Genomic DNA, 57,671 nt, shown 5'->3' on the forward strand with positions numbered 1-57,671 from the left:
GTTTTAGACAATATAAAAAACAGGCAAGAGTGCTTCTTGCCTGTTGAAAAATCTATTATTACTTAAGACCGTATTTTTTGTTAAAGCGATCAACACGACCATCAGCAGAAGCGAATTTTTGACGGCCAGTGTAGAATGGGTGGCATTCAGAGCAAATCTCAACGCGTACCTCTTCTTTTACTGAGCCTGTTTCAAATTCATTTCCGCAAGCGCATTTAACTGTTGCTTTTTTGAAATTAGGATGAATTCCTGCTTTCATTGTATCCATCTCCTTCCGCCCTGAATCCCGTGTGGAAACAGAGTTATTATTTCGGAGCATTGTCCGAAACGCATATGAGAAAATTATATCAGTGATTTACTTCTTTTGCAAATACAATTTATCGTCTAGCAGATGATAGATTTGCCTGTTTCCATTCTTGATTGAGAATATCGAAAAATTCCTGGTTTGTTTTGGTTTTTTTCATTTTTCTCATGAATTTTTCTGCGAAATCAGGTGAATCAGACATCGTTTTGCGGATAGACCATAAACGATCAAGGTGCTCTTTAGGCACAAGCAGCTCTTCCTTGCGCGTTCCCGAACGGCGGATATCGATGGCCGGGAAGATGCGGCGCTCTGCCAGAGAACGGTCAAGGTGAAGCTCCATGTTGCCTGTTCCCTTGAATTCTTCATAAATGACATCATCCATACGTGACCCTGTATCAACAAGAGCCGTAGCAAGGATAGTTAAGCTGCCGCCCTCTTCGATATTTCTCGCAGCCCCGAAGAAGCGTTTCGGACGGTGGAACGCTGCTGGATCAATCCCCCCAGAAAGCGTTCTTCCGCTCGGCGGAATCACTAAGTTGTAGGCGCGGGCAAGGCGTGTGATGCTGTCCATCAGGATGATGACATCTTTTTTGTGTTCCACGAGACGCATCGCGCGCTCAAGCACAAGCTCGGCCACTTTAATATGGTTTTCCGGCACTTCATCAAACGTTGAGCTAACGACATCCCCAGCTACGGAACGCTCGATATCGGTCACTTCCTCTGGTCTTTCGTCGATCAAAAGCACGATGAGCTCTGCTTCAGGCTGGTTTGCTGTAATGCTGTTGGCAATTTCCTTCAGCAGCATCGTTTTTCCGGCTTTTGGAGGCGCAACAATCAAACCGCGCTGTCCAAATCCAACCGGTGCCATCATGTCCATTATTCTTGTAGACAAGAAGTTTGGCTTTGTTTCAAGCACCATTTGACGGTCTGGATAAAGAGGTGTAAGAGCCGGGAAATGCACACGCTCTTTTGCTGATTCGGGATCATCCCCGTTTACTGCTTCAACGTGCAAAAGTCCATAGTAACGCTCATTTTCTTTTGGCGGGCGAACCTTGCCCGATACTTTGTCTCCGTTCCGCAAATCGAAACGGCGGATTTGTGAAGCTGAGATGTAAATGTCCTCTGAGCTTGGAGAGTAGTTGATCGGTCTCAGGAAACCGAAACCTTCGGACTGGATGATCTCAAGAACACCTTCCATAAACAGCAGATCTTCCTGTTCTGCATTTGCTTTCAGAATGGCGAAAATGAGTTCTTTTTTTGTCAGTTTGCTGTAATAGGAGATTTTATAATGTCTTGCAAGTTCATAAAGCTCTTTCAATTTCATATTTTCCAAAGATGAAATAGATACGTCTTTCATAAAAACACCACGCTTTTCATAGTCAATATCTTACTTGCACATGTAATCTGCTGCTTTTGCACAACATCCGCCAAAGCACATTCTTTTTTTAACATAAAGGAACTTCTATCGGTAACACTTCCACCCATGATCGGCGCTTTTGTTAAAAGGATTGTCTTAATGAGTTTTGAAGGAAGCGAGGACAAAAACATGAGAAGATCAATACTTATATCGTCTGTATGCGGTAGAAATTGAAACTTTCCTAGTGCTTAAAAGAAGGAATTACGCAGTAAAATTCGCAGCACTCTTTATTTTTACCTTATTTCAAAAAATTATTCAACTGAAATAAGGTTTTGACACGGAATTGATAGAGTTGACGCTTTTCTGCAAAAGAAAAGCGGGCTCACACCCGCTTTTTCTATGTTATGGACGGATTACAAGATTTGGTTTCTTTTTCAGGCTGTGTCTGCCGTCAACGAAGCGGACAGTACCTGATTTTGCACGGATAACTAAGCTTTCAGTTGTGCCGACAGAGCCTTTGAATTGAACGCCTTTTAACAGCTCGCCGTCCGTTACCCCGGTAGCTGCAAAAATCGCGTCATCACCCTTCACAAGGTCTTCCATACGAAGGACTTTGCTTAAATCGAGACCCATATTATTGCAGCGTGTGATTTCTTCTTCGCTTTGCGGAAGAAGTTTACCGATAATTTCTCCGCCCAGCGCTTTTAACGCAACAGCAGAAAGCACACCCTCGGGAGCTCCTCCAGATCCGAACAGGATGTCAACGCCCGTGTGGTCGAAAGCCGTGTTGATGGCGCCTGCGACATCGCCATCATTGATCAATTTGATTCTGGCGCCGGCCTCACGAAGTTCAGAAATAATGTTTGCGTGTCTTTCACGGTTTAAGATTGTGGCAACGACGTCCTCAACGTCCTTGTTTTTGGCTTTTGCCACCGCTTTAAGGTTATCAATGACAGGTGCTTCAATATCAATGCAGCCCACCGCTTCCGGACCGACTGCGATTTTTTGCATATACATGTCAGGAGCGTTCAGAAGCGTGCCGTGGTCTGCTACCGCAATAACCGTCAGCGCGTTCCAGCCGCCGCTTGCTAGGATGTTTGTGCCTTCAAGAGGGTCAACTGCGACATCGACGCGCGGGCCGTACCCGTTTCCGAGTTTTTCCCCGATATACAGCATCGGCGCTTCGTCCATTTCGCCTTCACCGATCACAACGGTCCCTTTCATCGGAACTGTATCAAAAACGTCTCTCATTGCGCTCGTTGCCGCTTCATCAGCCTCATCTTTTTTTCCCCGACCCATCCATCTTGCAGATGCCAATGCCGCAGCTTCGGTCACACGTACCAATTCCATTGATAAACTTCTTTCCATTTCAACACGATCTCCTCTCACCAGAAACCATTATGAATTTTGAAGCTGTTCTATTTCTTCGTCAGTCATTCTTTCACGCCAGATTGTCGCTCCAAGCCCCTCAAGCTTCTTCTCAAGGCTGCTGTATCCGCGGTCAATATGCTCCAGACCCGTAATTTCCGTGACGCCGTCAGCCATCAATCCGGCTACCACCAGACAGGCTCCGGCACGCAGATCGCTCGCCTTCACTTTTGCGCCTTGAAGCGCGACAGGACCTGTGATGATGGCAGATCTGCCTTCTACTTTCATATTGGCACCCATCCGTCTCAGCTCATCAATATGCTTGAATCTTGCCGAGTAGATGGTGTCTGTTACGACGCTTGTCCCTTTTGCCCTTGTCAGGAGCGCCGTCATCGGCTGCTGCAGATCAGTCGGAAAGCCCGGGTATACAAGGGTTTTGACATCAACCGGCTTTAAGTGCTTCTGCCCGCCGACAATGAGAAGCTGGTCGTCGCTTGTTTCGATATGATAGCCCATTTCTCTCAGCTTTGCCGTTAACGACTCAAGATGGGTGGGAATCACATTATCGATAATAACTTCCTTGCCCATTGCAGCTCCTGCAATCATAAACGTCCCGGCCTCAATTCTGTCCGGTATGATCGTATGCTTGCAGCCGTGCAGTTCCTTCACGCCGTCGATTCGGATCACATTGGTTCCCGCACCTTTGATTTTGGCTCCCATGCTGGTAAGCAGTGTCGCGACATCAATGATCTCAGGCTCCTTGGCAGCGTTTTCGATGATCGTTTTTCCTTCTGCCAAAACAGCGGCAAGCATAATGTTAATGGTTGCCCCTACGCTTACGACATCTAAATAAATACGTGCGCCTCTCAGCCTTTCAGCACGCAAATAAATAGCACCCTGTTCATTGGTCACTTCTGCCCCTAACGCTTCAAAGCCTTTGATATGCTGATCAATCGGACGGGGCCCCAAGTGGCAGCCGCCAGGCAATCCGATGACGGCCTGCTTGAAGCGGCCGAGCATTGCCCCCATTAAATAATACGACGCGCGAAGCTTTTTTACTTTCCCGTTAGGAAGCGGCATGCTGATCATCGACGTGGGGTCAACAACCATTTCCCCATTCTCAAAATGCACGTTGCCGCCGATTTCCTTTAACAGGTCACGCAGCGTTTCAATATCTGAAATCTCTGGAAGCCCTTCAATTGTCACCTCGGAATTTGCCAAAATGGTTGCAGGTATTAATGCGACAGCACTATTTTTAGCGCCGCTGATATGTACTGTACCGTTTAACGAGTCACCGCCGGCAATATTCAACTTTTCCATGATAGTCTCCTTCCATAAGAAGATAGCTGCGGAGCTAAATAAAATGTCATTTTATTCTGTCTCTGCAAATAAAGCTCATGTCCAAAATCTAGCCAATTCGAAGAGAAAGAATACAACACATTGTAAAATATCAAGAAGAAAATAGCGAAGCTTTGCGGGGTACAGGTTTCGAAAGTTGCACAGAGACCCGCCGGCTCGAGAGACATCGTCGTCATCCGGCAAAAGCAGTACGCAAACCCTTCATTCCGATATCAGCTTCTGCAGCCCAATGATTCCTTCTCTGTAAAGCGGCGTCAGCATCTGTAGGTCCGCTGTATCAGACGGTGAAAAACAAAGGCCGCGGCAAACAGGCATAAAACTGTTTGCCGCCCTTTGCCATTATTTATTCCAGTCTGCCAGGAATTGTTCAATTCCTTTGTCTGTTAACGGATGCTTAGTGAGCGCATGAATGACTTTCAGCGGCATTGTGCCGATATGAGCCCCTCTTAGAGCGGCTTCTGTCACGTGCTGCGGATGGCGGATTGACGCTGCAATGATTTGCGTGTCAAGACCGTGAATGTCAAAAATCGTTTTGACGTCTGAAATCAGGTCAAGTCCGTTGTGGCCGATGTCATCTAAACGTCCCAGGAATGGAGATACATACGTTGCCCCAGCTCTGGCAGCGAGAAGCGCCTGGTTGGCATTGAAGATCAATGTGACGTTTGTTTTGATGCCTAAGTCAGTAAGTGCTCTTACCGCTTTTAAGCCATCAGACGTCATCGGGATTTTCACCGTAATGTTCGGAGCGATTTTCGCCAGTTCTTTTCCTTCCTCGATCATTTCCTCAGCTTTTAAAGAAATAACTTCCGCGCTTACAGAGCCTTTCACGACGTCTGTGATCTCGCGAAGACGGTCGTGGAATGATACGTTAGCTTCTTTTGCTACTAAACTAGGATTCGTCGTTACACCGGCGAGAATTCCTAATTCATTCGCTTCTTTAATTTCATCAATATTGGCTGTATCAACAAAGAATAACATTTTCAAAAAGCCTCCCTGATTAAGAAATTTTCTGAACTGTGAATATGATTGCGCTTTCTAAAGATAGACGGAAAACCGCCTGTCAAGCTGTCAGGCGGTTATAAACGTTCCAATTGAATTAAGCTTGGTTTGAAGAACCAAATTCACGCATTTTACCGATAACTGTTTCTTTGATCGCTTCACGAGCTGGTCCAAGATATTTACGTGGATCGTACTCGTCAGGCTTAGCTGCCAATGTTTCGCGAACAGCTTTTGCAGAAGAAATTTGGTTTTCAGTATTCACGTTGATTTTAGCTGTACCAAGTGAAATTGATTTTTTGATGTCAGCAGTCGGAATTCCAGTACCGCCGTGAAGAACTAGCGGAAGACCAGTTGTGTTTCCGATCTCTTCCATCTCTTTGAAGCCAAGGTTTGGCTCACCTTTGTAAGGGCCGTGAACAGAACCTAATGCAGGTGCAAGGCAGTCGATGCCCGTGCGCTCAACAAGCTCTTGGCACTCTTTAGGGTCAGCGTAGATTACGCCTTCAGCAATAACGTCATCTTCTTGTCCGCCGACTGTTCCAAGCTCAGCTTCTACAGATACTCCGTGGAAATGAGCAAGCTCAACAACTTTAGAAGTTGTTGCTACGTTTTCTTCAAATGGATGGTGAGAAGCGTCGATCATTACAGATGTGAAACCTGCATGAATCGCTTTCGCACAAGATTCAAAGCTTGAACCGTGGTCTAAGTGAATCGCAACAGGAACTGTCACTTTGTACTCTTCCATAAGTGCTTTTACCATAGCAACGACTGTTTTGAAGCCGCCCATGTAGCGTCCCGCACCTTCGGAAACACCAAGGATCACTGGAGATTTTTCTTCTTCAGCTGCTTGTAAAATGGCTTGAGTAAACTCAAGGTTGTTTAAGTTAAATTGTCCTACAGCATAACCTTTTTCTTTAGCTGTATTCAACATTTCCGTCATAGAAACTAAAGGCATGTCGAATGTCCTCCTTATGTAGCCTGATTGTCTTCTAGCGAAAAAAGCTTTCCACCCTAGCATGACCCATCTATTGCTGTCATATGTAAATACCAGATCGCTTTTTCTCCATAACTAGAATACCAACTTTTCGACAAATCGGCAACACAATGACATCATTCATTTGTTTCTTCTTTTTGTCAGTTAGACTTCAGGGGCAGATATTTTTTCACGGCGTCTCTGATTTCGTCGATGTCAAATGGCTTCGCAAAGTGCGTCAAAGCGCCCAGTTCCTTTGATTCCTGGATCATGTCGAGCTCTCCGTATGCCGTCATGATAATCACACGGATGTTTTCGTCAATGACCTTCATCCGTTTTAAGATTTCAATACCATCCATGCCGGGAATTTTCATGTCCAGAAGCACAAGGTCGGGCCGTTCTTTTGTCACGATGTCAAGCGCCTGCAGGCCGTTTGCAGCCTGAAACGTCTGGTAGCCTTCTTTATTGAATACTTCGTTAAGCAAAATACGTATGCCGTATTGATCATCAACGATTAAAATTTTTTCATTCATCATTTTACACCCCAATATTATGATTTTCGTCAAAAGTAAGCAGTAGTGTATGTATTCTGTTTGATTTTCCTATTTCCTTTAATTATAATAGTCTACTTTACGACATTTTCTGAGCATTTTCTCTTTTGTTGTATACTGATATTGTACGTTATAAAGGAGGATTCACTTATGTTGAAAATATTTACGACGCAGTTAACAGGTATTTTTTCCCGCATTCAGGATAAGGAATCTGACGCGATTGAAGATGGGGCGCGGCTGCTTGCTCAAGCGGTGATCAGCGGGCATTCCATTTATTTATACGGAGCTAATGAGCTTCAGGGCGTCTTTTATGAGGCCACCGAAAGCAGCGAACCCTTCCCATCTGTCAAAGCCTTTCCAGAAAGCGCTGAGGAAGTGACAGAAAGCGACAGGGTGCTGATGTTTTGCTCAGGGACCGGCACAGCCGAAGAGCAGGCGCTCGCGAAAGAGCTTTATGAAAAAGGTACGGGAGTCGTATGCGTATCGCCGGCAGCCAAAGACAGTGCGGGAATTGAACAATATTGCGATGTGCATATTGATTCTAAATTAAAAATGCCGCTCGTTCCCGATGAAGACGGCACCCGTTATGGATTTCCCTCTTTAATGACAGCACTGTATGTCTACCATGCTTTATCGTTTATATTAAAAGAAATTCTGCAAGAGTATGCATAATATCTTATTGTACATGCTGCATCTTGCAGGAAACAAATAAAAAAGACTTGCCCGCTTTTGACAAACGGCAAGTCTTTTTTGATTACTTCTGATTTGCAGCTTCGACAGACGCTCCGATAAAGCCTTTAAATAGAGGCTGAGGTCTTGTCGGTCTGGACTTGAACTCTGGGTGGAACTGAGAAGCCACGAACCAAGGGTGGTCTTTCAGCTCGATGATTTCAACGAGGCGTCCGTCAGGGCTTGTGCCTGAGAATACGAAGCCTTGGTCTTCCATTTGCTGTCTGAATTCGTTGTTGAATTCATAACGGTGGCGGTGACGCTCGTACACCACTTCATCCTGATACACTTCAAAGGCTTTCGTGCCTTCTTCAAGCTTACAAGGGTAAAGGCCGAGACGAAGCGTTCCTCCGAGATCCTCAACATCCTTCTGTTCAGGAAGAAGGTCAATGATCGGGTATTGAGTTGACGGATCAATTTCCGCAGAGTGAGCGCCTTTTAAGCCCAATACATTACGTGCGTATTCAATAGACGCAACCTGCATGCCTAAGCAAATGCCCAAGAATGGAATGTTGTTTTCGCGCGCGTATTTTGTTGCAACGATTTTGCCTTCAACACCTCGGTCACCGAAGCCGCCTGGTACGATAATACCGTCTGTTCCGCTAGTTAGCTCGCCGATGTTGCTTTCTGTTACTTCCTCAGCGTTAATCCATTTCACTTTTACATCTGTGTCAAACGCGTAGCCCGCGTGGCGAAGTGATTCAACAACAGAGATGTATGCGTCAGGAAGCTCAACGTACTTACCGACAAGGCCGATCGTAATCGTTTGAGACAGATTGCTAACCTTATTAACAAGCTCTTTCCACTCTGACATTTCAGCTTCTTTGCATGCCAATTGCATGTGCTCGCAAACAAGCTTATCAAGCCCTTGTTTTTGAAGCTCAAGCGGAATGGAGTAAAGGTTGTCCGCATCTTCACACTCGATCACTGCTTTTGTATCGATGTCGCAGAATAGCGCGATTTTATCTTTCATATCTTGAGAAATCGGCATTTCTGTACGCACGACGATGATGTTTGGCTGAATGCCCAAGCTGCGTAATTCTTTTACGCTGTGCTGTGTCGGTTTTGTTTTCAATTCGCCCGCAGCTTTAATGTAAGGAACAAGCGTACAGTGGATGTACATTACGTTTTCACGGCCGATATCGCTCTTCATTTGGCGAATCGCTTCAAGGAATGGCAGTGATTCGATGTCTCCGACAGTACCGCCAATTTCTGTAATGACGACATCCGCGTTTGTTTCTTTCCCCGCCCGGTAAACACGGTCTTTCAGTTCGTTTGTGATGTGCGGGATAACCTGTACAGTTCCGCCAAGGTAGTCTCCGCGTCGTTCTTTTTTAAGAACTGTTGAATAGATTTTACCAGTTGTTACGTTGCTGAATTTATTCAGGTTGATGTCGATAAAACGCTCATAGTGACCAAGGTCCAAGTCTGTTTCGGCGCCGTCATCCGTTACGAATACTTCACCGTGCTGGTATGGGCTCATCGTTCCCGGGTCGACGTTGATGTATGGATCAAATTTTTGGATCGTCACGTTTAGTCCACGGTTTTTCAGCAAACGCCCCAATGAAGCTGCTACAATACCCTTTCCAAGTGAGGATACGACTCCCCCGGTTACAAAAATATATTTCGTCATTTCGTTTGCTCCTCTCTTCGCTCTTAGCTACATTTTTAAAATGTACTGTTTTATAGAAAATCATTTAGCCTTTTAAATGATTTATAAGAAAAATGAGGGGTGAAAATAAGAAAGCTCCCTTTCAATTTCTTGAAAGGGAGCATAACGCACTATGTTCTCTCTTCGTTTTTGAAGAGCCCAAAATACATACTACATAGTTCGACTTTGAAAGTCAAGATTGTTTTGAAGATGATCTATTACTATTTGAGATCCTCATCTTCATCATCAAGATCTTCATCATCTTCATCAATAATATCCTCTTCGATCTCAAGATCATCGTCGTCTTCATCAAGATCTTCATCGTCAAAATCGTCGGCGTCAAGATCAAGTTCTTCCTCGACTTCATCTAAATCAATGTCGTCTTCGTCGATCTCTTCAAACTCGTCAAGGTCAAGATCTTCTTCGACTACTTTCTTCGCTTTTTTCTTTTTCGCCTTGACGGTTGGCTGCGTTTCTTCGTCAAGCTGATCATACGGATACCAGCTGCGAAGTCCCCAAGTCTGGTCAGAAAGCGCCAGGAAGCGGCCGTCAATGTTTAAATCTGTATAAAATTGAGCGATGCGGTCTCCAAGCTCTTCTTTTGTCACGCCGAGCAAAGATGCAATTTCATTTAAAAGCTCCTGAAAAGGAACTGGTTTTTTATGTTCTTCAAATAATTCGTGAGCGATTTCAACTAAAGCCATTTCCTTTAGCTCTTCCTGTGAATATTGTTTGATACCCAAGGTCGGACACTCCCTTTCTATTACTTATATGTATCTGTTTTATCAATAATGAAAGCGATTTTGTATCGTTCTTATACAAACCATACCTCTCATTATAAACAAAATAAAACAGAATATGCTACCCTTAACAGCGTTAATTTAAATAATTTTACAAGAGTGTTCCGACTGATAGATGTTTTGCGTCAATCCGCGAGCATTCTGGAGATGACAAGTCTTTGAATTTCTTGAGTGCCTTCATAGATTTGCGTGATTTTTGCATCACGCATATAGCGTTCAACCGGATAATCTTTTGTATAGCCATAGCCGCCGAAAATCTGCACGGCTTCGGTCGTCACCTTCATTGCCGTATCCCCCGCCAGCAGTTTGGACATGGCGGAAGCTTTTCCATATGGAAGGCCTGATGATTCCAGCCATGCCGCCTGATAGGTCAATAGCCTTGAAGCTTCTATCATTGTAGCCATATCCGCGAGTTTAAAAGCAATGCCCTGCTGCTCGGCGATCGATTTTCCGAATTGCTTTCTCTCTTTTGCGTATTGAAGCGCCGCATCAAGCGCTCCCTGAGCGATGCCCACGGCTTGAGCGGCAATGCCGTTTCTTCCTCCGTCAAGCGTCTTCATCGCGATTTTGAAGCCTTCCCCTTCTTCTCCGAGACGATTGGCTGCGGGCACAACACAATCTTCGAACATGATTTCCGTTGTCGGAGACGAACGGATGCCCAGCTTCTTTTCTTTCTTGCCTGTCAAAAAACCTTCAAATTCCTTTTCTACAATAAAAGCGGAAATGCCTTTTTTCTTTTTCTCGGGATCGGTGACTGCAAAAACAATGTAAATATCCGCGATGCCGCCGTTCGTGATAAACACTTTTGAGCCATTTAACACATAGTCATCGCCGATTCGTTCAGCAGTTGTTTTCATGCCGCCGGCATCAGAGCCGGACCCTGCTTCCGTCAAAGCAAAAGCGCCGATTTTCTCTCCAAGGGCCAGTTGTGTCAAATACTCTGTCTTCTGCTCTTCCGTCCCAAAGGCAAATAGCGGCCAGCTGCAAAGAGAGATATGGGCGGAAAGCGTCACACCGGTGGAGGCGCACACTTTCGACAGTTCCTCCACCGCGATGACGTAGGCCAGATAGTCACTTCCGATTCCTCCATAATCTTCAGGCCACGGAATTCCCGTCAGCCCTAGATTCGCCATTTCCCGAAATAGCTCGCGGTCGAAGCGTTCTTGTTCGTCGCGTTCTGCGGCTGTCGGGGCCACCTCATGCTTCGCAAAATCACGGACCAATTTCCTGATCATCTCGTGTTCTTCTGATAATGAAAACTTCATGGCTTCTCCCCCATTTTCATATCAGCACCTAAGACAGATTGGGCCAGAAGCTCGGCGACATCATACGTTTTGACTTGGTCTTCGGCTTCTTTCGCCTTTGTGCCATCCCCGAGCATCGTGAGACAGTAAGGACAGCCTGAGCTGATCACCGATGGGTTGACCGCGAGCGCTTGCTCTGTCCTGGCGACATTAATCCTGTTGCCCGTTTCTTCCTCCATCCACATTAATCCCCCGCCGGCGCCGCAGCACATGCCGGTTTCCCGGGTTCTCTCCATTTCAATCAGCTGTACGCCCGGAATGGCTTTCAAAATCTCCCTCGGCGGATCATAGACTTCGTTGTAGCGGCCCAAGTAGCATGAGTCATGGAAGGTAATCACCTCTTGAAGGGGGTGCTGCGGTTTTAGTTTCCCGTTCCTTACCAGCTCGGCCAGCACTTCTGTATGATGATAAACCTCGCCTTCAAAACCGAAATCAGGATACTCATTTTTAAATAAATTGTATGCATGCGGATCGATCGTAACGATTTTTTCCACATGATTTTTTTCAAATTCAGAGATATTCTTCTCAGCCAGCTCTTGGAATAAAAATTCATTTCCGAGGCGGCGCGGCGTGTCTCCTGAATTTTTTTCTTTATTACCGAGGATCGCAAAAGACACGCCCGCGTGATTGAGCAGCTTGGCAAAAGAAATCGCGATTTTCTGGCTTCTGTTGTCGTAAGACCCCATGGAACCGACCCAGAAAAGATACTCAAATTCTTTTCCTTCTTTTTTCATTTCTTTTACGGTCGGAATCTCAGCATCCGGCGCCGCGTCACGCCAATTTTCGCGTTCCTTGCGGTTGAGGCCCCACGGATTTCCCTGCCGCTCGATACTGGTCATGGCGCGCTGTGCGTCACTGTCCATTTTCCCTTCTGTCAATACGAGGTAGCGGCGAAGGTCGATGATTTTATCCACGTGTTCGTTCATGACCGGGCATTGATCCTCACAATTCCGGCAAGTGGTGCACGCCCAAATTTCTTCCTCTGTAATGACGTCGCCGATCAAGCTCGGATTGTAATCTAGCGCTGCCGCGGCTTCCTGCGATCCGCTGCCTGCTGACGACGCCGCCAGCTGATTGCCTCTTGTATGCCGGAACGCTGCCGCGGGCACCCATGGCGAGCGCGAGGTGACGGCGGCGCCTTTTTCAGTGAGATGGTCTCTGAGACGCAAAATTAAGTCCATCGGCGACAGCATTTTTCCGGTGCCTGTTGCAGGGCACATATTGGTGCAGCGGCCGCACTCGACACATGCGTACAAATCAAGCAGCTGGGACTGCCGGAAATCTTCTATTTTTCCCGCTCCGTAGCTTTCTTTCGTTTCGTCGGTAAAATCAATTTTTTCAAGCTTTCCGGCTGATTCCATTCTATTGAAAAAGACATTTGCCGGGCCGGCGATTAAGTGGGCATGCTTCGACTGAGGCACGTACACTAAAAAGCTCAGCAAAAACAGAAGATGCACCCACCATGCGATATAGAAAATCACCGCCGCACCTGTTTCCCCGACTCCGCTAAGCAAAAACGCGATACCTGATGCAATCGGCTCGCTCCACGAAAGCCCGTGCTCATGCCAGATCAGGTTCATCCCATTCCCAACCAGAACGGTCAGCATCAATCCTCCGATAAAAATGAGAACGAGTCCTGCTTTGAAACCGCGTTTTAGCCTGACGAGCTTTTCGATATAACGTCTGTAGAATGCCCAGCCCACAGCGATTAAAATGAGAAATGTAACGATTTCCTGAAAAAAGGTGAAGGCGGGATAGACAGGGCCAAGCGGCAGATTCCGATCGGGAGCCAGTCCTTTGATAATAAAGTCAATTGCTCCGAACTGAACCAAAATAAATCCGTAGAAAAACATGACGTGAATGATTCCGCTTTTCTTGTCCTTGAGCAGTTTTTTCTGTCCGAATACATTCACCCATATGGCGCGAAGCCGTTCCTTAATCCGTTGATCAAAATGTTCTTTCTGCCCAAGCCTGATGTAGGCCAGTCTCGTTTTAACCAAGTAGACAAACAAATAGACAGCGTAAGCGGTTACAATCAGAAATAACAATGCATTTGCGATGAGAAAGCCGCTCATTCCAATTCCCCCTTTTTACTGATAAAGACCGCGATCCCCTACCCTCGAATCTGTATAAGATTATCTTTATGATAAATAATGAATGAGTGTTCAGTCAATAATTAAATTCCTGATGTTCGGGCACACTACCTTTACTACGGAAAGGAGTGCCGGGATGAAGATATTTTTCGTAATCCTCATCATTGTCATCATACTATTGGCTTTTATTCTGCTTGATATCTTCATGGGACGCGCCGTTTATAAAAAAAACGCGTACGAGCCTGTTTTTTCGAAAAAGAAGAGTGATATCGAATTGATCCACTGCGGCGCTGATCTTGTCGAACGGATGATGGAAGACATCCGCCAGGCCGTTTCCTCTGTTCACGTGATGTTTTTTATTATGAAAAATGATGAGGTCAGCCACAATATGTTTACGCTGCTGAAAGCAAAAGCTAAAGCCGGTGTTTCTGTTTATTTGCTGCTGGATTGGTCCGGCAGCCAAAAAATTAAAAAACCGGCGCTGGAGACAATGAAAAATGCCGGGGTTCATGTTCATTTTCTTAACAAGCCCCGTTTTCCTTATTTCTTTTTCCATATGCAAAAACGAAATCACCGAAAAATCGCTGTGATAGACGGGAAAATCGGTTATATCGGCGGGTTTAATATCGGTGAAGAATACCTTGGAAAGAAGGCGAAGTTCGGCAATTGGGAGGATTATCATCTGCGCATGAAGGGAGAAGGTGTCCGCGATCTTCAGACGCTTTTTACAGCCGATCTGAAACGGAATACCGGATCAGCTGAACTGGCCCCGGATGTTTGGCCGGAGCTTCCGCAAGGGAATATCTCTCATAAGATTTATGCGACTGATGGCTATTCTCTTGAAAAAACGTATTTGGCTAATATCGCGCAGGCAAAAGATCGCATCACCATTTGCACACCTTATTATATTCCGACGAAACCGCTTCAGCAGGCATTGGTCAAAGCAAGAAAAAACGGTGTAGCTGTTACGATCATCGTGCCGATGAAATCAGATCATCCGCTGGTCAGAGAGGCAGCTTTTACGTATTATTCGGAGCTCTTGAATGCCGGCTGTCTTATCTACCGTTTTTACCAGGGGTTTTATCATGTGAAAGCCCTGATCATTGACGATCACTTCAGCATCATCGGCACCGCCAATTTTGATCAGCGAAGCTTTTTTTTAAATGAAGAGGTGAATGTTGAAATCGATGATAAGGCTTTTACAAAAGAAGTCTATGCCACGATCGAAGAGGATATTAATAGGTCGGAGCTGCTGACAAAGGAGAATTTCAAAAAACGCACGTTCAGACAGCGCCCGGCGGAATGGCTTGGCAGAGCATTATCTTATTTTTTATAAAGGAGAGTTCCTATGATTTTCAGATTCGGGTTCGTTTCAAACGCGATGAGCCTTTGGGATGCGTCTCCCGCTAAAACATTGACATTCGCGCGTTATTCCAAGCTTTCGAAGGATGAAAGAAAAGAAGCCCTGCTGACTGTGACAAGAGCCAATTTACGCAATACAATGAGAACCCTTCACTATATCATCGGCCACGGTATTCCTTTGTACCGTTTTTCCAGTTCGATTGTGCCGCTGGCCACGCATCCCGATGTAATGTGGGATTTTGTAACGCCATTTCAAAAGGAGTTTCGGGAGATTGGGGAGCTTGTTAACACACATCATCTGCGAACAAGCTTTCACCCAAACCAATTTACTCTGTTCACGAGCCCGAAGGAAAACGTCACAAAAAATGCGGTAACCGATATGGCGTATCACTACCGCATGCTTGAAGCCATGGGCATTGCTGATCGCTCCGTAATCAACATTCATATTGGCGGCGCTTACGGAGATAAAGACACCGCCACTGCTCAATTTCATCAAAATATGAAGCAGCTGCCGCAGGAGATCAAACAGCGGATGACGCTGGAAAACGATGATAAAACCTATACGACAGAAGAAACGCTTCAGGTCTGTGAACAAGAGGATGTTCCGTTTGTCTTTGACTTTCATCATTTTTACGCCAATCCAGATGATCACGCCGACCTGAATGATGCACTGCCCCGGATGATCAAAACGTGGGAGCGGATAGGGCTGCAGCCAAAGGTTCACCTGTCTTCCCCAAAATCGGAGCAAGCCATACGCAGCCATGCCGATTATGTTGACGCCAACTTTTTGCTGCCGCTGTTAGAGCGTTTCAGACAATGGGGAACAAATATTGATTTCATGATTGAAGCAAAACAGAAAGACAAGGCGCTACTCCGCCTGATGGATGAATTAAGCTCCATCCGCGGTGTCAAACGCATCGGCGGAGGCACGCTGCAATGGAAATCATAAATGTGCAATATCAGGTTTACAGTTCGTCCGCTCTGGGAACATACGCTATATAAGACAACAACCGATGGAGGAGAAAGATTATGAAAAACATCAAGTCTCTGAAAGTAGCCGCACAGGCATTTACTTTAAGAAATTTGATTCATCTTTATAAAATGTGCCATTCCGGAAGCCACGAGGTTTATATTTATTCAAAGAAAACAATGTGCAAAATCAAAAGCTTAATTGAGCTTGAGACGTTCCGTATGGCTCATGATGAAAAGGAATATCTGATTGTAGTAGAAGGAACTAAAGCATCACAACTGATTGAAAAGTTCCAAAATATTATCGAGCCTGCTGAAAGAGAAGCACTCTAACTTACATACAATACAAAAAGGATAGACATGTTTTTGTCTATCCTTTTTCTTATGGTCTAACATAATAAAGCTGAACCGCCTGTCCGAATTGTTTCATCCCTTTTAACCGCAGCTTTGTTTCATTCGTGAGTTCATGAAACAGCGGGATGCCGCTCCCTAAAACGACTGGAATCACAGTGATGATGAATTCATCGATGGCATCTTCTTTCATAAAGGCATTCACCAGCTCTGCCCCGCCTGCTATCCAGATGTTTAAGCCTTTATCCAGTTTCAAACGGTCAGTGAAGGCCTTGGCCCCCTCATTGATAAACGTCACGTGTTCATCCTGATAACTGCCGGGCGTTCTCGTGAAAACGTAGCATGTTTTATCCTGATACGGGAAAACCGGTGTAAGAATTTTGACGTGTTCATATGTGCTCCGGCCTAAGATGACGGTATCAACAGTCTGATAAAACGCACTGTAACCGTTATCGCCTTCACCTTCAAATTCATCCAGCCAGTCGATGCTTCCATCTTCTCTTGCAATCATCCCATCCAATGAAACAGCAATGTAGAGCACATTTTTTCTGTTCATATTCCCCTCCTATTGCTGCACCATTTGCCCGAATTGCGCTTGATGCAGCCTGCTGTATAGGCCTCCGGCTTCGATCAGGTCTTGATGGCGGCCTTGTTCTTCAATACCGTTGTTTGTGACGACCACAATTCTATCCGCGTCTTTGATTGTCGCGAGCCTGTGGGCGATGACGAGCGTCGTGCGCCCCTCTGACAATTCTTGCAGCGCCTTTTGGATCGCCGCTTCTGTTTCTGTATCTAGGGCAGAGGTGGCTTCGTCGAGAATCAGGATTGACGGATTTTTCAAGAACATCCGTGCAATTGACAGGCGCTGTTTTTGCCCGCCGGAAAGCTTCACGCCCCGTTCGCCGATGATGGTATCCAGCCCATCCGGCATGTGATGGACGAGCTCTTCCAGATGCGCCTGCTTCACAGCCTGCCAAATGTCTTCTTCTGATGCGTCTAATCGGCCGTAGGCGATATTTTCTCGAAGCGTGCCCGAGAATAAGAAAACGTCCTGCTGCACGACGCCAATCTGCCCCCGCAGCGAAGATAGCGTCATGTCTTTAATGCTGATGCCGTCGATCGTAATGTCACCCTCCGATGCTTCATAAAAGCGCGGAAGCAGACTGCAAAGCGTTGATTTTCCCGCACCTGACGGACCGACGAACGCTACCGTTTCCCCCGCTTGAATGGACAGGTTAATGTCATTGAGGACGTTGTGATGGTCATCATAGCCAAATGAAACATGTTCATAGCAGATATTGCCCTTCAGGCCGGAAACGTCTCTCGCATCAGGAGAATCCTGAATATCCGGCTCTGTCTCCATCAGTTCCATATAGCTTTTGAAACCTGCGATTCCTCTCGGATACATTTCGATAATGGCGTTAATTTTGTCAATGGGCCTGAATAGCACATTCGTCAGAAGCACAAACGCCACGAATTCCCCGTACGATAAGGAGCCGCGAATGACAAACCACGTTCCGCACAAAAGCACAAACAGCGTGACAAACCGAGTCAGCATATAGCTGATTGAGCCATTTTTCGCCATGATTTTATATGAGGAAAGCTTTGTGACACGGAAACGCTGATTGTTGACGGCGAAGCGTTCTTTTTCAAATGATTCATTGCCGAACGCCTGCACGAGCCGGATGCCGCCGATATTATTTTCTACACGCGCGCTGAAGTCTCCGATATCTTTGTTCAGCGTGGTAAACGCTTTGGTCATTTTTTTGTTGAAATAAAGCGCTAGCCAAATGACAATCGGCATGATGATAAACGTTAATAATGCAAGCTGCCAGTTAATAAACAGCATGACACCAAACGCTCCGAGAATGGTCATGATGGCAATGAATAGGTCTTCCGGGCCGTGATGGGCAACTTCGCCGATGTACATTAAATCGTTCGTCAGCTTCGACATCAGCGTTCCCGTCTTGTTGTTGTCGTAAAATTTGAACGAGAGCTTTTGCAAATGGTCAAAAAGCGACTTTCTCATATCGGTCTCGATATTGATCCCAAGCATGTGCCCCCAGTATGTGACGATATACTGGAGAGCCGAGCTGAGCGCATACACCGCAAATAAGCCGATTGAGGTCGCGATGATCAGCCCCCAGTCCCTGCCCGGAAGCAAGGTGTCAATAAAATAATTGACGATCATAGGAAAACTCAGCTCCATTAAGCCTCCCGCGATCGCCGAGAAAAAATCGAGAAAGAACAACGTTTTGTATGGTTTATAATACGAAAAAAATTGCCGCAGCACTCTATCTTCCCCCAATGCATAATAACTGATAATTTTTTCAATTATACTATACACCGGCGGTTTTTATAGATCGGATTTCTTTTTTTTACAGAACACTTGAAAACAGACGGGCTAAGGATTCTTTTGTCCGGTCGGTCATTCCCCTTTTATAAAAGCCGACAGGGCTGAGTTTTTCACTGTCCAGCATATCCTCTTCGAAATGGTCTTCAAGAGTGCGGATCGCTTCGGCATCCGTGAAGAACACGTTTACTTCAAAGTTGAGCTGGAAGCTGCGCATGTCCATATTCGCAGTGCCGACGGATGCGAGATCGCCATCAACGATCATGACTTTTTGATGCATGAAGCCTTTTTGATAAGAATACACCTCAATGCCCTCAAGAAGCAGCTCTGGGAAATAGGATCTTGACGCGTATTGCGTCAAAAAGCTGTCGTTCTTCTCCGGCACCATGACCCTTACTTGTACGCCTTTAGTCGCCGCTGCTTTCAGCGCCGTGCGAATGGATTCATTCGGAACGAAATAGGGCGTAGCGATCCATATTGATTTCTGCGCTGAGGAAATCATTTCATAATAAAGGTCGCTCATGCTTTCCTTCATGTCAGGGCCTGTCGCGACAACTTGGTAAATGCCCTCTCCTTCCACGGGAACCGGGGTATTGTACTCCTCTTGATCAATTAACACTTCATTGGAGACGTATTCCCAATCGAGCATAAAGATGGCGTGAAGCGTTTGCACAATTTCTCCTTCCAGCCGCAGATGAGTATCTCTCCAAAACCCGATGTACGGATCTCTGCTGATATATTCCTTCCCGACATTTAATCCGCCCACAAAACCGGTTTTTCCGTCGATGATCACGATTTTCCGGTGATTTCTAAAATTCAGCTTCTGGTTGAAGAATCCGTATTTCAGTGGAGAAAACGGAACGATGTCCACTCCCGCTAGTTTCATTTTCATGATATCTCTTCTTGCCAGCTTGATGCTTCCTGCGGCGTCATATAAAAACCTTACCTCGACACCTTGGCGCGCTTTTTCCATCATAATGTCCATCATGCCGCGGCCAAGCATGTCGGATTTAAACATGTAGTATTCAATATGTATATAAGATTCTGCTTTCCTCATCGCTTTGAAAATGTCCGGAAAGGTTTCTTCGCCGTTTTTCAGCACTTTGATATTGCTTTTCGTATTGATATTCATATGGGCAGCCCTGATGGAATACGTAAAGAATCTCTCCTGATTGTCTTTCAGCCCTGTCACTTCCGGCGTTTCCTCCATGTCAAACAGCTTCCTGAGCTTTTCCCTGTTATGCATTCGTTTTGTCTTGAACAGCTTTCCTTTTACATAAAGCTGCCCGGAAAACAGATAAAACATATAGCCGGCGATCGGAAAAAAGACAAGAATATGGATCCATAACAGCGTGTGCTGCGATGTGCGGTTTTCAAGAATTAACGAGTAGATGCTGAACAGAATAATACTGACATAGCATAGCAATCCCCCGTAAAACTCAAGCCTGGAAACCGGAAAAACCCATATGACATATGCCCCGATAAGCATCATATACAAAAAGAAAAATTCCAGTCTCCTTTTCAGCATCCTGATTCTCTCCAATCTGATTCGATTACCTCCGTATTACCTCTTTTTTCTAATCGATAAACCTTCTATGTAAAAAGCCTCTCCGCAAGATGCGGAAAGGCTTATGATGAAGCTTCCTGAGATTGGCCGGGTGTGATGTTCTGGAGCAAGGCCGGCTTGAGGGAGTAGCTGCTTTTGATTTTATTTTTGAAGAAGCTGACGATCAGGCCCGTGACCGCAATCGACACTAAGGAAAAGAGCCCTTTCAGCAATCCGACGGAGAAAATGCCGACCAGCACAACGCCAAAGTCGAAGAGGAAATTAACCGTACCCGGATTCCATCCGTAGCGTTTTTGCAGAAATAAAGCAAGGATATTGGCGCCGCCGAGCGAAGCCTGATGATAAAACATGAGCGACAAGCCGAACCCAATCAGCGCACCGCCGCAAACTGCCCCGGCAAACGGTGAAAAAGAGACAGACGGCAGCCAGTGATCCGCGCTTGTAAACAGAGTCAGCGCTGTGACTGCAAATACAGTAGATAGGGTGAATTTGATGCCCATTCTGATGAGAGAAAATACGTAAAACGGGATATTGATCAGAAAGAAGATAATGGCAAACGAGGAATGAAACAAGTATGTCAGGCTTAGTGACAGTCCGGCTGTCCCGCCGGTTAATACGTGAGAATGTCTGAGTGTCAGGACCCCCGTGCTTGTCATAAGACAAGCAGTTAAAATGAGTAAAATCCGCTTCATTCTTCACTCTCCTTTTTAGAATGTTATTTCCAAATACAAACATAACAGGATTCCTGGCCACCCAGCCATTACCTTGGCAGAAAATATCTTACGTTTTTATTTTTTTATCAAACTGTTTTGTAAGACTTGTTTCCATCATCATAAAAAATCCCCCTCTTTCAAGGGGGATTTTTACGAGCGTTTTCGATACACGACATAGCTTCGTGTCAAATACTTGAGTGGCAGACTGAACACGTGTACCAATCTTGTAAACGGCCACAGAGTAAAAACGATGTATCCTATCATGATATGAAGCTTAAACCATAGCGGGACACTCTCCATCAAAGAGGCGTCAGGGCTGAATAAAAAGATCTCCCTGAACCACGGCCCGACTGTTGTCCGGTAATCAAATCCTTTCGAATCAATGTTGAGAAACGTGGCGGCAACGCCTGACAGCATCATGAACAGCAGCAGGATGAGAATAAGGATATCCGATGGCGAGCTTGTTTTGCGGATTCTTTTGTCAAACAGCCTTCTGTACGTCAGGATGAAAAGTCCGGTACATGCCACAATCCCCGCCGGCAGGCCTGCGCCAATCGCCATTTTGTGATAAGCATGCTCTGAAATGCCAATGGAGGTGTACACGGCTTCCGGGATCAGAATTCCCATGAGATGCCCCCCGATAACGCACAGCAAGCCCCAGTGAAAAAGTGTACTGCCCGCCGCAAGTTTTTTCTTTTCTAACAGCTCGCTGGATTTCGCCGTCCAGCCAAATTGGTCATGCTGGTAGCGGTAAATATGGCCGCCGATAAAGATTGTCATTACAATGTATGGCATCACGCCCCACAGGATCTGCCCGCTCATGCCTGAACAGCCCCTTCAATGCTTTCACGTACGCCGATGTTTTCCAGCGCGGCCAGCAGCACGTACAGCAGCTCCGCATATATGCTGTCATTTTTTTCGAGGCGGGATGCCAGCTCTCTCACATTGGACAGATATTTCTCAAACACGCTTCTCGCCGCTTCCATCTCTGCAACCGCCGCAAATTCCAGCATAAGCGGCAAATAATCAGGCAGTTCTTTCTCTGTCGGCAGGAAACCGGATTGCTGATACGTGTTTTTTAAATGCAGCAATTCAATCCCGCGTTCCCTTTGCTCGCCTGAGTTAAAGTAAGTGACGTACATATTCGTTTTTTTTCCAAAGTCGAACGTATAGACATAGTGTTCAATCAGCGCTTCCTGAGAAAAGCTGGCTGACGCTTCGAAAAAGTGCAGCAGTTTCTCCCGAATTTGCTGGTTGCTGATTTCATGGATAAGAGCCTTCCAATCGGGAAGCTCGGCTCTCCACTCTTCATCCGGATAGGAAAGAAGACAGGAAAGAGCAGAGAACGTGATTTGCCGGTCTGTGGTGTTCATCTTGTTACACCTCGTTTATCAAAAGTTAAAAACAAGAGCCGGGACCGCCTGAAAATGATAAGCCGCAGCTCCCTTGTTCAGCGTATAAATCAGACACTTCTTCTCGGTGGCTGCTTGGAATCACAAAGCGGTCATCATATTTGGCGATTGCAAGCAGCCGATACATGTCTTTAATTTGCTGTTCTGTTAAGCCGACACTGGAGATCAGTGCCGGGTCGATAGATTTATTCGTCTGGACAGCTCTCATATACTGACGCATGACAGACATTTTCTTTAACGTTGACCGAATATGATCCGTATCACCGGCCGTTAATAGCTGCGCCAAATAGTCAATTGGAATTCTCATTTGGTCGATAGCCGGAAAAATATCTTCCGCAGATTGCTGGCTGCCTTTTCCTTCAAAGAGATTCATAATCGGGCTCAGCGGCGGAATGTACCAAACCATCGGCAGCGTACGGTACTCAGGATGAAGCGGCAGCGCAATCTTCCAGTCAATGATCATTTTATAGATCGGCGATTGCTGCGCAGCCTCTATCCATTCAGCCGGGATGCCTTGTTCTTTTGCCAGTTTGGCAACCTCAGGGTCATTCGGATCAAGAAAAACGGCCAATTGGGAATGGTAGAGATCCTTTTCATTTTCAACAGATGCCGCTTCCTCCACTTTGTCCGCGTCGTACAACATGACGCCGAGATAGCGGATTCTGCCTACACACGTCTCGGAGCAGATGGTCGGCAGTCCCGCCTCCAAGCGCGGAAAGCAGAGGGTGCATTTTTCCGCTTTGTTCGTTTGCCAGTTAAAATAGACTTTTTTATAAGGGCAGGATGAGACACAATATCTCCATGACCGGCATGCGTTTTGGTCCACAAGCACAATGCCGTCTTCCTCGCGTTTGTACATGGCGCCGGACGGACAAGAGGAAACGCACGCCGGGTTGATGCAGTGCTCACAAATACGCGGCAGATACATCATAAAAACCTCATCAAATTCTGTTTTGATTGATTCCTCCATCTTTTGCACGTTTGGATCCTCAAGCCCCGTAATGTGGCCGCCTGCGAGATCATCCTCCCAGTTCGGGCCCCATTCGATATTCATGAAATCCCCAGTCAGCGACGATTTTGGGCGCGCCACTGGCTGATGTTTTTTCTGCGGGCTGTTTGTTAATGTTTCATAATCATAGTTCCAAGGTTCATAGTAATCATCAATCGACGGCTGGTTCGGGTTATAGAAAAGGCCAGCAAGCCGATTTGTTTTCGGGCCTGATTTCAGCTCGAGTTTTCCTTTTTTCAATCCCCAGCCGCCTTTATATTTGTTCTGGTCCTCCCATTGCTTCGGGTAGCCGATTCCCGGCTTTGTTTCTACATTATTAAAGTACATATATTCCGCACCGGAACGGTTTGTCCACGTGTTTTTGCAGGTGACGCTGCACGTGTGGCAGCCGATGCATTTATCCAAGTTCATGACCATACCGATTTGCGCTTTAATCTTCAAGCCAATCGACCTCCTTCAGCTTGCGGATGACGACGTTCAGGTCGCGCTGATTCCCTGTTGGACCGTAATAGTTAAAGCCGTAGCTGAGCTGGGCATAGCCCCCAATCATCTGTGTCGGCTTGACGTGTATCCTTGTCGGGCTGTTATGGGTGCCTCCGCGGTTATTCGTCAGTTTTGTGCCTGGCACGTTGATGTGGCGGTCCTGGGCATGATGCATAAACGCCATACCTTTAGGAATCCGGTGAGACAAAACTGCTCTCGCGACGACAACACCATTTCGGTTAAAACATTCAATCCAATCGTTGTCTTTGATATCCGTGTCCTCTGCATCATCTTTATTCATCCACACGGTCGGCCCTCCGCGGAATAGCGTAAGCATCGGCAAAGAATCAAAATACATGCTGTGGACAGACCATTTATTATGCGGCGTCAAATAATTGAGGACGATTTCTTTGCCCTCTTGATCAGGCCGCTTGCTCAGAAACGGACGATGCTGAAGGATCGGTTTAAATGTCGCCATCGTTTCACCGAATTCCATCATCAGTTCATGATCGACATAATAAGATTGTCTGCCGGTCAGTGTTCGCCACGGGATTAATTTTTCTACGTTCGTCGTAAACGGGGAATACCTGCGTCCCCCTTTTTCTGAGCCGGTAAATGCCGGAGAGGTAATGACCGTTTTCGGCTGGGCTGTAATTTGTTCGAACGTAAAGCATTCTTCTTCCCGTTCTTCCGCCAGGTCTTTCAGCTTCAGGTTTGTGATGTTTTCAAGTGATTCCCATGCTTTCACGGCGACTTTTCCATTTGAAGTGGACGATAGGGTTAAAATCGCTTCTGCCGCCTGCTTTGCTTCACTTATATTGGGGCATCCCTTTGCAACGCTATCCGAGGTGATTTCTCCCAATCTTTTTTTGAGTGATTCATATTCATCGGCTATCGACCAGCTCATCCCTTTTGTTCCGCTCGGTTTTAAACCGGCATGAGGCCCGAGCGCGGTCATTTTATGAAAAATGCGCTTGTAATCCCGTTCAACGACTTGGATGTTCGGCATCGTTTTTCCCGGAATGGCTTCGCATTCGCCCTTGTTCCAGTCATTGATTTTGCCGAATGGCTGTGCCAATTCCTGCATGGTGTCGTGGAGAAGCGGTGTCGCTACAACTTCTTTCACCGGCTCCATATCGACTTCTTCTGCCAGATCAGAAACGGCTTTTGACAGTGCTTTGAAAATATCCCAGTCTGACTTTGATTCCCACGGAGCCGAGATCGCCGGAGCGAAAGGATGAATGAACGGGTGCATATCCGTGCTGCTGAGATCGTGTTTTTCATACCATGTCGCCGCCGGCAGCACGATATCGGAATAAAGCGCCGTACCGGCCATTCGAAAATCGAGATTGATTAACAAGTCGAGCTTTCCTTCCGGTGCCTGCTCCCTCCATTTGATTTCTTCAGGGCGGATGCTGTCGCTGTCGTCATTCATCAAACCGTTTGTCGTCCCCAGCAAATGCTTTAGAAAATATTCATGCCCTTTTCCTGAGCTGGAAATCAAATTTGCCCGCCATACAAAGAGATTTCTTGGGAAATTCACTTCATTGTCAGGATCTTCAATTGCAAATTTCAGCTTTTTCTCTTGAAGCTGTGAGGCCACGTACGCACCAATGTCTTCAGGTGTTGTTGCACCCGCTTTTTCAGCTTCTTTGTACAGATCAATGCCATTTTGATTGAACGTCGGGTAAGACGGCAGCCACCCTAATCGCGCCGCCAGCACATTGTAATCGGCGTGATGCTTGTAGCGGGATGACGCAGCGATCGGTGATGCCAAGTCACTGATCGGCTGGTCCTCGTAACGCCACTGATCTGTCGCAAAGTAGAAAAATGAGGTGCCGTTTTGCAGCTTGGGCACGCCCTCCCAATCCTTTGCATTTGCAATCGTCTGCCACCCTTCAGCAGGACGGAGCTTTTCCTGCCCCACATAATGGGCCCAGCCTCCGCCGTTTACGCCTTGGGCGCCTACCAGTAATACGAGATTTAACACTGCCCGGTAGATCGTGTCAGAGTGGAACCAGTGGTTAATCCCCGCCCCTACGATAATCATGGATCGGCCGTCTGTATCGATCGCATTTTGGGCAAACTCTCTGGCTATCTTAATGACGGCTTCTTTTTTGATTCCTGTCATCTGTTCCTGCCAGGCAGGCGTGAACGGCTCAGGATCATCATAAGAGACAGCTGATTGTTCGCCGAAGCCCCGGTTCACGCCGTAGTTGGCCAGTATCAAGTCAAACACGGTCGTGACACAAACCTCTTCACCGTTCAGGTTCAGTTTTTTTATAGGAAGATCCCGCTCAAGCACTTTGTTTCCGTCATTTGAAAAATACGGGATGCGCACCGTGCCGATTTCATCCTCTATTCCCAGCAAAGAGAGACGGGGTTCAATTGGGTCTCCGGTTTCTTCATCGATCATGTGCAGGTTCCATTTCTGCTGTCCGTCCCAGCGGGAGCCCATTGTCCCTTGCGGTATGGCAAATGCGCTTGTCTGTTCATTCCAGACCGCAGGCTTCCACTGATCATGCTTTGTCTGCCGCCCGATGTCTTTCGCATGCAGAAAACGCCCCGCTGTGTATACGCCATTTTCTTTTGACAGGGTGACGAAGAACGGAAAATCCGTGTATTGCTTTGCGTACTCAATGAAACGTTCCGTCTCTTGGTTCACGTAAAATTCCTGCAAAATGACGTGGCCCATCGCCATCGCAAGCGCCCCGTCAGTCCCTTGGCGGATACTCAGCCAGTCATCCGCGAACTTTGAGGATTCCGCAAAATCCGGACTGATCGAAATGACTTTAGCGCCTTTATAGCGGGCCTCCGCCAAAAAATGTGCGTCAGGTGTTCTCGTTAACGGAACGTTGGAGCCCCATGTGATGATATAGCCTGAATTGTACCAATCACTGCTTTCCGGAACGTCTGTCTGGTCACCCCAAATTTGCGGGGACGCCGGAGGAAGATCCGCATACCAGTCATAAAAACTGAGCATAGGGCCGCCGATTAATGACATAAACCGGGAGCCTGACGCGTGGCTGATCATGGACATGGCCGGAATCGGGGAAAAGCCGACGTTCCGGTCAGGCCCGTATTTCATAACTGTATAGAGCAGAGAGGCTGAAATCAGCTTCAGCACCTCCGGCCATTCAGCGCGCACAAAACCGCCTTTCCCTCTCGCCTGTTTATAGGACTTTGCTTTTTCAGGATTTTCAACGATCGATTTCCAAGCATCCAATGGATTTTGATGGGCCTGCAGTGCTTCCCGCCACAAATTGATCAGCACACCGCGCACGTATGGATATTTCACACGGAGCGGGCTGTAGATGTACCATGAAAAACTTGCCCCCCGCGGACAGCCCCTCGGTTCGAAATCAGGCATATCCGGGCCTGTTGATGGATAATTCAAGTTTTGTCCTTCCCACGTGACAATTCCGTTTTTCACATAAATATTCCAGCTGCAGGACCCCGTGCAGTTGACGCCGTGGGTGGAGCGAACGACTTTGTCGTACTGCCATCTGTTTCTGTATACATTCTCCCAATCGCGATCTTCGCGGGTGGTTTGGCTATGTTTATTTGAATGGTGTTCGATAGGAGAGAAATAGTTCAATCTCCTAAACAACGGACTCATTTTCTTTTTCTTCATGAAAGTTCACTCCTTCCGAGTCAGGTGATGCTAAGTTCACTATAAACAGAGACAGCGTGTTTCCTTGTGAACTATGTCACACACTTTACTTTTTTCACAAAATGTTCACACAAAGGAGAAGGAAGGGCTTTCACAGGATGTGATGAAGGCGGCGTTCAGGCAGGACGCCTGAGTCATTATTCATCTTTCATTGAAAGATCAAAAAAACCGGTTCTCTTTAAGAACCGGGCTCGGCATTTTCATCCTGTGATGTGTGCAGATAACGCAAAAATAATTGATAGGACCAAAAGACATTTTGCTGAAGCATGGCCAAAAAATTCATTTGCAGCTGCGGATTGTAAGACATCATTTTATTAAATGTGTAGTAAGGGATATTGAGAATCAGAATGTCTGAAGTGGCATTGACTGAGATAAAAGGCGATAAATACAGCCCGCCTTTTTCATCAATCGGAAACACATCGCCTTTTTCCCACAGCGCAACGGTTTTCGATCCTTCAGGGAGCCTGCTGTCCATAAAACGGACACTGCCTTTTAATACAATATAAACGGATTGAGAATGAAGAAAGGATGGAGACTGATCAGATGAGCCGCGGATAAACGTCCCGTTTTTCAGCAAGGTTTCGACAATGGATAGAGGCACTTCATTAAACATAGGAAGTTGTTTCAGAAATAATAAATAGTCACACTGATTCATAGGAAAGCCTCCTGTGCTAAGGATAGCTTTAGTGTAGCTCGATTGAGCCTGTACAGCAGTGATGTATTTCACAGCCTGTATGATGAATGTCACTTATCGGGAGGATGACTGCATTTATAATGAAATAAAAAAGGAGGATTTCGATAAAGGCGCTGATTCCGAAGCAGCACGGCGCATGGGCAATGCTGCTGATTCCATTTTTACTCGGGATGATCAAGGGAGGCCCCGTTTTCTGGCATATTCCGCTCTTCCTAGGCTGGCTTTTCCTTTACTTGGCGGTTTATCCCATCACGCTTGCTTTGAAAAAGAAGCAGATCAAATCCTATCAAAAGTGGATATATTATTACGGTGTTCTGGCCTGCTGCTTTTTGATTATTCCTGTCTTTCATAAGCCGCCGCTCATCATGGTTGGCGTTTCTTTATTGCCGCTGTTCCTCATTCATATGTATTATGCCCGCCGAAAAAACGAACGGGCGCTAGTGAATGATATTGCGGGTGTCTTGTTCTTATGTTCAGGCGGGCTTGCGAGCTGCTGGCTGGGGACGGGAACCCTTGACGGCTGGGCTTGGTTTATTTTTTCTCAATCTGCTTTATTTTTTATCGGAAGTTCCTTTTATGTGAAGTCGGTGATCCGGGAGAGAAAAAACAAGGCATTTGCTTACTGGTCATGGGGATATCACCTGCTGCTCCCCTTTCTAGCGTTTCTTATCGGAGCAGGATGGGCATTTCTTGCTTTTGTCCCAAGCAGTTTGCGGGCATGGTTTTTTCACGGAAGAGACTGGCCCGTTAAAACGATCGGCATTCTGGAAATCGTGAATGCCTGCTTCTTTTTTGCCGTCATGTGTATGTTTATCACTAGATAAAAAACCAAGGACCGCCGGCGGTCCTTGGTTTTTTAGTCAATATTGCAAATCTCCAGCGGACAGTTTTCACACTCGATCTCGCATCGCAAATAGTCCCGCTTGTGCAAAATAATTTTTCCGGATTCTTCTATCGAAATCACCCCTTGTTTGCGGAGGTCCCCCAGCATACGGTTGACGCTTTCCCTTGCCGCTGCGCAAAACTTTGCCAAATCTTGATTTGTCAGCACAATGTTAATCAGTATGCCGTCGCTTCGTTCCACACCGTAGCTGTTTGATAAGCGGATAAGGGTGGAGTAGAGCGCCCCCTTTTTGCCGTGAAGAAGCAGATCCCTTATTTTGGACTGGATTTTCCGGAGGTGCGTACTCATCCATTTCATAAATTCAAATGTCAAAGCACCGTTGTGGATTAATTCCTTTTCCAGCTTGTTTTTATTAATGACGAGCACCTCGCCATCCTCTAGCACTTTTGCACTGAGCATATATCTAGGTTCTTCAGTGAAAAGTGTTAATTCCCCGACGATATCATGCTTTTGGCAGATTCTAAGTGTCAGGTCTTTTCCGTCAGATGTCAGCTTGCCAATTTCAATGAGTCCTGATTGAATCAGATAAAGCTCTTCTGCATCCATTCCTTCCCGAAACAAATACGTGTGTTTTTCCATTTTTCTTTTCGTACTAATCGATTCCAGCAATTCATGCAGATCGCTGGAAATAAGATCACTATCAGATGGTCGAACAGAGAGAAAATTCATGAGCTCACCTCGAAGAAAGTCACGTTGTGTATTTATTGTAACGTGAATTGATTTGCACCCATCCAGAAAAAACTAACAATCTTGTGAATGCCCAGTGTTAGTTGACGCTCTGACTGTTTCTCTCCGTGTGCGTTTTCATTCTTTCCTGCCAATACATCCATATGACAAGGACAAAGCTGGCTAACGCCACTTCCGAAAGCGCCATAAAACCGATTGCGTATTGGCCTGTTGCCTGAAATACACTCGCCAATATCAGCGGAGGGAAAAAACCGCCTAATCCTCCCATGGCAGACACAATCCCATTGGCAATCCCCGCTTGCTTTGAAAAATAGAAAGGCACCAGTTTAAAAACGGTCCCGTTTCCTATGCCTGAGCAGACTGCCACCGTTAATGACCCAAACGTATAAAGGCCGATCGTTGGCGAGAACGATAAGATAATTCCTGATAATGTAAGTCCCGCAAAAACGACCATCAAGATGCGGAGCGGGCTCACTTTATCAGCCAAAAGTCCGCCTACAGGCCTGAGCAGCGTGGAGATGGCAATAAAGCCAGCCGTCCGTAAACCGGCGTCCGCAGGATTCAGCCCAAAGTACTCCACCAGAAAGTTCGGCAGATAGATGGTGAAGGCGACAAAAGCGCCAAACGTAATAAAATAAAACAGGCTCAAAAACCACAAGATATGATTTCGGTAAACGGCTTTGATTTGTGTTTTTACGGAAACATTCACTTTCTTCTCATGCCGGTCGCCGAACAATACGTGCAGCAATGCGAAAACTGCCAGCAGAACCATATACATCTGCACGGTTGCTTTCCATCCCGCAGCTTGAGCGATAACCGGCGCCGCAAATGTGGTAATGGCGGTTCCGATGTTCCCAGCCCCATAAATCCCATTGACGACACCGTGCTTTTCTTTCGGATAATATTTCGGAAGCGATGTCACCCCAATGGAGAATACCGCTCCCCCGATTCCTAAGAAAAAGCCGCCCGCGATTAAATCAAACAGAGAATCCGCGATACTGATCCAAAACACAGGAAACAAAAGCAGGATGAAGCTGATCATAAACATCAGCCGCGCGCCAAACCTGTTCGTCAAATACCCTAAAGGAATGCGGAGAAGCGATCCGAGAATAACGGGAATCGCCGTCACCAAAGAAATCTCGCCTTTGCTTAAATGAATATCTAATGTAATTTGGGAAATGAGTGATGAAATCAGCACCCAAACCATAAACCCTGCCACCAAGCTTAATGACTGTAACGATAATTGAATGTGTTGACGGTTGATCATTTGGCTTGCCCCTTTCAATGATTCAATAATCAGTCTTATCATACAAAAACTCAGCAAACAGGATTGTGAATTACATCACACGTTTTACGCATAAAAAAAGGACAAAGTCCGAAGACTTTGCCCTTTGATCATGATTACATTTTTTCCGGAGCCGATACGCCGATCAGCTGAAGCGCATTGTTCAGCGTAATTTGCGTTGCCTTCATTAAAGCCAGGCGCGCGCGGCTTTTCTCTTCATTTTCAGGATCGATGACTTTCTCTGCATTGTAGAAGCTGTGCAGAGCAGAAGCCAGATCATAAATATAGTTTGTGACACGGTGCGGAATTCGTTTTTCCGCTGCTTCCGCCACTGCCTCTGGGAAGCTGCCGATTGTTTTCAGCAGGTCATATTCTTTTTCTGATTGAATATGGCTGAAATCAAGATCCACCGCCGGCTTAAGTCCCTGCTCCTCCCCTTGGCGAAGCATGCTGCAAATACGGGCATGTGCGTATTGTGCATAATACACAGGGTTTTCGTTAGATGTTGATACAGCAAGATCTAAGTCAAAATCCATATGCGTATCAGCACTGCGCATCGCAAAGAAGTAACGCACGGCATCCAAGCCGACTTCTTCAATCAGGTCGCGCATCGTTACCGCCTTACCCGTCCGTTTGCTCATTTTCATTTTCTCGCCGTTTTTATAAAGGTGAACGAGCTGAATGATTTCTACTTCAAGCGTTCCTTTTTCATAGCCAAGTGCTTCAATTGCCGCTTTCATACGCGGGATGTAGCCGTGGTGATCGGCGCCCCAAACGTTGATCAGCTTATCAAAGCCGCGGTCAAGCTTGTCCTTATGATACGCAATATCAGGCAGCAGGTACGTATACGTGCCGTCCTTCTTGATCAATACGCGGTCTTTATCATCGCCAAACGTCGTAGAGCGGAACCAAGTCGCGCCGTCTTCTTCATAGACATGGCCTTTTTCGCGGATCGCTTCAAGCGCCTTGTCGATTTTCCCGTTTTGGTACAGTGAAGTTTCGGAATACCACACATCAAACGGCACACGGAAGTTTTCCAAGTCCTTGCGCAGTTTTTCCAGCTCGTATTTCAGACCGTATTCACGGAAAAATGCGAGGCGTTCGCTCTCCTCTTCGTTGACGAAACGGTCGCCGTATTCCTCAGCGATGCGCTTTCCGATCGCAATGATATCCTCGCCGCGGTAGCCATCCTCAGGCATCGGTTTTTCCAAGCCGAGCGCTTCAAAGTAACGGACTTCAACAGATAGCGCCAGGTTGTTGATTTGGTTTCCGGCATCGTTAATGTAGTATTCGCGGCTCACATCGTAGCCCGCTTTTGAAAGCACATTGCACAAAGAATCGCCGACAGCCGCACCGCGGGCATGACCCAGGTGAAGGTCTCCCGTCGGATTCGCTGATACGAATTCTACCTGGACTCGTTCACCGTTTCCGATGTTCGTTTCCCCGTATGCTTCCCCTGCTTCTAATACAGACGGAATCAGCTTCGTTAAATATTGATTGTTCATATAAAAATTGATAAAACCCGGCCCAGCGATATCTAGTTTTTCAATCGAAGCCTTTCCTTTATCAAAATGAGAGACAAGCTCTTCAGCAATTTGGCGCGGCGCTTTTTTTGCGATTCTCGCCAGCTGCATTGCCATATTTGTTGAATAATCGCCGTGTGTTTTATCTTTCGGTGTTTCTAAAACGACATTTGGAATCTGGCTTTCTTCAGCCAGTCCCGCTTTCAGAACGGCCGATTTGATTTCTTCTTTCAGCACGTCCTTCATTTGTTCCGCAATGTTCATGCGTGAGTTCCTCCCTCATACGTGATCGTCATATTATGTAAATGCTGCTGCTCGTCACCGACATGCATGTCATATGCGATGCTGATACGGCCTTTTTCTTCACCGAGATCAGATTGAATTGATTTTGTGCTTGTTTTCAGCTCAAGCTCACCAAATGACATTTTATATTTAGCAATTGTGGCAGCTCCCGTTACGAAACGCTGATTCATTTTGACAGCGCCTGACCTCATGACCAGGACTTCGCCTTCGCTTACTTTCACAATCGTTTTTACTTTGCCTAAGTCGTGTTCTTCATAATAAGATAGATACACTTTATTTTGTTTTACATAGTAAAATCCGGTGGTGCGGAATTCGATGACTTCCTGGTTTCCGTCATCCTCGATCACAGACTTCACATGGAGTGTTATCGGTGTCTCTTGCTTCATTTTGACACGTCCTTTTCATCATTCCACTTTGACTTGAATAGTATAATCATTCCGTTTGTAAACTTCAACTGCTTCTATCTTACCATCATTGCTCATCAGATTTGAAGATAAACCTCATAAAAAGCATTTCCTTAATAGAAGAGAAAATGATATCACTAATTACCTTTAGGAAATGTTACATTTTTCCGAAATCTATCATTTTCATTTCACATTTTCTTCAAAATATACGTATTGAATTGGTAATTTAATAGTTTTATCATAAAAGTACAACATAGATCTGCTAGAAAAAAACAAAAAAAGGGAGGATTCAATTATGAAAAAAGCTGTCATTGTGGAAAACAAAGGTTGTGCAACATGCTCGATCGGAGCCGCTTGTCTAGTGGACGGTCCTATCCCTGATTTTGAAATTGCCGGTGCTACAGGTCTATTCGGTCTATGGGGATAAGATTCTCCAAAAGGGCATAGTCATTCTGCTATGCCCTTTTTAGTAAATTACAATTTTTAACTAAAATATACCTCTTGGATCTACCTCTTGGTTATACATACACAATCGTTTTTCATTTGAATCATATGTATAGGGGATGGTATTTTGTTTATAGAGCAGATGTTTCCATTTATTAATGAAAGTGTAAGAGTTCACCAGCTTCCTGAGGGCGGCGTGTTAGAAATCGACTACTTGCGCGATAATGTCTCCATTTCTGACTTTGAGTATTTGGATCTTAACAAAACGGCTTACGAGCTCTGCATGCGAATGGATGGGCAAAAAACGGCTGAACAGATTTTAGCGGAACAATGCGCCGTGTACGATGAATCACCGGAAGACCATAAGGATTGGTATTACGATATGCTCAACATGCTCCTGAACAAGCAGGTCGTCCAGCTTGAAAATCAGTCCACCCGCCACGCGATCAACACGAGCGGAAGCAATGAATTTCCGATGCCGCTGCACGCCACCTTTGAGCTGACGCACCGCTGTAATTTGAAATGCGCCCACTGTTATTTGGAAAGTTCGCCGGAAGCGCTCGGCACCGTGTCGATTGAGCAATTCAAGAAAACGGCTGATATGCTGTTTGACAACGGTGTATTGACATGCGAAATCACGGGCGGAGAAATTTTTGTCCATCCGAACGCCAATGAGATTCTTGACTATGTGTGTAAAAAGTTCAAAAAGGTCGCTGTCTTAACGAACGGAACACTCATGCGAAAAGAGAGCCTGGAGCTTCTGAAAGCTTACAAACAAAAAATCATCGTCGGCATTTCTCTCGATAGTGTCAATTCCGAGATCCATGACTCCTTTAGAGGGAGAAAAGGCTCTTTTGCCCAAACTTGTAAAACGATAAAATTGTTGAGTGACCACGGTATATTTGTCAGAGTCGCCATGTCCGTTTTCGAAAAAAACATGTGGGAAATCCACGATATGGCCCAAAAGGTTCGGGATCTCGGGGCAAAGGCGTTCTCTTACAATTGGGTTGATGATTTCGGAAGAGGCAGAGATATTGTCCACCCCACAAAAAATGCCGAGCAGCACCGCAAATTTATGGAGTACGAGCAAAATATCATTGATGAGTTTAAAGATCTGATTCCGATTATTCCCTATGAGAGAAAACGCGCGGCAAATTGCGGCGCTGGCTGGAAGTCCATTGTGATCAGCCCGTTCGGGGAAGTACGTCCGTGTGCGCTCTTTCCAAAGGAATTTTCATTGGGAAATATTTTTCATGATTCATATGAAAGCATCTTTAACTCCCCTCTCGTCCATAAACTGTGGCAAGCGCAGGCGCCGCGGTTCAGCGAGCATTGCATGAAAGACAAATGCCCGTTCAGCAGCTATTGCGGAGGCTGTTACTTAAAAGGGCTGAACTCTAACAAATATCACCGAAAAAACATTTGCTCTTGGGCAAAAAATGAACAATTAGAAGACGTGGTCCAGCTTATTTAGGAGGGAAACGATTTGTCACCAGCACAAAGAAGAATTTTACTGTATATCCTTTCATTTATCTTTGTCATCGGCGCAGTCGTCTATTTTGTCAAAAGCGATTATCTATTTACGCTGATTTTCATAGCCATTGCCATTCTTTTCGGGATGCGCGCGCGGAAGGCTGACTCGCGATGAGCATTTTGGATATACACGATGTATCCGTTTGGTATGAACGGGACAACGTCATCTTAGAGCACGTGGACTTACACTTAGAAAAAGGCGCCGTTTACGGATTGCTTGGGGTAAACGGTGCCGGCAAAACAACACTGATCAATACGCTGACAGGAGTGAACCGCAATTACAGCGGGGGCTTTACGCTGTGCGGCATTGAAGCTGAGGCCGGCATGCCGCAGAAAACATCAGATCAACTGAAGATTCACCGTTACTTCGCCGCTGATTATCCGCTGCTGTTTACAGAAATTACGGCGAAGGACTATGTGTCTTTCGTCCATTCGCTTTATCAAAAGGATTTTTCAGAGCGACAGTTTGCCAGTTTGGCTGAGGCCTTTCATTTTTCAAAATACATCAACAGGAGAATCTCGGAGCTGTCCTTGGGGAACAGGCAAAAGGTTGTGTTGATGACAGGATTATTGCTGCGGGCTCCCCTGTTTATTTTGGATGAGCCGCTCGTCGGTTTGGATGTGGAATCAATAGAGGTCTTTTATCAGAAAATGCGGGAGTACTGTGAGGAAGGCGGAACCATTTTGTTTTCTTCCCATCTGCTCGATGTCGTGCAGAGATTTTGTGATTTTGCGGCCATTCTGCACAACAAACAGATCCAAAAGGTCATTCCGATTGGGGAGGAGACCGATCTGCGGCGGGAATTTTTTGAGGTGATCGGCCATGAATAACATATTCCCCATCATGTCGTTGCTGTTCAAACAGCTGTACAGCCGGCAAGGGAAAAAGGACGCTATCCGCATTGCTGCAGGGCTTGTGATTCTCGCCGTGTTTGAAATCGGGCTGATCCGACAAGCCGGCATTGACGAATCGGTGTTGGGAAAAACGTATATCATATTGGCGCTTCTCTTAATGAACACGTATATGGTGTTTCTTTCCGTGACATCACAATGGAAGGAATCTTATATGAAGCTGAGCTGTCTGCTGCCGATTTCATCACGGAGCTTTTGGCTCGCCCAGAGTGTCGTTCTGTTTGTCGATACCTGTTTGAGAAGAACGTTATTCTTTTTTATTTTACCGCTGTTCTTATTTGGAAACGGAACGCTGTCAGGGGCGCAAACATTGTTTTGGCTTGGCAGATTTTCGTTTTTTACCGTTTACTCGATTCTATTCGGAGTTATGCTAAGCAACCATTTCGTCAAAAAGAAGAACTCGATGTTTCTGCTGCATGCGGCGGTATTCGCCTTTGTATGCCTCAGTGCCGCTTTTATGCCGGCCGTCACGATCCCGCTATGCGCGGTTCACATGCTATGGGCGGTGATCATTGACTTTCCGGTCTTTCTGCAGGCGCCTCCGCATCAGAGCAAGATGCATTTTTTTATGCGGCGATCTGAATTTTCGTTTTACAAAAGAGAATGGAACCGATTTATTTCTTCTAAAGCGATGCTGTTAAATTACGTGGTGATGGCGGCGTTCAGCGGATTCTTTTCGTTCCAGATGATGAACACTGGCATCTTCAATCAGCAAGTGATTTATATTGTGATTTCCGCTCTATTGCTGATTTGCTCGCCGATCGCCCTTTTGTACTCTATTGAAAAAAACGATCGCATGCTGCTCATCACGCTTCCAATTAAAAGAAGAACGATGTTTTGGGCGAAATATCGCTTTTATTCAGGCCTATTGGCAGGCGGATTTCTCCTTGTCGCTATCATTGTGGGCTTCATCAGCGGCCGACCGATTTCAGCCCTTACTTTTGTGCAGTGTATGGAATTGCTGCTGGCGGGAGCGTTTATCCGGTTAACCGCAGATGAAAAAAGGCCGTCCTTCGGCTGGCAGACAGAGCAGCAGCTCTGGAGCGGATTTTCAAAATACCGATCTTATTTATTTTGTCTTCCCCTTTTCTTAGCCACATTAGCCGGCACCGCTGTCTCCTTGGCGGTGATTCCAATTGCCGCGCTGATCATAGTCTATTACCTGCAAAAACAGGATGGTGGTTTCTTTGATACAAGCAAAAGAGAACGGATTGGCAGTTAACCTGCTGAAGACTCAACAATTTTCAACAATCTCAATCGCCGCGAGCTTTCTAAAACCGATCGAAAGCGCGGCGGAGCCTGAAGAAGAAACAATCTATTTTTACAGCGCGGCTGCACATCTGAAGCAGCAAATCATTGACGCTTTCGGTTATGCCGCCGGCTGCCGCTTTATGTATTCAGCGAACCTTTTTTTTGACCAGCAGCTGAAAACCTGCGGAACCCGTTTGATTCACCCATCATTTAACAAGAATCTTCATCTTGATGCCCTGATGAAGACATTTGCAGACATGTCCTTCCCTTCTTCTCTTTCAGCCGATGCTGTTGAAAAGGCAAAGGATGAACTGCTGCTGAAAATCGAAAAGAAATTCGCTGACCCCTTCTCCTACTCGGCAGCCCGCTTGGCGGAGGAGGCCTTCGGAAACCCGATGTACGGCACAGCCATGTTTGGCCGAAAAGACAGGATACAGGCAATCCATCCACAACGGTTTCTAAATGCAACGGATTTCATCGTAGATTTATTGTCCCAGCATAAACAGCTGAACATATTGGGACATGTACAAGCATGTGATATTCCGGGACATGCCTCGCAAACATCCGCCGTGACGGCCGGAAGATTCCTCGTGAACCGGCATGTTTTTGAAACAGAGACACGCAGCGCAGCAGGTCCTTCCGTCTTGACACTCGGATTTGACTGCGGGGAGATGAAAGATGCCAGCGATTATATCAAAATCCAGCTGATAGACGGATTGCTCGGAAAGTACGGACATTCCGCATTATTCAAGCACTTCCGCGAAAAGGATCTGGCAGTCTATCATGTCATCACCCGATACGACATCATGAACAATTTGCTGCTTGTTTCAATATGTACGAATCAGCTTCACGAGAAAGAGATTCCCCCGCGCGTTTTGGAAGCTGTCTCACATTTTTCAGCCGATGAGCGGGAGCTAGAACAGGCAAAGCAATTTTTCCGCAATGAAATGCTGCTTCAATTCGATTCTCCCGAAGGGCTTTTAGCCTATATGGGAATCCTGCGCCGCTTCTCCTGCACGAAAGAAGACTTGCTGGATGGCATCTCAGCGGTTACGTGCCGCGATGTATTGCAATTCATAACGACTATTAATTATATCGGAGCTCATGTAGTAAGGGGATGAAGAGATGGAGAAGAAAGCCTTTTTTCAACAGCTGGATGAACGAACCGATATTAGATACACAGACAGCGGGATGAAAATAATCAGATTGAAATTCCCCCGCGCCCATTTGCGGCTGTGCAATGTGAAAATCGATTTTGGAAGCCGGGATGTCTGCTTACAGGCAGAATCAGGCGACACGCTTCTCCCGTATGGCACAGCGCATTTTTTAGAGCATCTTCTCTTCTGGCATAATGGCCGCAATCTGTACACTGATTTTTTTGCGCATGGCGCGCTTTTAAACGCGTTCACCACCTACACCGATACCAATTTCATGTTTACCTCATTGCCGGATCGACTCAGACAGACGATCCCCATCCTGCTTGATGCGTTATGGAACCACTCATTTGACAAGAAGATGATAACTCAGGAAAAAGCTGTGATTACAAGCGAAATTCAAACAGCACACCTCAATCATCAGCTCTATTACCATTATCAGCTGATCAGCATGCTTTCTCCCGCCTCACCTGCCGCCGTCTTCCCCGCAGGCAGAATCGAGGACATTGAGGCGCTGGACATCCGTGATTTACAAAAAGCCTACAATGCCGCCTATCAGCCTCAGCGGATGACGCTGTTTTTGATCGGAGGCTCAGAAGACACGGAAGCCCTTTTGCCCCCTCACCTCCGGCTGGAAAAGCGTCCAAATCATAAAGCAGAAAGAAAAATCATCTCCGCATGCCCTCCACCAGCCCTCTCACAAAAAATGGTGCTGGGTAATGAGGAGCGGATTGAAGACACATGGACCGGATTACAGGTTGGCGCAATTCCCGGGCAAAACAATCTGTTGACATTAAAGCTTTATTGGGACATCGCATCTCGCATTCTATTTCAATTAGATTCACCATTTTTTCAAGAGATACAGCAAACATACCGCCTGGAAATCGATTGCTTGTCAGCCGAGGCTCACATGTATGAGGATGGCGGTTTTTTGATTCTTCACAGTCAAGGGGCGCATTCTTCGGCTTATATTGATGTTGCTTCCTACTATGTCACACAGCAAAAACAACAGATTGAGACTTGGCTCCAATACGGCAAGGATTCTTTGACGGACGCGATCATTTATGACAGCGATTATGTTCGCAAATGCTTCGAATGGGCGGCCGAGTGTGACAGGTGCGATTGCACATTTCTCGACATGTACCGAATCATTCACGATATGAATAGCCAAGATTTCTTGTCTCTCATTGATGCATTGGCATCTTCTAAAAAAGCGGTCATTCACGTTTCTCAGAAAGAGGCGATCGGACAATGAGCAAAAGCACTGTCTTTACCGTGTTGTTGTTGCTCTTAGGTATGGCGGCTTATTCCTTCGGCTGGGTTCAAGCCGTCGCCGAAGCCGCAGCGCAATATGTACAGATATTCAATAACGATGCTTTGCGGCTCGGACTGCTGGCTTGTATCGCTGCCGTTCTGATGCTGCCTGCTTTTCTCTATCTTCACTATGTCACCCAATCCGTAAAAAACATGACAGCAGCTTTTCAGAAACTCACACAGTCTCATCAAAGCTGCTGTGATTTCCAGCATCACAGATTATGCAGCCGTTATGCAGAAGAGGTCAAATCGCTGCGTGACAGGTATAAAAACGTCCGTCAAACATACGTGATGGCTGCTGTATTATGCCAAGTCATCATATTCGGCTGCATGTTCGAAATCGTTAAAGCCGTCCCTTTCCGCCTTCACACGCCTCCTATCGTTTCAACGGGAATGGCATTGTTACTGATTTTGTATTTATTGTTTTACATGCGAATGTACTTGCTGAAGCTTTTTCAACATGGCACCCTGTTCAAAAAAATTCTTGCATGCGTGCTGACAGGAGCCGGGATTGGGTGGATGCTCAGTTTCACCATAAGTGAACTGCTGTTTCTGATCATCCTGGCTGCCATCCAGCAGATCGGATCATTTATTTATAAACGATTCTCTAATCGCGGCTTCACTTCTCTAGACCTATGAAATAGCTACATCTCAATCGCAGACGGACCCGTGTCGACCGAAATCACCGTCACAGCTGTATCATCACTCGTGCGGTACACGGTTACGGTATTATTGTTAGGCTGTGCCGCATAAATATACTGATTGTAGATGTTGATTAAATTGCAATGGCCCCCGGTGAAACCCCAAGAGATATCACAGCTTCCTCAGAATAATCATCTGTGTTGTAAACAATGATGCTCTGCTCTATAAAACGAGTTGCATACAGAAATTCGCCATTCGGGGTAAACGCATAGTCTGTTGCTGATTGCGGAAGATTTCCAATTACGCCTGCTCCATTCGAACTGACAGAATATAAATTGCCAGTGAAGCTGTCATGTAAATACACTTCTGATCCACTCGTAAACATTGCATATAGCCCGTCAGGCTCCAGCTCTTGGGTATCCCTGATCGTAAACGTATTTAAATCAATAACCGTCAAATAATTGAATAAGAATTCTTGTTCTAATACATACGCATACCGCTCCGTAGAATCTGTTTCTATGGATGATACGATTAGGTCTCGCTCGATCGTTCCTATGACTTCACCGGTAGATAAGTCCACTTTTTGCACTAACCCAAAATTAAGAACATAGGCGAACAACCCATTGGGGTCAATTGCAATATCAAAACCTTCTACAGGAATAGACCTCTCAACAGCCAACGTATCAATTCCAATCACATAAATGGCAGTGCCGGTGAAAACATAAGCGAATTCATGATTAGGGATAAATCTAATCAATTGAGGCTGCTGATCCAGCAAAATAGATGCTGCCACCGTTAAAGTGTCATAATCGATGACAGAAATCACATTATTGTTGAAATGCAAGACAAACACAGCGCTTTTATCTGGAGTTATTTCAATACCTGTCGGCCGGTATGGAAGAGCAATCGTTGTCACAACAGTATGAGTGTTTGTATCAATCACAGAAACTGATTGATCATTTGGATTCGCTGTAAACGCATAAACAGGCTCCGGTTCCGGTACAAGCACAATCGTTCCCGTTACGGATAAAGGACTGCCGTAGAACGGCGGAACGACAACAAGGTTCTCGATCGTGATGTCACTAAAATCCGGGCAATCATCCGGTTCATCAGAATAATAGACGATTTGGTCGATCTCTGCATTGTGAATGACGGAAACAGCCCCGTTGCCTTGTCCATATTGATTTCGCACAGGTGAGACGCTGACGAGAAGCGTAACAGTTCCCTGCAGGCGTACTGCAAATTGAACACCGATTTCATCAGGCTCAGGCCCCGTCTCAATTAAGCAACGTTCACTGACACAAGAAAGGCTGTCTGCGTTCCACGTGACGTTTGCAACAGCTTCAGCCGGATCAACGACAAACCCCTCAGGCAATTCAATCGGCGCTTGAAACATCGCTTCACGGCTAGCTTCTTCCTCACAAAAACATAAACATTCTTCTTGAGCGGCTCCTGCTTTTTCTTTAAAGGAAAGCTTGTTTTTTCTCATACCTTCACTTCCTTTTCAGAAATACACTGCTCACGCAGATACAACAGAATATGGAAGGTGAATGTGTTTGCTTGTACAAATTGCCGAGGGCAAAAGCGGTTTTCGAAAATATTTCCACTAATGCGGTGTAACGAAAGAAAAGATTGCGGTTTTTTTGCGCTTCTCACAAGAATGATGATGATAAAATATGACATATATAGAATAATGAAGGGAGGGATTTGCAAACGTGACAGGTGTCATATCTTCTTCTTCCGTCGGAGAAAAGATTAACGAATGGTATATGTACATACGCCGATTCAGCATACCCGATGCAGAATATTTGCGAAGAGAAATCAAACAAGAGCTGGATCAAATGGAAGAAGACCAAGATCTTCATTTGTACTATTCACTGATGGAATTCCGGCACAACCTGATGCTTGAGTACCTTGAACCACTAGAGAAAATGCGGATCGAGGAACAGCCGAGATTGTCAGATTTGCTGCTTGAGATTGATAAAAAACAGGCTCGTTTAACTGGAGTCCTTGATTATTACTTTAATTTCTTCAGAGGCATGTATGAGCTAGACCAGCGGGAATATCTGTCGGCTATTAAATTTTTTAAAAAGGCCGAAAGCAAGTTGATATTTGTTAAGGATCGAATAGAGAAGGCAGAGTTTTTCTTTAAGATGTCTGAATCTTATTACTATATGAAACAAACGTATTTTTCAATGGACTATGCACGGCAGGCATATGAAATATACAAAGAACATGAAGCTTACAATATAAGATTGCTGCAGTGTCATTCTTTATTTGCTACCAATTTCTTAGATTTAAAACAATATGAGGATGCCATCTCACATTTTAAAAAAGCTTACTCTATGGCGAAAGCTGAGAATCAGCCCCAATTAATGGGGAGAACATTGTACAACATCGGGCTTTGTAAAAACAGCCAAAGCCAATATGAGGATGCCGTAACATATTTCAAAAGAGCAATAGCTGTTTTTGAGGAATCTAACATTCTTCCTTCCCTGCCCCAAGCCTATTTTTTAATTACACAAATTCATTATAAATTGGGAAAAATGGATAAAGCCCATGCATATCATAGTAAGGGAATGGCTTATTCTCAAAAGGCCGGAGATTCAATCTATTTATCAGAGTTTGAATTTTTGAAATCTTTATACTTATCAGGCCCTGATGAAGAAGCAATTCAAAGGTTCTTTGATTTCCTCGAAAGTAAAATGTTGTATGCTGATCTTGAAGATTTCGCTCTTGATGTGGCAAAATATTATCATGAACGTGAAAATTTTCAAAAAGCTTCTGCTTATTTCCTGAAGGTGGAACAAGTAAGGCAACTTATTCAAGGAGGAGTGAGATTGTATGAAATTGAAGTCTAAACTATTACTCTCTTGTCTGGCCCTAAGCACTGTTTTCATCGCAACAAATATTGCAAATGCACCTACCCACCAAATTGAAGTTGCACAGCGAGGAATGATTTAACCGCCGATCTATCGGCGGTATTTTGTCCCCTCCTTGCCCAATTATTGAATTAACATCCTCGGAGTTATCCCAATTTTCTTTCTCAAAAGAGTGGGTAAATGTTTGTAAAGGCTGGGAATAAAAAAACATCCAGACAAGATCTGGATGTTTTCTTATTTCACAAACCCAAGCAGCATTTCACGGATGATTTTGCTGGCTGTGTTAGCCGTTTGTTCTGAGTGGTCATACACCGGTGCGACTTCCACTAAATCAGCGCCCTTCACGTTTACTTCTGAGCGCGCAATTTCATGGACGGATGCAAGCAGTTCTTTAGACGTGATGCCCCCTGCGTCAACCGTTCCTGTTCCCGGTGCGTGTGCAGGGTCTAATACGTCAATGTCGATTGTGACATATACCGGACGGCCCGCCAGCTTCGGAAGCACTTCTTTCAGTGGTTCAAGCACTTCAAATTTTGAAATGTGCATGCCGTTTTGCTTCGCCCATTCAAACTCTTCTTTCATGCCGGAACGGATTCCGAATGAATATACATTGTTCGGTCCGATCAATTCTGCCGCTTTGCGGATCGGCGTGGAGTGAGAAAGCGGTTCTCCCTCATAATCAACGCGAAGATCTGTATGTGCGTCAAAATGGATAATCGCAAGGTCTGGGTATTTCTTGTGCATTGCTTTAATGACAGGCCATGACACGAGGTGCTCCCCGCCCATGCCCATTGGGAACTTCCCTTTTTCTAAAATGCTGTCCACATATTCCTCAATCATATCAAGGCTTCGCTGCGGATTTCCGAACGGCAGTGGAATGTCGCCGGCGTCAAAGAAGTTCAGGTCGGCCAGATCACGGTCTAAATACGGACTGTATTCTTCAAGGCCGATTGACACCTCGCGAATTCTGCCTGGGCCAAAGCGTGAGCCCGGGCGATAGCTGACCGTCCAGTCCATCGGCATGCCGTAAAGGATGGCGTCCGCCCCCTCCCACTCGGGACGGCTCGCAATAAATACTTTTCCGGAATAAGCTTCATCAAATCTCATCTATTATACCCTCGCTTTCCTGTAAAAAAGCGCAAGATTCGCTCCTGCGCCATACCAACATTATTTAATCAGGTCACTCACAAATTTCGGCAGAACAAATGCCGCTTTATGAATATCTTTTGTGTAATATTTCGTATCAATTTCGAAGAAACGGCTATCTTCCACTGCAAGCGGATCATATTTTTTCGAACCGATTGTAAATGTCCACAAACCGCTTGGGTATGTCGGAATGTTCGCCGTATACAGCTTCGTAATCGGGAAGATTTCCTTCACGTCGCGCTGTACATTTGTGATTAATTCCGGTGTAAACCATGGGTTGTCCGTCTGAGCGACGAAAATACCGTCTTCTTTCAGCGCCTTCGCGATTCCCGCATAGAATCCTTTTGTAAACAGGTTTACAGCCGGTCCGACAGGTTCAGTTGAATCTACCATGATCACGTCATATTGATTTTCAGATTTCGCAATGTGCATAAATCCGTCATCCACCTGCACGTCAACGCGTGGATCATCCAGTTTTCCTGCGATAGAAGGAAGGAACTTTTTAGAGTATTCGATAACCTTGCCGTCAATATCAACAAGTGTCGCTTTTTTTACGCTCGGATGCTTCAGGATTTCTCTGATGACGCCGCCGTCACCGCCGCCGACTACAAGAACGTGCTCCGGATTTGGGTGCGTAAATAATGGGACATGCGCCACCATTTCGTGATATACGAATTCGTCTTTTTCAGATGTCATCACCATGCCGTCCAAAAACAGCATGTTGCCGAACTCTTCTGTTTCCACCATTTCTAAATGCTGAAACTCCGTTTGTTCTGTATGTAACGTTTTGTTAACCTTCATCGTAATGCCAAAGTTTTTTGTCTGCTTCTCTGTGTACCAAAGTTCGCTCAATTGTCATCTCCCTTTCAAGGCTGTATTCATTTATTGTAAGCGTCTTATCAGCTTTTATTCTCGGTTGAAATCTCATTTTCACCTAAGGAAAAAGTATAGAGGATGGCGGGGAAAAAGTAAAGATACGTCCTGTTCTTCGATGTTTAAAAATGATCTTTTTTTCTCATAATAGTAGAAACATAAAAAAAGGGGGAACCCGTTGTGGATGCAATGACAAATAAACGGCTGAGACTGACGCTGAAAACCGTTCGCGCCTTTATCTTTTTAGGGGCTTTGGCGGCCTTAGCGGCAGCTGCTGTGTTTATGACTGTCATTTTGATAGCCAAATACCAGGGCGCTCCCTCCGTGCAAGTGCCGCAATCCACGATTTTGTATGCGAGTGACGGCTCAAAGCTCGGGGAAACGAATTACGGCGAAAAGCGCTATTGGGTCCCCTTAAAGGACATGAATCCGACGATTGTAAAAGCGACAGTGGCGGTTGAAGACCAAAATTTCTACGATCATCACGGCTTTGATTATAAACGCATGGCCGGTGCGGCGCTTGCTGATCTGAAAGCATTTGCCAAGGTTCAGGGCGCAAGCACCATCACCCAGCAATATGCGAGAAACTTATACCTTGAACACGATAAAACGTGGAAACGGAAATGGAATGAGGCGTTCTACACAATTCGTCTGGAACAGAACTATTCTAAGGACGAGATATTAGAAGGCTATTTAAATACGATTTACTACGGCCACGGCGCCTACGGCATTGAAGCCGCTTCCCGCCTGTATTTCGGCAAGCATGCGAAAAACCTGACAGATGCGGAGGCCGCGTTATTGGCGGGAATCCCGAAAGGCCCTTCCGGCTACTCGCCGTATGTCAATGAAACGAAGGCCAAGGAGCGCCAGAAAACGATTGTGCGGATGATGGAAAAGCAGCGGATGATCAGCCATAGGAAAGCGGATGAACTGATGAAAGAACCTCTTTCTTATCAGCCTTTGAATAAACAAGTTTCCAAGAGAAAGGCCCCTTATTTCTATGACAATGCGATGAGAGAGCTGGAGAAAAAGCTCGGCATGACGCGGGAGCAAATTGAAACGAGCGGGTTAAACGTCTATACGACAGTAGATAAACGGATGCAGCGGATCGCCGAGGAGACCATTACCGAAACCGTCAACGCCGGCTCTGACATTCAAGTCGGGTTTTCAGCCATTGATCCCCGCACAGGAAACGTTCTCGCTCTTGTCGGTGGCAGGGATTATCATAAAAGCCCGTTTGACCGGACGACACAGGCGAAACGCCAGCCTGCTTCGACGATCAAGCCGTTACTGTACTATAAAGCGATCCAGAGCGGATTTACGCCAGTCACTTTGATGAAAAGCGAAGAAACCGAGTTTCAAATTGATGCAAAAGGAGAAACCTATTCTCCAAGCAACTATAACGGATACTACGCCAACAAGCCGATTACACTTTTGCAGGCGCTGGCGCTTTCCGACAACATTTACGCTGTGAAAACACATCTCTTTCTCGGCATGAACAAGCTCGTACAGGCGGCAAAGGAATTCGGCATCACTGCGCAGCTTCAAGCACTGCCGTCTCTGGCGCTTGGTACCGAACCCGTGCGCCCGATTGAGATGGTCAATGCCTATGCCATACTTGCAAATGGCGGGAAGCAAATCGAACCGACCTTTATTTCGAGGGTCACGGACGCAGCGGGACATGTGCTGTATGAAAACCCGAATCAGCATAAACAAGTGCTCGATGAAAAAGCCGCTTTTGTCACGGCGAGTATGATGACAGGCATGTTTGATCCGGATTTAAACGGCTATACGTCGGTAACCGGACGGACGATCGCCAACCGCCTGACAAGAACGTATGCGGGAAAATCAGGAACCACAAGCGCAGACAGCTGGATGATTGGTTTCAATCCGAAGCTGGCCGCAGGTGTTTGGACGGGCTATGATAAAAACAGCACCATCGACTCGGTCGAAGAAAAAAGCTATGCCAAAACGATTTGGGCTGACTTCATGGAGGATGCGCTCAAAGGAGAACCGGAAACTGCATTCAAACCGCCAAAAGGCGTAACCGGCGTGTACATTGATCCGGCAACAGGCTACACATCTGGCCCCGGCTGTGCAGCCAAGCACTACACGTATTTTGTGAAAGGCACTGAGCCATCAAACGTATGCTATGGGGCAGAACCAGCAAAACAAACAAAAGACCTGCATCCAGTCAAAGAGAAGCCTGCTTCACCGAAAAAGTGGTGGGACAAATGGCTGGGGCGAAATCATTGAAAATAACCCGTCTCCTCGGAGGCGGGTTATTCGTTGGTTCCTTCATCATCGATGGAAGCAATGTTACGCAATGGAGCTGAACAATCAGTTTCGGGAATCCTTCGAAGATAAAGTGGTGAATTCTCATTTCTTCGACGTCGGCTTTAATCTCCGAATCACCGACTCGAATGGTTTCATACATCATCTTACACTTAAAAATGAAAAACCCCGAGTCTTGGTTCGGCTCGGGATTTTCCATGTCCTATTTCTGTATCACCAGTTTACTCAATGTTTACGAAAAATAGTTCAAATATTCTAAAAGTTCACAGAAAGTTCACAAATTAATTGTCTTCCGGAAGCAGGCCTGTTTTTAATTCATCTGAGGACCGGTCCCATAGGCCCTGATCATGATTTTTCAGAAACTCGCCGAGCACACGCTTCGAGCTGTCGTCCATTTTATCAATGATAATTTTTCGTTTCATTGATTTATCCATTAGATTCACATGCTCAGGCAGCGATTTGTAGCCTCTTCTGATGCTTCTGTCGACCGTCAGTTCACAAGCTGTCACGCCCGCGTAATAAGGCCCCTCTTCTCTTCTGTCAATCGTCACCCATACAAGCCAGTATGGTTTGCCGTTTGGAACTTCTTCTTTATTCGGCAGAAATTTAATTCCTTTTTCAACGGTGCTGCGGGCGTGCATGGCACCGATGTCAACGAACGCTTCTTTTTCCTCTACATCGACGAATACAGGGGAAATGTTATCGAGGCTGAGTGCCCCTACGCCGAAACCGCCGTGTCCGTCTGTCGGATCACTTTTGATAATATTAAACCCGATTGATTTTTTCTTTTTTTCTTCCATGAGTTCTACCTCCTACAAAAGCGGTTGAAATATCGCTGAAAACAGCTGTAAAATCCGATCTCTTCCGGCATTTAGCAGTGGCCAAAGCACGTAAGATCCAAGCGGTGTCACAAACAGAACCAAAAAGACGATAAAGCCGTAGTTCTCCGCCTGCGTCATCTTGGCACGCACCCCCGGCGGAACAAGATCTTCGATTATTCGATAGCCATCGAGCGGAGGAAGCGGCAGCAGATTAAATAAAAACAAAACAAGATTCAGCTGTATCCAAATGGAAAAGAACTGATCAAGTCCCGTGCTGAATGCCGCAAGCAGCTCCATTCCGTATGCATGCATCAACACTAACAAAAAGAAACCGATAAACGCAAGAATCAGGTTACTGACGGGTCCGGCAATAGATACAAGCACGCCGGCAAGCCGAGGTTTCTTAAAGAAGCGGCGATTGACGGGAATAGGGCGCGCCCATCCGAAGCCGGCCACCAGAATCAAAATGGTTCCGAAAGGATCAAGGTGTTTAATGGGATTGAGTGTCAGTCTTCCTTGTTTTTTCGCCGTATCGTCACCGAACTTGTATGCGACATAAGCGTGGGCAAGCTCATGCACCGTAAACGACACAATTAACGTGATGACGAGGTATGGCATTAAAGATAACGGATAATATAAAAAACGGTCCAAGTGAGATATCCCTCTTTCTAAAAATGCAAGAATTTACTTTATTCAGTATACTATAAGAAGCCTCTTTTTCTAAAGAGAGGAAACGAGATAAAGGAGGATTCAGCACCCATGCCATACGTAACCGTCAAAATGCTCGAAGGCCGTACAGACGAGCAAAAACGCAATCTTGTCGAGAAAGTAACAGAAGCCGTAAAGGAAACAACCGGTGCTTCTGAAGAAAAAATTGTTGTATTTATAGAAGAAATGAGAAAAGATCATTATGCCGTCGCAGGCAAACGCCTGAGCGATATGGAATAATCTCTTATAAAGCCGGCGCTTCGCGCACCGGCTTTTTCTATCCCTATTGGGTCAGCTTCTCTATAATCGCTAAGAACGTCTTTTTCTCTTCGATTGTTAAACGTTCAAACATGCCGTCAATCAGCTGCTGTCGGTTTTCGATCATTTGTTCAGCTGTTCCCCGGCCCGATTCAGAAAGCGTAATCCATACAGTACGGCGGTCATTGTTATTTCTCGATCTTTCAATAAACCCCTCCTGTTCTAAATGATTCAGAGCAGTGGTTGTGGCAGAGGGAGAGAGTGTGACCTCCTTCAGAATATCCTTTATGGTGCAGCTCCCATGTCTGTATATAATCCGCAGAATAAATCCTCTTACATTATTCACATGTTTCGGAACGGTGGCTTCATCCAATAGTTTCGTGCTTTTCAAGTATTTTGTAAGTGCGTGATCCAGCATATTTGCTTCCAGTTTGTCATGGTCCATGTAGATTTCCCCATTTCGAGATGCATTCATAACATACGAACGATATGATTTACTTATTATTTTACTGATTCCGGATAGGGAAAGTCAAAAAAGCAAAATGAGAATTCACAGCTTTTCTCCTAGATACTTCGATTTTTCACCTGTTTAACTAGTTTATCTTTAAACGTCTGAAAAGGGACGTGTTCAATCAGCTGATCTCCGAATTGGCGGACGTTTACCGCGTCTTTCTGCTCTTCATGATCCCCGAGCACCAGCACGTACGGGATTTTCTGCACCTGCGACTCTCTGATTTTGTAGCCCAGTTTCTCATTACGCTCATCAATGCGGGCTCTTATTCCCAGCCGCTTCAGCTCTGCCTGCACCTTTCTGCAATAGTCCCAGTGAACGTGCGAAACCGGAATGATTTGAACCTGGATCGGTGCAAGCCAGACTGGGAATGCCCCGCCGAAATGCTCGATTAAAATGCCGAAGAAGCGGTCGATCGAGCCGAATACCGCTCTGTGTATGACAACAGGACGAACTTTTTCATTGTGTTCATTGATATATGTTAAATCAAATTTTTCCGGCATTTGAAAATCAAGCTGTATTGTCGCGCATTGGTGGCTTCGTTTCAGGGCATCTTTTATGTGAAAATCAATTTTCGGCCCGTAAAACGCCCCGTCGCCTTTATTAACCTCATAAGACAGGTTAAGCTCCTCAAGGACGTATGCTAAGGCACGTTCCGACGCTTCCCAAAGGCTGTCATCGCCTAATGAATCTTCCGGGCGAGTCGAGAGTTCGACTGAATACTCGAAGCCAAAAGTACGATATACCTCATCAATCAGCCGGATCGCTTCTTTGATCTCACTTTCAATCTGATCCTCTCGAACGAAGATATGGGCGTCATCTTGGCAGAACGTCCGGACGCGAAGCATTCCGTTTAAAGCACCGCTGTATTCATGGCGATGCACCTGGCCGAATTCCGCCATGCGAATCGGCAGATCCCGATACGAATACAGGCTGTTTTTAAAGATGAGCATATGTCCGGGACAATTCATCGGCTTCATTGCGAATCTTGTATCATCCACTTCTGAAAAATACATATTGTCGCGATAATGATCCCAGTGGCCTGACTGCTCCCATAACCGCTGATTCATCATAAATGGCGTACGCACCTCCTCGTAGCCAGCCTTTGTTTGCAGCTCACGCGAGAAGCGTTCCAGCTCATTGCGGATAATCTGCCCTTTTGGCAAATAAAACGGCATCCCCGGCGCTTCTTCAGAAAACATAAACAGCTCTAATTGTTTGCCCAGCTTGCGATGGTCTCGTTTTGCCGCTTCTTCCAGCGTATGCAGATGCGCATCGAGATCTTTTTTCTTTTGAAACGCAACCCCGTACACCCGCTGCAGGACTTCATTCTCGCTGTCTCCGCGCCAATAAGCGCCCGATACTCTTGTCAGTTTGAACGCCTTGATCATTCCTGTGGAAGGAAGATGCGGCCCGCGGCACAGGTCAACGAATTCTCCCTGCTGATACAGCGTGATATCCTCTCCGCGCGGAATATCCTTCAACATCTCCAGCTTAAACGGCTCGCCTTTTTTGGCAAACAGCTCTTCAGCCTCTTCGTAAGAAACCTCAATTCGTTTGATTTCAAGGTTCTCATTTATAATATTCTTCATTTCTTTTTCGATGGCCTCTAAGTCTCCTGATGTCAAGCTTTGCTCCAGCTTCATGTCATAGTAGAAGCCGTCTTCAATCACTGGACCTATCCCCAATGACACTTCTCCGTACAGACGTTTCACTGCTTGGGCCAGTACGTGCGCTGATGTGTGGCGAAGCACCTGCAAGCCTTCTTGGGAATCAAGTGTGACAATCGAAAGCTCAGCATCCTCCTCCAGCTTAAAGCTGAGATCAACGAGCTTGCCATTGACCTGGCCCGCAGCCGCCTTCTTTTGCAGACTGGAACTGATAGAACCAGCCGCTTCTTTGATTGTGATGCCTTTCGGATATTCCTTGATCTGTCCGTCCGGAAGCTGAATGTGTACATGTTTACTCATTTTTAAACACTCCTTCATCATTGTTGGATATAAAAAACACACCCGTCCCGCTGTAAAGGACGAGTGTGTGATGTACCCGTGGTTCCACCCAAATTCCCGACAAACGCTTTGTTTATCGGCTCGGTGCTGTAACGCAGCATAGACGGCATTGGATACTTCAGTTCCCCAATGCTGCTCCAAGGTGGTAAATGATCATCCTAAGCTGGGAAGCTCCCACCTTTCCTTCCCTCTCTGAAAACCGTAACGATCATTCATGTCCTTTTCATCGCATGTATTCAATTCATAAAAAAACACACCCATCCCTCTAAAAGGGACGAGTGTGTGATGTACCCGTGGTTCCACCCAAATTCCCGACAAACGCTTTGTTTATCGGCTCGGTGCTGTAACGCAGCATAGACGGCATTGGATACTTCAGTTCCCCAATGCTGCTCCAAGGTGGTAAATGATCATCCTAAGCTGGGAAGCTCTCACCTTTCCTTCCCTCTCTGAAAACCGTAATGATCATTCATGTCCTTTTCATCGCATGTATTTAGTTCATAAAAAAACACACCCATCCCTCTAAAAGGGACGAATGTGTTTATCATCCGTGGTTCCACCCAAATTCCCGATCAACACACATGGTGTATCGGCTTTAAGGTGCTGTAACGCAGCATGACGGTATCAGATACTCGATTTCCCCGATACGGCTCAAAGGCGGTAAGCTGCTTCCCCTGCGTTAGGAAGATCTCAGCTGTCCTTCCCTCTCTGGAAACCGTAAAAAGCATCTCGTGTCCTTATCAGTGCCTGTATACATTACTGATTGTTTGATGATTTCATATATTTTACAATACATTTTCAGAAACCGCAATTTGTTCTGTTAAAAAAAAGCAAAAGAAACGGAGCATTTCTTTTGCTTGGTATGGTTAACAAATCTGCTTCAGTTCTTCTATGTATTGAAGCGCTTCGTCATATTCTTCATTTGTATATTTTTGTTTGCTTTTGATTGTAAAGACTTTTTCTTTCTTTTCCTCGGCCTCAAGCCCGTCAAAGTAAAGGATCGTGGAAACCAGCTCTAAAAACCGTGATGAACGGCTGTTTACACTGTCGATATAGCCTTTGATATCGGGCATATCCAGATCAGCATGGTCTAAAAATGCGGAGCCTGTCTCAGTCAGCGAATAACGGTATTGAAAGTAGCCGCCCTTTTTTTCCTTCACTTCATGCAGAAATCCAAGATTGCACAGCTCTTCAATCTGGAGCGTCAGTTCCTCTGAATACGGTCCGTAAAAGTGAAAATCATATTTCTCATAGAAAGGAAACTGCATTTTCTTTGCAATATAAATCATTTTCTGCAGCTTCTTCCGCCCGATGATTTCTCCAGAATCCGAGAACACCTTCATCAGTTTTGCATGTTCTTTCAACAAATTCCCGACATCTCCTTTTTCCTTCTTTCCAATTTCTATGTCAGTCCCAGCAGCTGCCGGATTTTCATTTTCGCTTCCGGATGTTCAGAGCCGTCACAAATCAGGTCCTTCGGATAGTACAGCTTGTGGTCCGTCCGCCTTTTCCCGGAGATGGATTCCACAATAGCCGACTGTCTGGACAGCTCTTTAATTTGGCCGCTTTGCGTCAAGAGATGGATCGGCAGACGCTCCTCTTCTTCTCCAGGACGGTAAAAATCGTATGGCAGATCTGAAGAAGAATCGACGACCAAATAATAGCTCGGATCGATTCCCGCCTCTTTGAACAATGAAGTCAGCTCAAAATAAGCCGACATTTCTTCATTCGGATTGAATTCAACGTATTGGAACAGCTGGCGGTTAATGAATCTGCGGCACAAATCGGATAAAATTGCGTCTTCTTCATCCTCCCAGGCCTGGAAGTAATACAAAATAATAGATTCATCCAGCTTCACATAATCCTCCAGGGTCAATTTCCCTTCAAAAATAGAATAGAAATGAACCGGAGCGTGAGTGAAGACATAGCCTTCATCGTGCAGCTGCTTCGCCCTGTGAAGAATCTTCGTTAAAATAACCTCTGCGCTTCTTGTCACTGGATGGAAATACACCTGCCAGTACATTTGGTAGCGGCTCATGATATAGTCTTCGACAGCGTGCATCCCGCTTTCTTTAATGACGATCTGATCCTCGCGCGGGCGCATCACCCGAAGAATCCGCTCCATATCAAAATGGCCGTAGCTGACGCCCGTATAATATGCGTCGCGCTGCAGGTAATCCATGCGGTCTGCGTCTATCTGACTAGAAATCAGGCTGACCACTTGCTTGTTTTTATATGTTTTGGCAATGACTTCAGCAACATCCTGCGGGAAACGCGGGCTCACCTTTCTGAGCACCTGATTGACCTCCGTGTCCCCCAAAATGATACCTCTTGTAAAATCTTCGTGGTCAAGGTGAAAGACTTTTTCAAATGAATGCGAGAACGGCCCGTGCCCGAGATCATGAAGCAGCGCCGCAGCCAAACAGAGTTCGCGCTCACTGTCATCCCATTCAGGGCGGCCTTTAAAGACGTCATCAACCATTCTCCTGACAATTTCATAGACACCGAGAGAATGGTTGAACCGGCTATGCTCAGCGCCGTGGAACGTCAAATACGTCGTGCCAAGCTGCTTAATTCTGCGGAGACGCTGAAATTCGCGGGTTCCGATCAAATCCCATATCAGCTTGTCCCGAACATGAACATAGCGGTGCACCGGATCTTTAAACACTTTTTCTTCTGATAATTTTCCATTTGGATACGCCATCGTCATTCCCTCTTTTTTTTAGCCGTGTTTCTATTATATCGACTCTATTCTTTGAAAACATCCTTGAATTTGCCCGGCGATTTGTTCCATCTTTACGAAAAACACGTTATGTGAAGCAAAAAAGCCTGACCTGAGGGCCGAGGCTATGAAAAAATATGTTTTTACTTTTTTATTTTCTTTTTTACTTTGTCAATCAGCTCATCCTCTGTCGGAGCTGACAGCGGGCGATTGTTCACAAAAGCAAATGATTTTTTCCGTCCGGGTCCGCAATAAGATTGGCATCCTACCTCAACCTTTGCGTCCGGGTCCACTTCTTTTAAACGCGGCAGCAATGTTTTGATATTAGTGGCTTGGCAATCATCACACACTCGAAATTCATTAGCCATGACGTACGCTTCCCTTCATTTCTATGTTCATCTATGTGAATAACCTAAAATCGCTTTTCAAAAAAAATCACATCACTCTTCATTTTACAAGGATTCGACTGTTCCTGCAAGCCGCTCCATCCTTCGTATCTCCTATTCTTTCAGCCAACTTGTATAAATATTTTCCAAACTGGACATTCTAATACCATGAAAAGAAAAATGGGAGTTGAGATAAATGACAAAACAGCGACAAGACGCTTGGTCAGAGGAAAACGATCTGCTTTTAGCCGAAACAGTGCTTCGGCATGTGAGGGAGGGCAGCACTCAGCTGAACGCCTTTGAAGAAGTCGGAGATAAATTAAACCGGACATCTGCAGCCTGCGGATTCAGATGGAACGCGGTAGTCCGCCATCAATATGAAAAAGCGCTTCAACTTGCGAAAAAACAGCGAAAACAGCGGATGAGAGCGCTCGGAAACGGGCAGCCTGCGAAAAAAAGGCTATTATATCAGCCTCCTGCGGTTGATCCTGAAATCATTCAAGAAACCGCTGCAGAGGAGCCTGTTAAAACAGACGCACCAGCAGCTGAAAATGAGCAGCAGCCTTTAATGTCAGGCGAACACATGCCTTTTGTGGATGAAAGCTTTAAGGAAGAGTTAGCTAGTCTATCACACTTATTGTCTCCCCAAACGCCTGCAGCCGCGCCTGAGATGACGATGACGATGAATGATGTGATCCGCTTCCTGCAGAATTACGAAGGCAATAATGAGCAATCATCGGCATTAAAAATGGAAAATGAGCGTTTAAAGAAAGAAAATCAGGAATTGCAAAGCAAAACGGAACAGCTTGAGGCAGAAGTACAAAAGCTTGAAAAAGACCAAAAAACGATCCAAGAAGATTATGAAACCTTGGTGAAAATTATGAATAGAGCCAGAAAGCTAGTTTTATTTGAAGAAGATGAACATGCCTCTCCGTCCTTCAAAATGGACCGAAACGGCAATTTAGAAAAAATGGCAGAGTAAGTTAGAAAAATCCCAAAACAGCAACTGGTTTTGGGATTTTCTCCATGTACAAAATCCCCTTTTCCATTGAGAAAACAGGATTTTATTATTTTGCAGCTGGCTCCGCTATTCTTGTAAAATGAGGCCAAGCTTATGCGAATCTATTAAGACATGTGAGCCGCCTCGGCCGTTTTTTGTTTCCGAGGCGCAGCGGAAATGACCAGAAGCCCAAGCATCATCAGTGTAATGCCGAGCCACGAGGAAAATGAAAGCATTTCCCCTATGAAAAACACGCCCAGCAATGAGGCCGTCAGCGGTTCAGCTAAAGACAGCGTGACCGCCGCCGAGGCCGGAACCCCCGTAAGGCCTTTCACAAACAAGAAGTATGCGGCACATGTTGCTATTAGACCGATGTAAAGACTCGTTCCCAATCCTCTCGGGGTCAATATCCACGAGATATCTGACTGCCATAAAAGCGGCGTCAGCAGAATGGCACTGATCATAAAGACAACGGCGGAAGTCGCTCGCGGAGGCTGGTTTTTCATCATCGCTTTACTGATAAGCGTATAGCCCGCAAAAGAAGCACCCGCTCCGAGCGCCATAAGAACGCCAGTAACATCAATCCGAACATTCGAACCGTCGGAAAACAGGAGCCAGCAACCGGCTAAAGCCAGTACAGTCGCGATCCACCAAGAGTTTCGCGGACGTTTTTTCAATATGGCCCACTCCATGCTTCCGGCAATGATAGGCGCACTGCCGATCGCAATTACAGTCCCCACAGCGATTCCTGTTTCTTTAACGGCTGTGAAAAACAGCGGCTGATAACACGCCATACAAACCGCTGCCGCTAACACGAGCGGCCATGACCAATTTTTCACGTGAAGCTCCCGGCTGATCCAAACCGCAAGCAGCATGGCGCTTCCTCCTATTAATAATCTGAACGCTCCGAATGCCAGCGGTGTGGAGCTTTCTGGAGCCATCGCCTGCACGGTTCCCGTGGTTCCCCAGAAGAAAGCCGCGATCAGCACAAACAGGCTGTAAACATTCCCTTTCATCTGCCTCTCCCCTTTGTATATGGATGCTGATGTCATTTTATCGTTTTTCGTTTTGACAGGGTTATCTGAATGTAAGAAGGATTTATCTGAAAATAAGATTGTTGGGGATAAAATACCGCTTGATATAAAAAATGCATGCCGGCCATACAGCTGGCATGCGAAGAACGTTCACCCAAATACCTTTGCATTCCGCTCAGCCATCCGGACGAGGTTTTTCTCAAATTCCATTTCCTCATCAATGGACAGTCCGGCTGAGTAAAGATGGGTGCTTAACGCTTTTAATTCTGTCAGTAAAGCGAACATTAAGTCTTGTACGGAGATGTCTGTTTGCAGCAGCTCACTTAAGGACGCCATCGTTTCCGGACGTATCTCCGGATAGACACCTTTTTTATCGTTTTGTTTGTCCTTCAGCGCTGCTTGGTAGAATCGTCTGATCAAATCAGCTCTTTCACTGCCGCTTTTATCCGCGCAGAGATAAATTTGAACAGCGACTCCGCCGCGAACGCGCCTTTGAGAGATGCCGGCGAATTTTTTGCCATTTATGCTAAGGTCATAGCTGCCGGGACAATAGGACCCTTCAATTTCATAGGCTTCGATCTTTGCGTTGTACGGCTTTA

General features: G+C 45.8%; 56 protein-coding genes and 2 other annotated features (1 of these 58 only partly in view). Of the genes, 18 read left to right on the forward strand and 38 right to left on the reverse strand.

Features of this window, described 5'->3' with window-relative positions; genetic code table 11:
- Nucleotides 1–58: 58 nt before the first annotated feature.
- The 8 genes from rpmE to spo0F form a co-directional block, all read right to left on the reverse strand.
- Nucleotides 59–259: a 50S ribosomal protein L31 gene (gene rpmE / locus Q5C82_RS01690; RefSeq protein ID WP_003151132.1), complete on the reverse strand. Its 201-nt coding sequence runs from the start codon at nt 257–259 to the stop codon at nt 59–61.
- 118 nt (nt 260–377) lie between these two features.
- On the reverse strand, nt 378–1,661 hold the full coding sequence (rho, locus tag Q5C82_RS01695) for a transcription termination factor Rho (RefSeq protein WP_003221939.1): 1,284 nt from the start codon (nt 1,659–1,661) through the stop codon (nt 378–380).
- Nucleotides 1,658–1,852: a hypothetical protein gene (locus Q5C82_RS01700; protein ID WP_013308072.1), complete on the reverse strand. Its 195-nt coding sequence runs from the start codon at nt 1,850–1,852 to the stop codon at nt 1,658–1,660. Before Q5C82_RS01700 ends, rho begins: the two co-directional genes overlap by 4 nt.
- Nucleotides 1,853–2,063: 211 nt before the next feature.
- Nucleotides 2,064–3,029, reverse strand: coding sequence for a class II fructose-bisphosphatase (gene glpX, locus Q5C82_RS01705; protein ID WP_003221941.1), 966 nt, complete (start codon nt 3,027–3,029; stop codon nt 2,064–2,066).
- 30 nt (nt 3,030–3,059) lie between these two features.
- Complete coding sequence (locus tag Q5C82_RS01710) at nt 3,060–4,349, reverse strand: UDP-N-acetylglucosamine 1-carboxyvinyltransferase (protein WP_003221943.1); 1,290 nt, start codon at nt 4,347–4,349, stop codon at nt 3,060–3,062.
- A 378-nt stretch (nt 4,350–4,727) separates the two neighbouring features.
- Nucleotides 4,728–5,366: a fructose-6-phosphate aldolase gene (gene fsa / locus Q5C82_RS01715; RefSeq protein WP_003221948.1), complete on the reverse strand. Its 639-nt coding sequence runs from the start codon at nt 5,364–5,366 to the stop codon at nt 4,728–4,730.
- A gap of 118 nt (nt 5,367–5,484) precedes the next feature.
- Nucleotides 5,485–6,342: a class II fructose-bisphosphate aldolase gene (locus Q5C82_RS01720; RefSeq protein WP_003221950.1), complete on the reverse strand. Its 858-nt coding sequence runs from the start codon at nt 6,340–6,342 to the stop codon at nt 5,485–5,487.
- Nucleotides 6,343–6,521: 179 nt separating this feature from the next.
- The gene (spo0F, locus tag Q5C82_RS01725; RefSeq protein WP_003227621.1) at nt 6,522–6,896 is read right to left on the reverse strand and encodes a sporulation initiation phosphotransferase Spo0F; all 375 of its coding nucleotides are present in this window, start codon (nt 6,894–6,896) and stop codon (nt 6,522–6,524) included.
- A gap of 165 nt (nt 6,897–7,061) precedes the next feature.
- On the opposite strand from spo0F, the gene Q5C82_RS01730 reads away from it, so the two are divergent.
- On the forward strand, nt 7,062–7,583 hold the full coding sequence (locus Q5C82_RS01730; RefSeq protein WP_003221955.1) for a DUF2529 domain-containing protein: 522 nt from the start codon (nt 7,062–7,064) through the stop codon (nt 7,581–7,583).
- A gap of 82 nt (nt 7,584–7,665) precedes the next feature.
- Here Q5C82_RS01730 and pyrG read toward each other — a convergent pair whose 3' ends face one another.
- From pyrG to Q5C82_RS01750, 4 genes are all read right to left on the reverse strand, one after another.
- Entirely contained in the window at nt 7,666–9,273 is a 1,608-nt protein-coding gene (pyrG, locus tag Q5C82_RS01735; RefSeq protein WP_003221957.1) for a glutamine hydrolyzing CTP synthase, read from the reverse strand.
- 239 nt (nt 9,274–9,512) lie between these two features.
- A complete protein-coding gene (rpoE, locus tag Q5C82_RS01740) occupies nt 9,513–10,034 on the reverse strand; it encodes a DNA-directed RNA polymerase subunit delta (RefSeq protein ID WP_003221959.1) in 522 nt (173 codons plus the stop codon).
- Nucleotides 10,035–10,216: 182 nt separating this feature from the next.
- On the reverse strand, nt 10,217–11,356 hold the full coding sequence (acdA, locus tag Q5C82_RS01745) for an acyl-CoA dehydrogenase AcdA (RefSeq protein WP_003221961.1): 1,140 nt from the start codon (nt 11,354–11,356) through the stop codon (nt 10,217–10,219).
- Complete coding sequence (locus tag Q5C82_RS01750; RefSeq protein ID WP_003221963.1) at nt 11,353–13,470, reverse strand: heterodisulfide reductase-related iron-sulfur binding cluster; 2,118 nt, start codon at nt 13,468–13,470, stop codon at nt 11,353–11,355. Before Q5C82_RS01750 ends, acdA begins: the two co-directional genes overlap by 4 nt.
- 154 nt (nt 13,471–13,624) lie before the next feature.
- On the opposite strand from Q5C82_RS01750, the gene cls (Q5C82_RS01755) reads away from it, so the two are divergent.
- The 3 genes from cls (Q5C82_RS01755) (at nt 13,625) to Q5C82_RS01765 (ending at nt 16,152) form a co-directional block, all read left to right on the forward strand.
- Nucleotides 13,625–14,824, forward strand: a complete 1,200-nt coding sequence (cls, locus tag Q5C82_RS01755) for a cardiolipin synthase (RefSeq protein WP_003221965.1) — start codon at nt 13,625–13,627, stop codon at nt 14,822–14,824.
- A 12-nt stretch (nt 14,825–14,836) separates the two neighbouring features.
- Entirely contained in the window at nt 14,837–15,799 is a 963-nt protein-coding gene (gene uvsE / locus Q5C82_RS01760; RefSeq protein WP_003221967.1) for a UV DNA damage repair endonuclease UvsE, read from the forward strand.
- Between the two features lie 80 nt (nt 15,800–15,879).
- A complete protein-coding gene (locus Q5C82_RS01765; RefSeq protein ID WP_003221969.1) occupies nt 15,880–16,152 on the forward strand; it encodes a hypothetical protein in 273 nt (90 codons plus the stop codon).
- 49 nt (nt 16,153–16,201) lie between these two features.
- Here Q5C82_RS01765 and Q5C82_RS01770 read toward each other — a convergent pair whose 3' ends face one another.
- The 9 genes from Q5C82_RS01770 to arfM all read right to left on the reverse strand — a co-directional run bounded on the left by Q5C82_RS01770 (nt 16,202) and on the right by arfM (nt 28,035).
- On the reverse strand, nt 16,202–16,726 hold the full coding sequence (locus tag Q5C82_RS01770; protein WP_003221971.1) for a dihydrofolate reductase family protein: 525 nt from the start codon (nt 16,724–16,726) through the stop codon (nt 16,202–16,204).
- A 9-nt stretch (nt 16,727–16,735) separates the two neighbouring features.
- The gene (locus tag Q5C82_RS01775; protein WP_003221973.1) at nt 16,736–18,463 is read right to left on the reverse strand and encodes an ABC transporter ATP-binding protein; all 1,728 of its coding nucleotides are present in this window, start codon (nt 18,461–18,463) and stop codon (nt 16,736–16,738) included.
- Nucleotides 18,464–18,548: 85 nt separating this feature from the next.
- On the reverse strand, nt 18,549–20,051 hold the full coding sequence (gene cls / locus Q5C82_RS01780) for a cardiolipin synthase (protein WP_003221974.1): 1,503 nt from the start codon (nt 20,049–20,051) through the stop codon (nt 18,549–18,551).
- A gap of 101 nt (nt 20,052–20,152) precedes the next feature.
- Nucleotides 20,153–20,782 (reverse strand): YitT family protein, encoded by a 630-nt coding sequence (locus Q5C82_RS01785; protein ID WP_003221975.1) that lies wholly within the window; start codon nt 20,780–20,782, stop codon nt 20,153–20,155.
- Nucleotides 20,783–20,953: 171 nt separating this feature from the next.
- Nucleotides 20,954–21,625: a respiratory nitrate reductase subunit gamma gene (gene narI, locus Q5C82_RS01790; RefSeq protein WP_003221978.1), complete on the reverse strand. Its 672-nt coding sequence runs from the start codon at nt 21,623–21,625 to the stop codon at nt 20,954–20,956.
- Complete coding sequence (gene narJ / locus Q5C82_RS01795) at nt 21,622–22,176, reverse strand: nitrate reductase molybdenum cofactor assembly chaperone (protein WP_003221980.1); 555 nt, start codon at nt 22,174–22,176, stop codon at nt 21,622–21,624. The genes narI and narJ overlap by 4 nt, the downstream gene beginning before the upstream one ends.
- A gap of 25 nt (nt 22,177–22,201) precedes the next feature.
- Nucleotides 22,202–23,665: a nitrate reductase subunit beta gene (narH, locus tag Q5C82_RS01800; RefSeq protein WP_003221982.1), complete on the reverse strand. Its 1,464-nt coding sequence runs from the start codon at nt 23,663–23,665 to the stop codon at nt 22,202–22,204.
- A complete protein-coding gene (locus Q5C82_RS01805; protein ID WP_003221984.1) occupies nt 23,655–27,341 on the reverse strand; it encodes a nitrate reductase subunit alpha in 3,687 nt (1,228 codons plus the stop codon). Before Q5C82_RS01805 ends, narH begins: the two co-directional genes overlap by 11 nt.
- Nucleotides 27,342–27,558: 217 nt before the next feature.
- Entirely contained in the window at nt 27,559–28,035 is a 477-nt protein-coding gene (arfM, locus tag Q5C82_RS01810) for a Crp/Fnr family transcriptional regulator ArfM (protein WP_003221986.1), read from the reverse strand.
- A gap of 143 nt (nt 28,036–28,178) precedes the next feature.
- Here arfM and Q5C82_RS01815 point away from each other — a divergent pair, with 143 nt between their 5' ends.
- The gene (locus Q5C82_RS01815; RefSeq protein WP_032727279.1) at nt 28,179–28,898 is read left to right on the forward strand and encodes a YwiC-like family protein; all 720 of its coding nucleotides are present in this window, start codon (nt 28,179–28,181) and stop codon (nt 28,896–28,898) included.
- A gap of 32 nt (nt 28,899–28,930) precedes the next feature.
- Here Q5C82_RS01815 and fnr read toward each other — a convergent pair whose 3' ends face one another.
- The 4 genes from fnr to Q5C82_RS01835 all read right to left on the reverse strand — a co-directional run bounded on the left by fnr (nt 28,931) and on the right by Q5C82_RS01835 (nt 33,162).
- Nucleotides 28,931–29,647 (reverse strand): fumarate/nitrate reduction transcriptional regulator Fnr, encoded by a 717-nt coding sequence (fnr, locus tag Q5C82_RS01820; RefSeq protein WP_003221990.1) that lies wholly within the window; start codon nt 29,645–29,647, stop codon nt 28,931–28,933.
- 97 nt (nt 29,648–29,744) lie between these two features.
- Complete coding sequence (narK, locus tag Q5C82_RS01825) at nt 29,745–30,932, reverse strand: nitrate transporter NarK (RefSeq protein WP_032727278.1); 1,188 nt, start codon at nt 30,930–30,932, stop codon at nt 29,745–29,747.
- 134 nt (nt 30,933–31,066) lie between these two features.
- Complete coding sequence (gene argS / locus Q5C82_RS01830; protein WP_003221993.1) at nt 31,067–32,737, reverse strand: arginine--tRNA ligase; 1,671 nt, start codon at nt 32,735–32,737, stop codon at nt 31,067–31,069.
- Nucleotides 32,734–33,162: a DUF1934 domain-containing protein gene (locus Q5C82_RS01835; protein WP_003221995.1), complete on the reverse strand. Its 429-nt coding sequence runs from the start codon at nt 33,160–33,162 to the stop codon at nt 32,734–32,736. The genes argS and Q5C82_RS01835 overlap by 4 nt, the downstream gene beginning before the upstream one ends.
- 313 nt (nt 33,163–33,475) lie before the next feature.
- Between Q5C82_RS01835 and sboA the strand changes: the two genes are divergently transcribed.
- The 8 genes from sboA (at nt 33,476) to albG (ending at nt 40,427) form a co-directional block, all read left to right on the forward strand.
- Nucleotides 33,476–33,607 carry a subtilosin A gene (gene sboA, locus Q5C82_RS01840; protein ID WP_003222002.1) on the forward strand — a complete coding sequence of 44 codons (132 nt, stop codon included), beginning with the start codon at nt 33,476–33,478 and terminating at the stop codon, nt 33,605–33,607.
- A 144-nt stretch (nt 33,608–33,751) separates the two neighbouring features.
- Nucleotides 33,752–35,098 carry a subtilosin maturase AlbA gene (gene albA / locus Q5C82_RS01845; RefSeq protein ID WP_003222004.1) on the forward strand — a complete coding sequence of 449 codons (1,347 nt, stop codon included), beginning with the start codon at nt 33,752–33,754 and terminating at the stop codon, nt 35,096–35,098.
- Nucleotides 35,099–35,110: 12 nt separating this feature from the next.
- A complete protein-coding gene (gene albB, locus Q5C82_RS01850; protein ID WP_003222006.1) occupies nt 35,111–35,272 on the forward strand; it encodes an antilisterial bacteriocin subtilosin biosynthesis protein AlbB in 162 nt (53 codons plus the stop codon).
- Nucleotides 35,269–35,988 carry an ATP-binding cassette domain-containing protein gene (locus tag Q5C82_RS01855; RefSeq protein WP_003222008.1) on the forward strand — a complete coding sequence of 240 codons (720 nt, stop codon included), beginning with the start codon at nt 35,269–35,271 and terminating at the stop codon, nt 35,986–35,988. The genes albB and Q5C82_RS01855 overlap by 4 nt, the downstream gene beginning before the upstream one ends.
- The gene (gene albD, locus Q5C82_RS01860; RefSeq protein WP_003222009.1) at nt 35,981–37,291 is read left to right on the forward strand and encodes an antilisterial bacteriocin subtilosin biosynthesis protein AlbD; all 1,311 of its coding nucleotides are present in this window, start codon (nt 35,981–35,983) and stop codon (nt 37,289–37,291) included. Before Q5C82_RS01855 ends, albD begins: the two co-directional genes overlap by 8 nt.
- Nucleotides 37,281–38,441, forward strand: a complete 1,161-nt coding sequence (locus Q5C82_RS01865; protein ID WP_079996665.1) for an insulinase family protein — start codon at nt 37,281–37,283, stop codon at nt 38,439–38,441. Before albD ends, Q5C82_RS01865 begins: the two co-directional genes overlap by 11 nt.
- A 4-nt stretch (nt 38,442–38,445) precedes the next feature.
- Nucleotides 38,446–39,729 (forward strand): pitrilysin family protein, encoded by a 1,284-nt coding sequence (locus Q5C82_RS01870; protein ID WP_003222013.1) that lies wholly within the window; start codon nt 38,446–38,448, stop codon nt 39,727–39,729.
- Entirely contained in the window at nt 39,726–40,427 is a 702-nt protein-coding gene (albG, locus tag Q5C82_RS01875; protein ID WP_003222015.1) for an antilisterial bacteriocin subtilosin biosynthesis protein AlbG, read from the forward strand. Before Q5C82_RS01870 ends, albG begins: the two co-directional genes overlap by 4 nt.
- Before the next feature lie 136 nt (nt 40,428–40,563).
- Here the strand turns inward: albG and Q5C82_RS01880 are convergent, their stop codons facing one another.
- A complete protein-coding gene (locus tag Q5C82_RS01880) occupies nt 40,564–41,919 on the reverse strand; it encodes a YncE family protein (protein ID WP_003222017.1) in 1,356 nt (451 codons plus the stop codon).
- 226 nt (nt 41,920–42,145) lie between these two features.
- On the opposite strand from Q5C82_RS01880, the gene rapF reads away from it, so the two are divergent.
- Entirely contained in the window at nt 42,146–43,291 is a 1,146-nt protein-coding gene (gene rapF / locus Q5C82_RS01885) for a response regulator aspartate phosphatase RapF (RefSeq protein ID WP_003222022.1), read from the forward strand.
- Entirely contained in the window at nt 43,275–43,394 is a 120-nt protein-coding gene (phrF, locus tag Q5C82_RS01890) for a phosphatase RapF inhibitor PhrF (RefSeq protein WP_003222023.1), read from the forward strand. Before rapF ends, phrF begins: the two co-directional genes overlap by 17 nt.
- A 152-nt stretch (nt 43,395–43,546) precedes the next feature.
- On the opposite strand, the gene speB is transcribed toward phrF, so the two are convergent.
- Nucleotides 43,547–44,419, reverse strand: coding sequence for an agmatinase (gene speB, locus Q5C82_RS01895; protein ID WP_003222025.1), 873 nt, complete (start codon nt 44,417–44,419; stop codon nt 43,547–43,549).
- Between the two features lie 60 nt (nt 44,420–44,479).
- Complete coding sequence (gene speE, locus Q5C82_RS01900) at nt 44,480–45,310, reverse strand: spermidine synthase (RefSeq protein ID WP_003222027.1); 831 nt, start codon at nt 45,308–45,310, stop codon at nt 44,480–44,482.
- Between the two features lie 201 nt (nt 45,311–45,511).
- On the opposite strand from speE, the gene Q5C82_RS01905 reads away from it, so the two are divergent.
- A complete protein-coding gene (locus tag Q5C82_RS01905; RefSeq protein ID WP_003222029.1) occupies nt 45,512–47,587 on the forward strand; it encodes a transglycosylase domain-containing protein in 2,076 nt (691 codons plus the stop codon).
- Nucleotides 47,588–47,907: 320 nt separating this feature from the next.
- Here Q5C82_RS01905 and Q5C82_RS01910 read toward each other — a convergent pair whose 3' ends face one another.
- Together Q5C82_RS01910 and Q5C82_RS01915 are read right to left on the reverse strand one after the other, a co-directional pair.
- Nucleotides 47,908–48,426 carry a YwhD family protein gene (locus Q5C82_RS01910; protein WP_003222033.1) on the reverse strand — a complete coding sequence of 173 codons (519 nt, stop codon included), beginning with the start codon at nt 48,424–48,426 and terminating at the stop codon, nt 47,908–47,910.
- A 12-nt stretch (nt 48,427–48,438) separates the two neighbouring features.
- Nucleotides 48,439–49,098, reverse strand: a complete 660-nt coding sequence (locus Q5C82_RS01915) for a site-2 protease family protein (protein ID WP_003222035.1) — start codon at nt 49,096–49,098, stop codon at nt 48,439–48,441.
- Nucleotides 49,099–49,206: 108 nt separating this feature from the next.
- On the opposite strand from Q5C82_RS01915, the gene Q5C82_RS01920 reads away from it, so the two are divergent.
- Entirely contained in the window at nt 49,207–49,395 is a 189-nt protein-coding gene (locus Q5C82_RS01920; RefSeq protein ID WP_003222038.1) for a 2-hydroxymuconate tautomerase, read from the forward strand.
- Between the two features lie 43 nt (nt 49,396–49,438).
- Here Q5C82_RS01920 and Q5C82_RS01925 read toward each other — a convergent pair whose 3' ends face one another.
- From Q5C82_RS01925 to Q5C82_RS01950, 6 genes are all read right to left on the reverse strand, one after another.
- Nucleotides 49,439–49,858 carry a MarR family transcriptional regulator gene (locus Q5C82_RS01925; RefSeq protein WP_003222040.1) on the reverse strand — a complete coding sequence of 140 codons (420 nt, stop codon included), beginning with the start codon at nt 49,856–49,858 and terminating at the stop codon, nt 49,439–49,441.
- A gap of 119 nt (nt 49,859–49,977) precedes the next feature.
- Nucleotides 49,978–51,894, reverse strand: coding sequence for a threonine--tRNA ligase (gene thrS, locus Q5C82_RS01930; protein WP_003222042.1), 1,917 nt, complete (start codon nt 51,892–51,894; stop codon nt 49,978–49,980).
- A 52-nt stretch (nt 51,895–51,946) separates the two neighbouring features.
- Nucleotides 51,947–52,169: a binding site (T-box leader), on the reverse strand.
- A gap of 31 nt (nt 52,170–52,200) precedes the next feature.
- Nucleotides 52,201–52,423, reverse strand: a binding site (T-box leader).
- A gap of 79 nt (nt 52,424–52,502) precedes the next feature.
- Nucleotides 52,503–52,658, reverse strand: coding sequence for a hypothetical protein (locus Q5C82_RS01935; RefSeq protein WP_032727277.1), 156 nt, complete (start codon nt 52,656–52,658; stop codon nt 52,503–52,505).
- Between the two features lie 138 nt (nt 52,659–52,796).
- Nucleotides 52,797–53,297, reverse strand: coding sequence for a YwgA family protein (locus Q5C82_RS01940; protein ID WP_003222046.1), 501 nt, complete (start codon nt 53,295–53,297; stop codon nt 52,797–52,799).
- 35 nt (nt 53,298–53,332) lie between these two features.
- Entirely contained in the window at nt 53,333–54,634 is a 1,302-nt protein-coding gene (locus Q5C82_RS01945; protein ID WP_003222047.1) for an HD domain-containing protein, read from the reverse strand.
- Between the two features lie 161 nt (nt 54,635–54,795).
- A complete protein-coding gene (locus tag Q5C82_RS01950; protein WP_003222050.1) occupies nt 54,796–55,020 on the reverse strand; it encodes a DUF1450 domain-containing protein in 225 nt (74 codons plus the stop codon).
- Between the two features lie 214 nt (nt 55,021–55,234).
- On the opposite strand from Q5C82_RS01950, the gene rsfA reads away from it, so the two are divergent.
- On the forward strand, nt 55,235–56,020 hold the full coding sequence (gene rsfA / locus Q5C82_RS01955) for a prespore-specific transcription regulator RsfA (protein WP_003222052.1): 786 nt from the start codon (nt 55,235–55,237) through the stop codon (nt 56,018–56,020).
- Nucleotides 56,021–56,163: 143 nt separating this feature from the next.
- Here the strand turns inward: rsfA and Q5C82_RS01960 are convergent, their stop codons facing one another.
- Together Q5C82_RS01960 and ywfL are read right to left on the reverse strand one after the other, a co-directional pair.
- A complete protein-coding gene (locus Q5C82_RS01960) occupies nt 56,164–57,054 on the reverse strand; it encodes a carboxylate/amino acid/amine transporter (RefSeq protein WP_003222054.1) in 891 nt (296 codons plus the stop codon).
- Between the two features lie 168 nt (nt 57,055–57,222).
- Nucleotides 57,223–57,671, reverse strand: partial view of an octanoyl-[GcvH]:protein N-octanoyltransferase gene (gene ywfL, locus Q5C82_RS01965; RefSeq protein ID WP_003222057.1) — the 3' portion only. It continues 397 nt past the right edge of the window; the window shows 449 of its 846 coding nt (coding positions 398–846); the start codon falls outside the window, past its right edge; it ends in the stop codon at nt 57,223–57,225.

Origin of the sequence: uncultured Bacillus sp. (assembly GCF_958411575.1) — a bacterium.
Classification (GTDB): Bacteria; Bacillota; Bacilli; order Bacillales; family Bacillaceae; genus Bacillus; species Bacillus spizizenii.

What these genes read in the sequence shown, in the direction of transcription:
- rpmE (WP_003151132.1), bottom strand. Translation starts at nt 259, where the DNA reads ATGAAAGCAGGAATTCATCCTAATTTCAAAAAAGCAACAGTTAAATGC.
- rho (WP_003221939.1), bottom strand. Translation starts at nt 1,661, where the DNA reads ATGAAAGACGTATCTATTTCATCTTTGGAAAATATGAAATTGAAAGAG.
- Q5C82_RS01700 (WP_013308072.1), bottom strand. Translation starts at nt 1,852, where the DNA reads ATGTTTTTGTCCTCGCTTCCTTCAAAACTCATTAAGACAATCCTTTTA.
- glpX (WP_003221941.1), bottom strand. Translation starts at nt 3,029, where the DNA reads ATGGAAAGAAGTTTATCAATGGAATTGGTACGTGTGACCGAAGCTGCG.
- Q5C82_RS01710 (WP_003221943.1), bottom strand. Translation starts at nt 4,349, where the DNA reads ATGGAAAAGTTGAATATTGCCGGCGGTGACTCGTTAAACGGTACAGTA.
- fsa (WP_003221948.1), bottom strand. Translation starts at nt 5,366, where the DNA reads ATGTTATTCTTTGTTGATACAGCCAATATTGATGAAATTAAAGAAGCG.
- Q5C82_RS01720 (WP_003221950.1), bottom strand. Translation starts at nt 6,342, where the DNA reads ATGCCTTTAGTTTCTATGACGGAAATGTTGAATACAGCTAAAGAAAAA.
- spo0F (WP_003227621.1), bottom strand. Translation starts at nt 6,896, where the DNA reads ATGATGAATGAAAAAATTTTAATCGTTGATGATCAATACGGCATACGT.
- Q5C82_RS01730 (WP_003221955.1), top strand. Translation starts at nt 7,062, where the DNA reads ATGTTGAAAATATTTACGACGCAGTTAACAGGTATTTTTTCCCGCATT.
- pyrG (WP_003221957.1), bottom strand. Translation starts at nt 9,273, where the DNA reads ATGACGAAATATATTTTTGTAACCGGGGGAGTCGTATCCTCACTTGGA.
- acdA (WP_003221961.1), bottom strand. Translation starts at nt 11,356, where the DNA reads ATGAAGTTTTCATTATCAGAAGAACACGAGATGATCAGGAAATTGGTC.
- Q5C82_RS01750 (WP_003221963.1), bottom strand. Translation starts at nt 13,470, where the DNA reads ATGAGCGGCTTTCTCATCGCAAATGCATTGTTATTTCTGATTGTAACC.
- cls (WP_003221965.1), top strand. Translation starts at nt 13,625, where the DNA reads ATGAAGATATTTTTCGTAATCCTCATCATTGTCATCATACTATTGGCT.
- uvsE (WP_003221967.1), top strand. Translation starts at nt 14,837, where the DNA reads ATGATTTTCAGATTCGGGTTCGTTTCAAACGCGATGAGCCTTTGGGAT.
- Q5C82_RS01765 (WP_003221969.1), top strand. Translation starts at nt 15,880, where the DNA reads ATGAAAAACATCAAGTCTCTGAAAGTAGCCGCACAGGCATTTACTTTA.
- Q5C82_RS01770 (WP_003221971.1), bottom strand. Translation starts at nt 16,726, where the DNA reads ATGAACAGAAAAAATGTGCTCTACATTGCTGTTTCATTGGATGGGATG.
- cls (WP_003221974.1), bottom strand. Translation starts at nt 20,051, where the DNA reads ATGCTGAAAAGGAGACTGGAATTTTTCTTTTTGTATATGATGCTTATC.
- Q5C82_RS01785 (WP_003221975.1), bottom strand. Translation starts at nt 20,782, where the DNA reads ATGAAGCGGATTTTACTCATTTTAACTGCTTGTCTTATGACAAGCACG.
- narI (WP_003221978.1), bottom strand. Translation starts at nt 21,625, where the DNA reads ATGAGCGGGCAGATCCTGTGGGGCGTGATGCCATACATTGTAATGACA.
- narJ (WP_003221980.1), bottom strand. Translation starts at nt 22,176, where the DNA reads ATGAACACCACAGACCGGCAAATCACGTTCTCTGCTCTTTCCTGTCTT.
- Q5C82_RS01805 (WP_003221984.1), bottom strand. Translation starts at nt 27,341, where the DNA reads ATGAAGAAAAAGAAAATGAGTCCGTTGTTTAGGAGATTGAACTATTTC.
- arfM (WP_003221986.1), bottom strand. Translation starts at nt 28,035, where the DNA reads ATGAATCAGTGTGACTATTTATTATTTCTGAAACAACTTCCTATGTTT.
- fnr (WP_003221990.1), bottom strand. Translation starts at nt 29,647, where the DNA reads ATGAATTTTCTCTCTGTTCGACCATCTGATAGTGATCTTATTTCCAGC.
- narK (WP_032727278.1), bottom strand. Translation starts at nt 30,932, where the DNA reads ATGATCAACCGTCAACACATTCAATTATCGTTACAGTCATTAAGCTTG.
- argS (WP_003221993.1), bottom strand. Translation starts at nt 32,737, where the DNA reads ATGAACATTGCGGAACAAATGAAGGACGTGCTGAAAGAAGAAATCAAA.
- Q5C82_RS01835 (WP_003221995.1), bottom strand. Translation starts at nt 33,162, where the DNA reads ATGAAGCAAGAGACACCGATAACACTCCATGTGAAGTCTGTGATCGAG.
- sboA (WP_003222002.1), top strand. Translation starts at nt 33,476, where the DNA reads ATGAAAAAAGCTGTCATTGTGGAAAACAAAGGTTGTGCAACATGCTCG.
- Q5C82_RS01855 (WP_003222008.1), top strand. Translation starts at nt 35,269, where the DNA reads ATGAGCATTTTGGATATACACGATGTATCCGTTTGGTATGAACGGGAC.
- albD (WP_003222009.1), top strand. Translation starts at nt 35,981, where the DNA reads ATGAATAACATATTCCCCATCATGTCGTTGCTGTTCAAACAGCTGTAC.
- Q5C82_RS01870 (WP_003222013.1), top strand. Translation starts at nt 38,446, where the DNA reads ATGGAGAAGAAAGCCTTTTTTCAACAGCTGGATGAACGAACCGATATT.
- albG (WP_003222015.1), top strand. Translation starts at nt 39,726, where the DNA reads ATGAGCAAAAGCACTGTCTTTACCGTGTTGTTGTTGCTCTTAGGTATG.
- Q5C82_RS01880 (WP_003222017.1), bottom strand. Translation starts at nt 41,919, where the DNA reads ATGAGAAAAAACAAGCTTTCCTTTAAAGAAAAAGCAGGAGCCGCTCAA.
- phrF (WP_003222023.1), top strand. Translation starts at nt 43,275, where the DNA reads ATGAAATTGAAGTCTAAACTATTACTCTCTTGTCTGGCCCTAAGCACT.
- speB (WP_003222025.1), bottom strand. Translation starts at nt 44,419, where the DNA reads ATGAGATTTGATGAAGCTTATTCCGGAAAAGTATTTATTGCGAGCCGT.
- Q5C82_RS01910 (WP_003222033.1), bottom strand. Translation starts at nt 48,426, where the DNA reads ATGGAAGAAAAAAAGAAAAAATCAATCGGGTTTAATATTATCAAAAGT.
- Q5C82_RS01920 (WP_003222038.1), top strand. Translation starts at nt 49,207, where the DNA reads ATGCCATACGTAACCGTCAAAATGCTCGAAGGCCGTACAGACGAGCAA.
- Q5C82_RS01925 (WP_003222040.1), bottom strand. Translation starts at nt 49,858, where the DNA reads ATGGACCATGACAAACTGGAAGCAAATATGCTGGATCACGCACTTACA.
- thrS (WP_003222042.1), bottom strand. Translation starts at nt 51,894, where the DNA reads ATGAGTAAACATGTACACATTCAGCTTCCGGACGGACAGATCAAGGAA.
- Q5C82_RS01935 (WP_032727277.1), bottom strand. Translation starts at nt 52,658, where the DNA reads ATGCTTTTTACGGTTTCCAGAGAGGGAAGGACAGCTGAGATCTTCCTA.
- Q5C82_RS01945 (WP_003222047.1), bottom strand. Translation starts at nt 54,634, where the DNA reads ATGGCGTATCCAAATGGAAAATTATCAGAAGAAAAAGTGTTTAAAGAT.
- Q5C82_RS01950 (WP_003222050.1), bottom strand. Translation starts at nt 55,020, where the DNA reads ATGGCTAATGAATTTCGAGTGTGTGATGATTGCCAAGCCACTAATATC.
- rsfA (WP_003222052.1), top strand. Translation starts at nt 55,235, where the DNA reads ATGACAAAACAGCGACAAGACGCTTGGTCAGAGGAAAACGATCTGCTT.
- Q5C82_RS01960 (WP_003222054.1), bottom strand. Translation starts at nt 57,054, where the DNA reads ATGAAAGGGAATGTTTACAGCCTGTTTGTGCTGATCGCGGCTTTCTTC.